Annotated in this window: 48 protein-coding genes, 1 rRNA gene and 2 riboswitches (1 of these 51 running past the window's edge); of the genes, 29 read left to right on the forward strand and 20 right to left on the reverse strand. The window is 73.1% G+C overall.

What is annotated here, in order from left to right; translation table 11 throughout:
• The 12 genes from rrf to ACIO9K_RS26645 all read left to right on the forward strand — a co-directional run.
• Positions 1 to 87: ribosomal RNA gene (gene rrf, locus ACIO9K_RS26590) — 5S ribosomal RNA — on the forward strand; the annotation flags it as partial.
• A gap of 98 nt (positions 88 to 185) precedes the next feature.
• Positions 186 to 806 (forward strand): CDP-diacylglycerol--glycerol-3-phosphate 3-phosphatidyltransferase, encoded by a 621-nt coding sequence (gene pgsA / locus ACIO9K_RS26595; RefSeq protein ID WP_400333652.1) that lies wholly within the window; start codon positions 186 to 188, stop codon positions 804 to 806.
• A gap of 126 nt (positions 807 to 932) precedes the next feature.
• Positions 933 to 3428, forward strand: coding sequence for a mannose-1-phosphate guanyltransferase (locus ACIO9K_RS26600; RefSeq protein WP_063350200.1), 2496 nt, complete (start codon positions 933 to 935; stop codon positions 3426 to 3428).
• 168 nt (positions 3429 to 3596) lie between these two features.
• Positions 3597 to 4688: a DUF881 domain-containing protein gene (locus tag ACIO9K_RS26605; RefSeq protein ID WP_400333656.1), complete on the forward strand. Its 1092-nt coding sequence runs from the start codon at positions 3597 to 3599 to the stop codon at positions 4686 to 4688.
• On the forward strand, positions 4685 to 5017 hold the full coding sequence (locus ACIO9K_RS26610; protein WP_030062488.1) for a small basic family protein: 333 nt from the start codon (positions 4685 to 4687) through the stop codon (positions 5015 to 5017). The genes ACIO9K_RS26605 and ACIO9K_RS26610 overlap by 4 nt, the downstream gene beginning before the upstream one ends.
• A complete protein-coding gene (locus tag ACIO9K_RS26615; protein ID WP_400333659.1) occupies positions 5001 to 6095 on the forward strand; it encodes a DUF881 domain-containing protein in 1095 nt (364 codons plus the stop codon). The genes ACIO9K_RS26610 and ACIO9K_RS26615 overlap by 17 nt, the downstream gene beginning before the upstream one ends.
• Before the next feature lie 226 nt (positions 6096 to 6321).
• Positions 6322 to 7203, forward strand: coding sequence for an FHA domain-containing protein (locus tag ACIO9K_RS26620; protein WP_400333662.1), 882 nt, complete (start codon positions 6322 to 6324; stop codon positions 7201 to 7203).
• A gap of 179 nt (positions 7204 to 7382) precedes the next feature.
• Entirely contained in the window at positions 7383 to 8075 is a 693-nt protein-coding gene (locus ACIO9K_RS26625) for a MerR family transcriptional regulator (protein ID WP_363621067.1), read from the forward strand.
• A gap of 133 nt (positions 8076 to 8208) precedes the next feature.
• Positions 8209 to 8685 carry a bifunctional nuclease family protein gene (locus ACIO9K_RS26630; RefSeq protein ID WP_063350203.1) on the forward strand — a complete coding sequence of 159 codons (477 nt, stop codon included), beginning with the start codon at positions 8209 to 8211 and terminating at the stop codon, positions 8683 to 8685.
• A gap of 237 nt (positions 8686 to 8922) precedes the next feature.
• A complete protein-coding gene (locus ACIO9K_RS26635; RefSeq protein ID WP_363585308.1) occupies positions 8923 to 9567 on the forward strand; it encodes a MerR family transcriptional regulator in 645 nt (214 codons plus the stop codon).
• A gap of 93 nt (positions 9568 to 9660) precedes the next feature.
• Entirely contained in the window at positions 9661 to 10383 is a 723-nt protein-coding gene (locus tag ACIO9K_RS26640; protein ID WP_400333673.1) for a vancomycin high temperature exclusion protein, read from the forward strand.
• Positions 10384 to 10434: 51 nt separating this feature from the next.
• Entirely contained in the window at positions 10435 to 11871 is a 1437-nt protein-coding gene (locus ACIO9K_RS26645; protein WP_400333676.1) for a DNA polymerase IV, read from the forward strand.
• A 146-nt stretch (positions 11872 to 12017) separates the two neighbouring features.
• Here the strand turns inward: ACIO9K_RS26645 and ACIO9K_RS26650 are convergent, their stop codons facing one another.
• On the reverse strand, positions 12018 to 13514 hold the full coding sequence (locus ACIO9K_RS26650; RefSeq protein WP_363585306.1) for an MFS transporter: 1497 nt from the start codon (positions 13512 to 13514) through the stop codon (positions 12018 to 12020).
• A 180-nt stretch (positions 13515 to 13694) separates the two neighbouring features.
• A complete protein-coding gene (locus ACIO9K_RS26655; protein ID WP_400333679.1) occupies positions 13695 to 14843 on the reverse strand; it encodes a PRC and DUF2382 domain-containing protein in 1149 nt (382 codons plus the stop codon).
• 223 nt (positions 14844 to 15066) lie between these two features.
• Positions 15067 to 15170, forward strand: a riboswitch (glycine riboswitch).
• 237 nt (positions 15171 to 15407) lie between these two features.
• Between ACIO9K_RS26655 and gcvP the strand changes: the two genes are divergently transcribed.
• Positions 15408 to 18308, forward strand: a complete 2901-nt coding sequence (gene gcvP, locus ACIO9K_RS26660; protein ID WP_363585305.1) for an aminomethyl-transferring glycine dehydrogenase — start codon at positions 15408 to 15410, stop codon at positions 18306 to 18308.
• Positions 18309 to 18399: 91 nt separating this feature from the next.
• Here the strand turns inward: gcvP and ACIO9K_RS26665 are convergent, their stop codons facing one another.
• Entirely contained in the window at positions 18400 to 18591 is a 192-nt protein-coding gene (locus ACIO9K_RS26665) for a DUF5999 family protein (RefSeq protein ID WP_363585304.1), read from the reverse strand.
• A 394-nt stretch (positions 18592 to 18985) separates the two neighbouring features.
• On the reverse strand, positions 18986 to 19558 hold the full coding sequence (locus tag ACIO9K_RS26670) for a hypothetical protein (RefSeq protein ID WP_363620837.1): 573 nt from the start codon (positions 19556 to 19558) through the stop codon (positions 18986 to 18988).
• Between the two features lie 367 nt (positions 19559 to 19925).
• Between ACIO9K_RS26670 and ACIO9K_RS26675 the strand changes: the two genes are divergently transcribed.
• The gene (locus ACIO9K_RS26675) at positions 19926 to 21431 is read left to right on the forward strand and encodes a glutamate--cysteine ligase (RefSeq protein ID WP_363585302.1); all 1506 of its coding nucleotides are present in this window, start codon (positions 19926 to 19928) and stop codon (positions 21429 to 21431) included.
• A gap of 77 nt (positions 21432 to 21508) precedes the next feature.
• Positions 21509 to 22297 carry a CPBP family intramembrane glutamic endopeptidase gene (locus ACIO9K_RS26680; RefSeq protein WP_363585301.1) on the forward strand — a complete coding sequence of 263 codons (789 nt, stop codon included), beginning with the start codon at positions 21509 to 21511 and terminating at the stop codon, positions 22295 to 22297.
• Here the strand turns inward: ACIO9K_RS26680 and ACIO9K_RS26685 are convergent.
• The 6 genes from ACIO9K_RS26685 to ACIO9K_RS26710 form a co-directional block, all read right to left on the reverse strand.
• On the reverse strand, positions 22275 to 22811 hold the full coding sequence (locus ACIO9K_RS26685; protein WP_400333893.1) for an HAD domain-containing protein: 537 nt from the start codon (positions 22809 to 22811) through the stop codon (positions 22275 to 22277). The genes ACIO9K_RS26680 and ACIO9K_RS26685 overlap by 23 nt on opposite strands.
• Positions 22812 to 22908: 97 nt before the next feature.
• The gene (locus tag ACIO9K_RS26690; RefSeq protein ID WP_363620840.1) at positions 22909 to 24177 is read right to left on the reverse strand and encodes an MFS transporter; all 1269 of its coding nucleotides are present in this window, start codon (positions 24175 to 24177) and stop codon (positions 22909 to 22911) included.
• Between the two features lie 60 nt (positions 24178 to 24237).
• Complete coding sequence (locus tag ACIO9K_RS26695) at positions 24238 to 24939, reverse strand: alpha/beta fold hydrolase (RefSeq protein ID WP_363620842.1); 702 nt, start codon at positions 24937 to 24939, stop codon at positions 24238 to 24240.
• 54 nt (positions 24940 to 24993) lie between these two features.
• Positions 24994 to 26403: a sugar porter family MFS transporter gene (locus ACIO9K_RS26700; RefSeq protein ID WP_400333686.1), complete on the reverse strand. Its 1410-nt coding sequence runs from the start codon at positions 26401 to 26403 to the stop codon at positions 24994 to 24996.
• A 242-nt stretch (positions 26404 to 26645) separates the two neighbouring features.
• Positions 26646 to 27299: an FMN-binding negative transcriptional regulator gene (locus ACIO9K_RS26705; RefSeq protein WP_400333689.1), complete on the reverse strand. Its 654-nt coding sequence runs from the start codon at positions 27297 to 27299 to the stop codon at positions 26646 to 26648.
• Between the two features lie 14 nt (positions 27300 to 27313).
• Positions 27314 to 27985, reverse strand: a complete 672-nt coding sequence (locus ACIO9K_RS26710) for a pyridoxamine 5'-phosphate oxidase family protein (RefSeq protein WP_363585296.1) — start codon at positions 27983 to 27985, stop codon at positions 27314 to 27316.
• A gap of 34 nt (positions 27986 to 28019) precedes the next feature.
• On the opposite strand from ACIO9K_RS26710, the gene ACIO9K_RS26715 reads away from it, so the two are divergent.
• A complete protein-coding gene (locus ACIO9K_RS26715) occupies positions 28020 to 29357 on the forward strand; it encodes an aminotransferase class I/II-fold pyridoxal phosphate-dependent enzyme (RefSeq protein WP_400333693.1) in 1338 nt (445 codons plus the stop codon).
• A 225-nt stretch (positions 29358 to 29582) separates the two neighbouring features.
• Positions 29583 to 30800, forward strand: a complete 1218-nt coding sequence (locus ACIO9K_RS26720; RefSeq protein WP_400333696.1) for a GDSL-type esterase/lipase family protein — start codon at positions 29583 to 29585, stop codon at positions 30798 to 30800.
• Positions 30801 to 30966: 166 nt separating this feature from the next.
• Here ACIO9K_RS26720 and ACIO9K_RS26725 read toward each other — a convergent pair whose 3' ends face one another.
• Positions 30967 to 32325, reverse strand: a complete 1359-nt coding sequence (locus ACIO9K_RS26725) for an NAD(P)/FAD-dependent oxidoreductase (RefSeq protein WP_363585293.1) — start codon at positions 32323 to 32325, stop codon at positions 30967 to 30969.
• A 169-nt stretch (positions 32326 to 32494) separates the two neighbouring features.
• Here ACIO9K_RS26725 and ACIO9K_RS26730 point away from each other — a divergent pair, with 169 nt between their 5' ends.
• The 4 genes from ACIO9K_RS26730 to purB all read left to right on the forward strand — a co-directional run bounded on the left by ACIO9K_RS26730 (position 32495) and on the right by purB (position 35786).
• Entirely contained in the window at positions 32495 to 33250 is a 756-nt protein-coding gene (locus ACIO9K_RS26730; RefSeq protein WP_079136059.1) for a HipA family kinase, read from the forward strand.
• Entirely contained in the window at positions 33247 to 33663 is a 417-nt protein-coding gene (locus ACIO9K_RS26735) for a DUF3037 domain-containing protein (protein ID WP_363631917.1), read from the forward strand. The genes ACIO9K_RS26730 and ACIO9K_RS26735 overlap by 4 nt, the downstream gene beginning before the upstream one ends.
• Before the next feature lie 99 nt (positions 33664 to 33762).
• Positions 33763 to 34218 (forward strand): MarR family transcriptional regulator, encoded by a 456-nt coding sequence (locus tag ACIO9K_RS26740; RefSeq protein ID WP_363585291.1) that lies wholly within the window; start codon positions 33763 to 33765, stop codon positions 34216 to 34218.
• A 137-nt stretch (positions 34219 to 34355) separates the two neighbouring features.
• Positions 34356 to 35786, forward strand: a complete 1431-nt coding sequence (gene purB / locus ACIO9K_RS26745; RefSeq protein WP_363585290.1) for an adenylosuccinate lyase — start codon at positions 34356 to 34358, stop codon at positions 35784 to 35786.
• 7 nt (positions 35787 to 35793) lie between these two features.
• On the opposite strand, the gene ACIO9K_RS26750 is transcribed toward purB, so the two are convergent.
• Positions 35794 to 37326, reverse strand: coding sequence for an MFS transporter (locus tag ACIO9K_RS26750; RefSeq protein ID WP_400333702.1), 1533 nt, complete (start codon positions 37324 to 37326; stop codon positions 35794 to 35796).
• Positions 37327 to 37638: 312 nt separating this feature from the next.
• Positions 37639 to 37821: riboswitch (cyclic di-AMP (ydaO/yuaA leader) on the forward strand.
• A 2-nt stretch (positions 37822 to 37823) separates the two neighbouring features.
• Between ACIO9K_RS26750 and ACIO9K_RS26755 the strand changes: the two genes are divergently transcribed.
• Positions 37824 to 38783: a LysM peptidoglycan-binding domain-containing M23 family metallopeptidase gene (locus tag ACIO9K_RS26755; RefSeq protein WP_363620856.1), complete on the forward strand. Its 960-nt coding sequence runs from the start codon at positions 37824 to 37826 to the stop codon at positions 38781 to 38783.
• Positions 38784 to 39053: 270 nt separating this feature from the next.
• Here the strand turns inward: ACIO9K_RS26755 and ACIO9K_RS26760 are convergent, their stop codons facing one another.
• Positions 39054 to 39773 (reverse strand): DUF2470 domain-containing protein, encoded by a 720-nt coding sequence (locus ACIO9K_RS26760; protein WP_363620858.1) that lies wholly within the window; start codon positions 39771 to 39773, stop codon positions 39054 to 39056.
• A 179-nt stretch (positions 39774 to 39952) separates the two neighbouring features.
• Here ACIO9K_RS26760 and ACIO9K_RS26765 point away from each other — a divergent pair, with 179 nt between their 5' ends.
• On the forward strand, positions 39953 to 41167 hold the full coding sequence (locus ACIO9K_RS26765) for an MFS transporter (protein WP_363620860.1): 1215 nt from the start codon (positions 39953 to 39955) through the stop codon (positions 41165 to 41167).
• 78 nt (positions 41168 to 41245) lie between these two features.
• Here ACIO9K_RS26765 and ACIO9K_RS26770 read toward each other — a convergent pair whose 3' ends face one another.
• Genes ACIO9K_RS26770 through ACIO9K_RS26780 form a run of 3 tightly spaced genes read right to left on the reverse strand, consistent with a single transcriptional unit; the run spans position 41246 to position 43588 of the window.
• The gene (locus tag ACIO9K_RS26770) at positions 41246 to 41671 is read right to left on the reverse strand and encodes a RidA family protein (protein WP_363585285.1); all 426 of its coding nucleotides are present in this window, start codon (positions 41669 to 41671) and stop codon (positions 41246 to 41248) included.
• Between the two features lie 26 nt (positions 41672 to 41697).
• Positions 41698 to 42447 (reverse strand): IclR family transcriptional regulator, encoded by a 750-nt coding sequence (locus tag ACIO9K_RS26775; protein WP_063350228.1) that lies wholly within the window; start codon positions 42445 to 42447, stop codon positions 41698 to 41700.
• Between the two features lie 37 nt (positions 42448 to 42484).
• Complete coding sequence (locus ACIO9K_RS26780; protein WP_363585284.1) at positions 42485 to 43588, reverse strand: sugar kinase; 1104 nt, start codon at positions 43586 to 43588, stop codon at positions 42485 to 42487.
• A 126-nt stretch (positions 43589 to 43714) separates the two neighbouring features.
• Here ACIO9K_RS26780 and ACIO9K_RS26785 point away from each other — a divergent pair, with 126 nt between their 5' ends.
• From ACIO9K_RS26785 to ACIO9K_RS26805, 5 genes are all read left to right on the forward strand, one after another.
• On the forward strand, positions 43715 to 45016 hold the full coding sequence (locus ACIO9K_RS26785) for an amino acid deaminase (RefSeq protein WP_400333709.1): 1302 nt from the start codon (positions 43715 to 43717) through the stop codon (positions 45014 to 45016).
• A complete protein-coding gene (locus ACIO9K_RS26790; protein WP_400333711.1) occupies positions 45016 to 46635 on the forward strand; it encodes an amidohydrolase family protein in 1620 nt (539 codons plus the stop codon). The genes ACIO9K_RS26785 and ACIO9K_RS26790 overlap by 1 nt, the downstream gene beginning before the upstream one ends.
• The gene (locus ACIO9K_RS26795) at positions 46632 to 47273 is read left to right on the forward strand and encodes a bifunctional 4-hydroxy-2-oxoglutarate aldolase/2-dehydro-3-deoxy-phosphogluconate aldolase (protein WP_400333713.1); all 642 of its coding nucleotides are present in this window, start codon (positions 46632 to 46634) and stop codon (positions 47271 to 47273) included. The genes ACIO9K_RS26790 and ACIO9K_RS26795 overlap by 4 nt, the downstream gene beginning before the upstream one ends.
• Before the next feature lie 161 nt (positions 47274 to 47434).
• Positions 47435 to 49015 (forward strand): alpha-amylase family glycosyl hydrolase, encoded by a 1581-nt coding sequence (locus tag ACIO9K_RS26800; protein WP_400333715.1) that lies wholly within the window; start codon positions 47435 to 47437, stop codon positions 49013 to 49015.
• Between the two features lie 173 nt (positions 49016 to 49188).
• Positions 49189 to 50241: a hypothetical protein gene (locus ACIO9K_RS26805; protein WP_400333718.1), complete on the forward strand. Its 1053-nt coding sequence runs from the start codon at positions 49189 to 49191 to the stop codon at positions 50239 to 50241.
• Between the two features lie 250 nt (positions 50242 to 50491).
• On the opposite strand, the gene ACIO9K_RS26810 is transcribed toward ACIO9K_RS26805, so the two are convergent.
• On the reverse strand, positions 50492 to 52024 hold the full coding sequence (locus tag ACIO9K_RS26810) for an amino acid permease (protein WP_363620870.1): 1533 nt from the start codon (positions 52022 to 52024) through the stop codon (positions 50492 to 50494).
• Positions 52025 to 52203: 179 nt separating this feature from the next.
• Between ACIO9K_RS26810 and ACIO9K_RS26815 the strand changes: the two genes are divergently transcribed.
• On the forward strand, positions 52204 to 52971 hold the full coding sequence (locus ACIO9K_RS26815; protein ID WP_363631901.1) for an FCD domain-containing protein: 768 nt from the start codon (positions 52204 to 52206) through the stop codon (positions 52969 to 52971).
• A 120-nt stretch (positions 52972 to 53091) separates the two neighbouring features.
• Here the strand turns inward: ACIO9K_RS26815 and ACIO9K_RS26820 are convergent, their stop codons facing one another.
• The 3 genes from ACIO9K_RS26820 to ACIO9K_RS26830 all read right to left on the reverse strand — a co-directional run.
• Positions 53092 to 53856, reverse strand: coding sequence for a (2Fe-2S)-binding protein (locus ACIO9K_RS26820; RefSeq protein ID WP_363620874.1), 765 nt, complete (start codon positions 53854 to 53856; stop codon positions 53092 to 53094).
• A 156-nt stretch (positions 53857 to 54012) separates the two neighbouring features.
• Positions 54013 to 55593 (reverse strand): metallophosphoesterase family protein, encoded by a 1581-nt coding sequence (locus tag ACIO9K_RS26825; protein WP_363620876.1) that lies wholly within the window; start codon positions 55591 to 55593, stop codon positions 54013 to 54015.
• Between the two features lie 492 nt (positions 55594 to 56085).
• Positions 56086 to 57671 carry the 3' portion of a peptide-N4-asparagine amidase gene (locus tag ACIO9K_RS26830; protein WP_363620878.1) on the reverse strand. It continues 79 nt past the right edge of the window, so 1586 of the gene's 1665 nt are visible here — the last part of the coding sequence; its start codon lies beyond the right edge, outside the window; the stop codon is at positions 56086 to 56088.

Genomic DNA, 57671 nt, shown 5'->3' on the forward strand with positions numbered 1-57671 from the left:
GGTTACATTCCGAACCCGGAAGCTAAGCCTTACAGCGCCGATGGTACTGCAGGGGGGACCCTGTGGGAGAGTAGGACGCCGCCGAACAATCATTCGAGAGAAGCCCCCGCCGGGTGAACCTGGCGGGGGCTTTTCTGTTGTAGGGTCAACGTGCATTGTCGTCACACGGGACAGGAGGCCCCCGGGTGGAGGTCCAGGAGACGCGGGTCCAGACCGATCGCGTCCTCACCATCCCCAACCTGCTCAGCATGGGCCGGCTGGTCGGTGTTCCGCTTTTTCTCTGGCTGATTCTCTGGCCGGTTTTCGACGGCCCCAACAACGATGGTTGGGCGCTGCTGATCCTGATGCTGAGCGGTGTCAGCGACTACCTCGACGGGAAACTCGCGCGGCGATGGGGGCAGGTCAGCCGGGTGGGGCAGCTGCTCGATCCGCTGGCCGACCGGCTCTACGTGCTGTCCACGTTGGTCGGTTTGACCTGGCGTGAGATTCTTCCGTGGTGGGTGACGGCGATTCTGCTGGCCCGGGAAGTGTTTATCGGCGCGCTGCTGCCCATTTTGAACCAGCACGGTTACGGGCCGCTTCAGGTGAGTTTTCTGGGGAAGGCCGCGACCTTCAATCTGATGTACGCGTTTCCGCTTCTCCTGCTCGGCAGCGTGGACAGCTGGATCGCGCGGCCGGCCGAGGTGGTGAGCTGGGCCTTCATCTGGTGGGGGACCACATTGTACTGGTGGGCCGGTATTCTTTACGCGGTTCAGGCCCGGCGGATCACCCGTGCGGGCTCGACGGGCTCCGCGTCCGCAGTCTGAGACGTGATCTGAGAGAAGTCCCACGCCGTATCGGTGCGTCGGACGATACCTTCCGGGTAGGGATCCCTCTGGAACGGTTTGATGGACCTCTGTAGGTCCACCACCGCAAAGGAGGACGCACCCGTAATGAAAGCCGTTGTCATGGCAGGGGGCGAAGGAACCCGACTCCGCCCGATGACCTCCAGCATGCCGAAGCCGCTGCTACCGGTCGCCAACAGGCCGATCATGGAGCACGTGCTTCGGCTGCTGAAGCGGCACGGCCTCTCCGACACCGTCGTCACCGTCCAGTTCCTGGCCTCACTGGTCAAGAACTACTTCGGTGACGGCGAGGACCTGGGCATGCATCTGACCTATGCCCACGAGGAGACGCCGCTAGGCACCGCGGGGAGTGTCAAGAACGCCGAGGACGCGTTGAAGGACGACTCCTTTCTGGTGATCTCCGGTGACGCACTGACCGACTTCGACCTCTCGGAATTGATCGACTTTCACCGCAGCAAGAACGCGCTGGTCACCGTCTGTCTCACCAGGGTGCCGAATCCCCTCGAGTTCGGTATCACGATCACGGACGACGACGGACGGGTCGAGCGCTTCCTGGAGAAGCCGACCTGGGGGCAGGTCTTCTCGGACACTGTGAACACCGGTATCTACGTGATGGAACCAGAGGTCTTCGACTACGTCGCGGCAGGTGAGTCCGTCGACTGGTCGAGTGACGTCTTCCCGCAATTGTTGAAGGAGGGCAAGCGGGTCTACGGCTACGTTGCCGAGGGCTACTGGGAGGACGTGGGCACCCACGAGAGCTACGGCAAGGCCCAGGCGGACGTCCTGGAGGGCAAGGTCGACGTCGAGCTCGACGGGTTCGAGATCTCGCCGGGCGTCTGGGTGGCCGAGGGCGCGGAGGTGGACCCGGAGGCTGTGCTGCGTGGGCCGCTGTACATCGGGGACTACGCCAAGGTCGAGGCCGGCGTCGAGATCCGCGAGCACACCGTGCTCGGCAGCAACGTGGTGGTCAAGCGCGGGGCCTTCCTCCACAAGGCGGTCGTGCACGACAACGTCTACATCGGGCCGCAGAGCAATCTGCGCGGCTGCGTGGTCGGAAAGAACACCGACGTGATGCGGGCCGCCCGGATCGAGGACGGCGCGGTGATCGGGGACGAGTGCCTGATCGGCGAGGAGTCGATCATCGGTGCGAACGTCCGGGTCTATCCGTTCAAGACCATCGAGGCCGGCGCCGTTGTCAACACGTCGGTGATCTGGGAGTCCCGCGGCCAGGAGCACCTGTTCGGCGTGCGGGGCGTGTCGGGGATCCTGAACGTCGAGATCACCCCGGAACTGGCCGTGCGGTTGGCCGGCGCGTACGCCACGACCCTGAAGAAGGGGGCGACCGTCACCATTGCGCGTGACCACTCGCGTGGTGCGCGTGCGCTCAAACGGGCGATGATTTCGGCGCTCCAGACGTCGGCCATAGACGTCCGCGACCTGGAGAACGTGCCGATGCCGGTGGCCCGGCAGCACACCGCGCGGGGGAGTGCGGGCGGGATCTTCCTGCGGACCACGCCGGGGGTGCCCGACTCTCTGGACATCCTCTTCTTCGACGAGCGTGGGGCCGATCTCTCGCAGGCCGGCCAGCGCAAGCTGGACCGCGTGTACGCGCGCCAGGAGTACCGGCGGGCCTTCCCCGGTGAGATCGGGGACCTGACCTTCCCGTCCAGCGTCTTCGACTCCTACGCGGGCAACCTGCTGCGGGCCGTCGACACCACCGGGGTCCGGGAGGCCGGACTGAAGGTGGTCGTGGACACCGCGCACGGCAGCGCCGGCCTGGTTCTGCCGAGCATCCTCGGACGGCTCGGAGTGGAGGCGCTCACCGTCTCCAGCGGGCTGGACGAGGCGCGGCCGACGGAGGACGCGGAGGAGCGGCGGGCCGGGCTGGCCAGGCTCGGTGAGCTGGTGGCCTCCTCCCGGGCGGCCTTCGGCGTCCGCTTCGACCCGGTCGGCGAGCGGGTCGCGTTCGTCGACGAACTGGGCCGGGTGATCGACGACGACCGGGCGTTGCTGGTGCTGCTGGACCTGGTCGCGGCAGAACGGCGCAGCGGGCAGGTGGCGCTGCCGGTGACCACGACCCGGATCGCCGAGCAGGTCGCCGCCTACCACGGCACCCAGGTCATCTGGACCACGACGACGCCGGACGACCTGGCGAAGGCGGCCGCCACCGAGGGCACGGTGTTCGGTGGGGACGGGCGCGGCGGTTTCGTGGTGCCGGAGTTCAGCGGAGTGCTGGACGGGGCCGCGGCCTTCGTGCGGTTGGTCGGCCTGGTGGCGCGGACCCAGCTCACGCTGAGCCAGATCGACGCGCGCATCCCGCAGGCGCACATCCGTCGCCGGGACCTGGCGACGCCGTGGGCGGCCAAGGGGATGGTGATGCGCTCGGTGGTCGAGGCGGCCGGCAGCCGGCGGCTGGACACCACCGACGGCGTCCGGGTCGTCGAGGCGGACGGGCGCTGGACGCTGGTGCTGCCGGACCCGGCCGAGGCGACCACCCACCTGTGGGCGGAGGGTCCGGACGACGAGGCCACGGAGGCGCTGCTGGACGAGTGGGCGGCGGTGGTCGACGGGGCCGGGAGGTGACGACACCGGCCTGATCGTCCGACGGTCCTGACGGTCGGGGCGCGCGGCATGGTCCGCGCGCCCCGCTGTCCGTTTTCACACTGTTCGCAATGATCCGTCACTTTGTGTCGTGTGTGCAGCTCAAGGGGTGTGCGCGGGCCCCTTCGCCGACGTGGGACGATGGTCCGCATGCCAGCGACGCCGACGCCGAGTGCCCCGAACGGACGGTACAACCGCCCGGACGCCTCGATGTCCCTGCTGACCAACGTCATGGACCACAGCCTCGACGAGGGCTACGCCGAGGCGGCCGCGGCGCGGGGCGGAGACCACGACAGCCGGATACCCAGGACGGCCCGAGGCCTGCTCACGCTGGCCGCCGGGCTGGCGTTGGTCGGGGTCGTGGTGACGGTCGGCGCGGTGAACGCGCACAAGGCGGAGCCGACGCTGGCCAAGGAACGGGACGCGCTGATCCACCGGATCAACGACACCAACGGCTCGGCCGACCACCTCCAGCAGCAGGTCCAGGACCTGCGGCGCAAGGTCGAGAGCACGCAGCAGCAGGCGCTCGCCACGGGCGACGGCGACCAGGGAGGTCTGACCGGCGCGGTGGGCCTGGGCGAGGTCGCGGGGCCGGGCGTCAAGCTGGTCCTGGAGGACGCGTCGGGGACCGGCGGCGGGGGAAACGTCGACCCGAGGGCCGGGCAGGGCTTCTCCAACAGCGGCCGGCTGCGGGACCGCGACCTCCAGCTGGTGGTGAACGGCCTGTGGGGATCCGGTGCGGAAGCCGTGGCGATCAACGGTCAGCGGCTCACCGCGCTCTCGGCGATCCGGGCCGCGGGAGAGGCGGTGCTGGTGGACAACCGACCGCTTGTCCCGCCGTACAACATCCAGGCGATCGGGGATGGGCCGAAGCTGCTGACCGCCTTCGAGAACGACATGGCCGGGCAGTACCTGCGGCTGCTCCAGGAGAAGTACGGCATCAAGTCGACCATGTCCGCGCAGAAGAGCCTGACGCTGCCGGCCGCGGTGGGCGTGACGCTGCGGACCGCCCAGCCGGTCACGCCCGAGCCCTCGCCCCCGGCGTCCCCGTCGGCGGCTTCGGTCACCCCGACGCCGTCACCCACCGCCGGAACCTCCGGGAGCCCGAGCGCGTCCGTTTCACCGTCTGCGGGCACCGGTCGGCGTACGCCGAGCGGGTCCGCGAAGACCACGACAGCCCACTCGTCCACGACGGCCCCGACCGGGTCGTCGTCCGCAGGGACAGGAGCAGCTAGACCGTGATTGCCGTACTGGGTCTCGTGATCGGGGTGGTCGTCGGACTCTTCGTCCAGCCCGAGGTGCCGGACGCCGTCGTGCCGTACCTGCCGATCGCGGTGGTGGCGGCGCTGGATGCCGTGTTCGGCGGCGTCCGGGCGATGCTGGACGGGATCTTCAACGACAAGGTGTTCATCGTCTCGTTCCTGTCGAACGTGGTGGTCGCGGCACTGATCGTCTTCCTCGGTGACCAGCTGGGCGTCGGCTCGCAGCTGTCCACGGGTGTGGTCGTCGTCCTCGGCATCCGCATCTTCTCCAACGCGGCCGCGATTCGGCGCCATGTCTTCCGCGCCTGAGCCGGGCCGCGGGGCGGCGGAGGAGCACGCGGACGGCGGCGGGAAGGCGTCGGAGCGGGCTGCCGAGGCGCCGGGGCCGGAGTCGGCGGCCGAGGCGGGCTCGGTCGAGCCGGTGGACGGGGCCGGGGAGGTCCAGCGCGCCGAACCGGCCGCGGAGCCGGGGAAGGCCGAGGGGCCCGTGGCGGCGGTGGGGGAGCCCGAGGAACAGGCTGCGGCGAAGTCTGACGCTAAGCCTGAGCTTGATGCGGAGGCGGCGCCCACGCCCGCGGTGCGGCTCGCGAAGGCCGCGGCGCCCGAGCCTGGGCCTGAGTCTGGGCCCGAGCCCGTGGTGGAGCCGGCCGCCCTGGACCGCGGTGCGGGACGGCGGCGCCTCAAGGCAGCCCTGTGGCCGCCGCGGATGTCGCGCGGGCAGCTGGTGGTGGCGCTGCTGCTGTTCTCGCTCGGCCTGGGGCTGGCGATCCAGGTGCGGTCGACCAACGACCACCACAGCCAGCTCCGCGGGGCCCGCCAGGAGGACCTGGTACGCATCCTCGACGAACTGGACAGCCGTCAGCAGCGTCTTCAGCAGGAGAAGGCGGAGTTGGAGCAGTCCCTGGCCAAGTTGGAGAACAGTTCCAACCAGGCCAAGGAGGCCCAGGAGCAGACCAGGAAGAAGGCGACGGAGCTCGGCGTGCTCGCCGGTACCGTCAAAGCCACTGGTCCGGGCATCGTACTCACGGTCGATGATCCCCAAGGGCAGGTGAAGGCAGATATGCTGCTGGACACCCTGCAAGAACTTCGAGCGGCAGGGGCGGAGGCGATTCAGATCAACGATGTGCGCGTGGTGGTCAACACCTACTTCACCGACGTGTCGGGCGGCGGGGTGCAGATCGACGGGAAGAAGGTCTCGCAGCCCTATCGGTTCACCGTCGTGGGGAACCCGCAGGATCTGACACCCGCGCTGAACATCCCGGGGGGTGTCGTCCGTACTCTGGAGAGTCACCAGGCGCGGGCGACGATCACCCAGCAGCAGAAGGTGGTCGTGGACGCCCTCGTGGATCTGAAGACGCCGCAGTACGCCAAGCCGGCTTCGAAGTGACGGGGCGCCCGACGAACGGCCCGTCACCTGCGGGCGGCACCCGGTGCGGGGCGCCGCCGTCGCGTGGGCGAGACTGGGTCGTACCAGCACGCACCGGAGCACCAACAGCAGTACCAACCGTCGGAGTACCACTCCAGCAGGCCCGATCCGCAACCGGGCCCGCAGTCTGTCCGAGGTTCTCACCCTGCCCCGCGGGCGGGTCTGTCACACGCAAGGGGATTCGCCCGTGAGTTTCTTCTCGAAGTTGTTCGGTCGTAACAAGGGCCGTGGCGCGGCCTCCGTCGAGGCGCCGACCGCGCGGCACCGCCGGCCCGAGGACGAGGCCGCCGTGCCGGGCATGCGCCCCGCTCCCGAGGGGGCGCCGTACGCCGAGCAGCGGCTGTTCCGGGACGGCGCCGCCGCCCAGTACGCAGGGAATCCGGTGGGCTACGGCGCGTCGGTTGACCCTTCCGGCGACCCGCGCATAGGTTTCCAGTCAGGACCCTCAACCTCTGGTGGAGGGTTTGCCCCCGATCCGTACGCCGGGCACAACCCGTCGGGTGTGCCGCGCCAGGAGGCTGTGAACATGGCTGGCCCCACTCCGTGCCCCAGGTGCGGCAACCAGAACCCGGCATCGGCCCGGTTCTGCTCCAACTGCGGTACGGCCCTGCGCGGTGGCCTGCTTCCGGAGGGGGCGGCGGAGACCACGTCGACCATCTCCATCTCCGGCCTGGAGTCGTACGACCCCAACACCACGACCGGCACCGGCGCGACGCCGGCCCTGTCGGCCGAGGTGCTGTCGGCGATCGACGCGCTGCCGCCGGGCTCGGCCCTGCTGATCGTCCAGCGCGGTCCGAACTCGGGCAGCCGCTTCCTGCTGGACTCGGACGTCACCACGGCCGGCCGTCACCCGCAGGGCGACATCTTCCTGGACGACGTCACGGTCTCGCGGCGTCACGTGGAGTTCCGTCGGACGCAGGCCGGGTTCAGCGTCGCGGACGTCGGCAGCCTCAACGGCACCTACGTCAACCGCGAGCGGATCGACGAGGTGTCGCTGAACAACGGTGACGAGGTGCAGATCGGGAAGTACCGGCTGGTGTTCTTCGCCGGCCACAACCGGGGGTACTGAACCCAACGTCGGTAGGAGCCCGAGTGAGTGCGAATACCCCTTCATCTTCTCTCGGGGCGGCCACCCCCGCGTCGTCCGGTCCGCACGCGGACCGCGGCGCGCGCGGGGTGGTCGCGGGCCCCAGGCAGCCGGTCCGCCCGGACCGGCCGGGTGGGCGGCGGCGCGGCGGTGACGAGCTGCTGAGCATCGGCGCGGTGTTGACCTTCCTGCGCGACGACTTCCCCGAGGTCACCATCTCCAAGATCAGGTTTCTGGAGGCGGAGGGGCTGGTCGAGCCGCAGCGTACGCCCTCGGGGTACCGCAAGTTCAGCCCGGCCGACGTCGAGCGGCTGGCCTACGTCCTGCGGATGCAGCGTGACCACTACCTGCCGCTGCGGGTGATCCGCGAGCACCTGGACGCCATCGAGCGAGGTGAGGCACCGCCCGCGCTGCCGCCCTCCGCCGACCGACCCGGGCCGGTGGAGGAGGCGGACCGGGAGCTGGGGGCCTCGGCCGACGTCCCGTCCGGAGTCCGGCTGGGGCGTGCCGAGCTCCTGGCGGCCGCCGAGTCCGGTGAGCGCGAGCTGTCCGAATGGGAGTCCTACGGTCTGGTCGCGCCCGGTCCGGACGGCGGGTACGACGGCGAGGCGCTGCAGGTGGCCCGGCTGGTCGCGGAACTCGGCCGGTACGGGCTGGAACCGCGGCACCTGCGGGCGATGAAGGCCGCGGCGGATCGGGAGATCGCGCTGGTGGAACAGGTGGTGGCGCCACTGCGCCGGCACCGGAACCCGCAGACCAGGGCCCATGCCGAGGCCACCGCGCGGGAGCTGGCGACACTGTCCGTGCGGCTGCACGCGGCGATGGTCCAGGCCGGTCTGCGCAGCCGCGGATAGTGTTTCCGTGGGATTCCCGCGGGGCTCCTGCGGGGTGGCCGTCCAGACCCCGGGCGGCCGGGGTGCACCGCGCTGACCAGCGGCGTCGGCCCTGCGCTTTCATATCCGGGGCCTGAGCCATAGGGTTGCCTGTGTGAATGAGCTCGACGTCGTGGGTGTCCGAGTGGAGATGCCTTCCAACCAGCCGATCGTGCTGCTGCGGGAGGTCGGGGGCGATCGGTACCTGCCGATCTGGATCGGTCCCGGCGAGGCGACCGCGATCGCCTTCGCCCAGCAGGGCATGACGCCGGTCCGCCCGCTGACGCACGACCTGTTCAAGGACGTCCTGGAGGCGCTCGGGCAGCAGCTCACCGAGGTCCGGATCACCGACCTGCGGGAGGGCGTCTTCTACGCCGAGCTGGTCTTCACCGGCGGGGTCGAGGTGAGCGCCCGGCCGTCCGACGCGATAGCGCTGGCCCTGCGCACCGGCACGCCGATCTACGGGAGCGAGGAGGTGCTCGCCGAGGCGGGCATCGCGATCCCGGACGAGCAGGAGGACGAGGTCGAGAAGTTCCGCGAGTTCCTCGACCAGGTGTCGCCCGAGGACTTCGGGGGCAGCGGTCCGCAGTAGCGCGGACCGGATTTCCCTACAGGTCAGGCCGTTGTTTGGCTTGCCGTTTTGCCAAAAACCGTCGACCTACCCACACTAGGGGCACGAAAAACCACTCTCCTGAGTGATGTGGTTTGGCTGGCCCGGCGTGGCGATCGTTGACGGGTCATAGGGGACTGCCTACCGTCAGGAGTGGCTGTCCGGGTGACCGATGCCCGCAGTTCGGGTTGCCCGCAGCACCAGTGGACGGAGGCAGGCATGAGCAGCACCGGCGATGACACGGCCGTGGGAGGCCTGTGTGCCGTGCACCTGCCGCGCACCGCTCGCACCGTGACGGACCTGCCCCGGGTGGGCAGGTTCCCGGCCGTGCAGCCCGGTCAGCCCGCCATCGAGCGGCTGGCCCCGACGTCCGAACTGATCGGCTACCGCGGTCCGACGGCCTGCGCGGCGGCCGGCATCACGTACCGCCAGCTGGACTACTGGGCCCGGACCGGACTGCTGGAGCCCAGCGTCCGTTCGGCGTACCCGGCCACCAGCCAGCGGCTCTACAGCTTCCGCGACATCCTGCTGCTGAAGATCGTGAAGCGGCTGCTCGACGCGGGCGTCTCGCTGCAGAACATCCGGGTGGCGGTCGCCCATCTGCAGGCGGCCGAGCAGGGCGACCTGGCCGGGATGACGCTGATGTGCGACGGCGCGACGGTGTACGAGTGCACCACGCCGCAGCAGGTGGTGGACCTGCTGAAGGGCGGTCAGGGGGTGTTCGGCATCGCGGTCGGAGCGGTCTGGCGGGAGCTGGAGCTGACGCTCGGGCGGCTGCACGCGGAGCGCACCGACACCGGCGAGACGCTGGTCGGCCACGATCCGTCCGACGAGCTGGCCCAGCGGCGCAACCGGGCGGTCTGAACGCAGAACTGACGAGGCCGCGGGCCCGGACGGGGAACCGTCCGGGCCCGCGGCCTCGTCGTTGCGCCTGGTGGGGCGATCGAGGGAGGACACGTGGGGTTCGGCACCGGGATAGCGGGTCTGCTGCGGCGTCGGGGCGGGCTGCTGAAGGTCCGGTTCCGGCGGCGGTCCGTGCAGCGCAGGGCCTTCCAGACGGCGACGGTGCTCTGCTCGCTGGCGCTGGCGCCGAGCGCGTGGCTGTGGTGCTCGGCCGGGGACCGGGTCGGCACGGTGGCCGGCGTGCCGTCCGCGCCGGTCGCGGTGGTCTTCGGCGCCGGGCTGGACCAGGGCAAGCCGTCGCCGTACCTGGAGCACCGGCTGAGCGCGGCGCTGGACCTGTACCGGGCGGGGAAGGTACAGGCGATCCTGGTGACCGGCGACAACGGCCGGGACAGCTACGACGAGCCGGACGCGATGCGGACGTACCTGATCGAGCACGGGGTGCCGGCGGTCCGGGTGGTGGGCGACTACGCGGGCTTCGACACCTGGAACTCCTGCACCCGGGCCCGGCGGGTCTTCGGGGTGGAGCGGGCGGTGCTGGTCAGCCAGGACTTCCACGTCCGCCGGGCGCTGGCCCTGTGCGAGGCGGCGGGCATCGACGCGCACGCGGTCGGGGTGCCGGAACCGCACGACGGCACCTGGCTGTACGGCGGGCTGCGGGAGATCCCCGGGGCGGGCAAGGCGGCGGTCAACGCCTGGCTGCGGCCGGACCCGCTGTTCCTCGGCCCCCGGGAGGACGGCATCCCGAAGGCTCTGGCGGACGCCGCGCAGCGCTAGGGCCTGCCCGGGTTCGTACGCATTGTCGGACCCCTGCGGGATGATCGGCGGGTGCGATCACTGCCGAGCATCATCCACCTCGACATGGACGCCTTCTTCGCGGCGGTGGAGCAGGCGGCCAAGCCGAGCCTGCGCGGCAAACCGGTGGTCGTCGGCGGGCTCGGCGGCCGCGGGGTGGTCTCCACCGCCTCGTACGAGGCGCGGAGGTTCGGGGTGCACTCGGCGATGCCGATGGCGCAGGCGCGCCGGCTCTGCCCCAACGCGGCCTTTCTGAGCGGCCGGTTCGAGGCCTACCGGCAGGTCAGCGAGCTCGTGATGGGTCTGCTGCGCGAGCTGTCGCCGCTGGTGCAGCCGCTCAGCCTGGACGAGGCCTTCGTCGACCTGGAGGCAGGCCCCTACGGTCCGGTGCTGGCGGAGTCCGACCACGAGACCGGGGAGCGGCTGGTGCTCGCCCTGGCGGAGGACCTGCGGGCGGACATCCAGCGGCGCACCGGGCTGACCGGGTCGGTCGGGGCGGCCGGATCCAAGTTGATGGCGAAGATCGCCTCCGAGCAGGCCAAACCGGACGGGCTGGTGCTGATCGAACCCGGGCAGGAGCGGGCCGTGCTCGGCCCGATGCCGGTCCGGGCACTGCCCGGGATCGGGCCGGCCACCGAACAGGTGCTGCGGCGGGCCGGACTGAACACCGTGGCGGACCTCGCCGAGGCGGGGGAGGGCGAACTGGTGCAGCTGCTCGGGCGGGCGCACGGCGCGGGTGTGCACCAGATGTCGATAGGGCTGGACGACCGGCCGGTGGTGGCCGACCAGGACGCCAAGTCGGTCTCGGTGGAGGACACCTTCGAGGTGGACCTCGCCGACCGGGAGCGGGTGCTGCGCGAGGTGGAGGTGCTGGCCGCCCGGTGCGTGCGGCGGCTGCGCGCGGCCGGGCGCTCGGGGCGGACGGTGGTGCTCAAGGTCCGGCGGTTCGACTTCTCGACGCTGACCCGTTCGGAGACGCTGCGCGGGCCCACCGACGACGAGGCGGTGGTCATCGAGACGGCGCGTCGGCTGGCCTCCCAGGTGGACATCACCGGCGGGGTGCGGCTGCTCGGGGTGGGGGTCGCCCAGCTGGCCGACTACACCCAGGAGGACTTGTTCGCGCAGGCCCTGCGGGAGGAGGCGGCCGAGCACGCGGAGTCGGAGGTCGAGACGGCGGAGGAGGAACCGGAGGCGGTCGCGCCGCGCCGCTGGATGCCCGGGCAGGACGTCCGCCATACCGAGCTGGGGCCCGGGTGGGTGCAGGGCAGCGGTGTCGGGCGGGTCACCGTGCGGTTCGAGACGCCGTGGAGCGGGCCGGGGCGCATCCGGACCTTCGCGGTGGACGATCCGGCGCTGGAACCGGCCCGTCCGCTGCCGCTGTGGGGGGCCGAGGAGCCGGAGGAGACGGGGGCGCCCGGGGAGAGGGAGACGCCGGGGGAGACGGGGGAGACGGGGGCGCCGGGGGTGTGAAACGCGAAGCGGCCCCGACCGGTGGGGGGGGAGTACCGGTCGGGGCCGCATACCGTGCCGGACTTCGTGCGGTCGTGATGCCCTCGCGACCGTCCGAAGGCCGGGCCGCCGCGCCCTGTCCCTGAGCGCGGCGGCCGGACGCCTGGTCAGGCGTCGGTCTTGGCCAGCTCGGGGCTGGAGTTCCGCTCGGCCGTGCCGCCCGAGGCGACGACGGTGGCGGCCGGCTTGACGCCGCGGATCAGGAACGGGACGACGCCGGCGACGGCGCAGACGACGGCCGCGGCCCAGAACGCGTGCTTGTAGGCGTCCAGCGTGGGCAGCAGCAGCGGGATCTGCGGCGGCAGCTTCATGGTGTCGCCGGTCAGGATGGCGGCCATCACGGCGGTGCCGATCGCGCCACCGACGGTGCGCAGCACGGCGTTCATGCCGTTGGCGATGCCGCTCTGCTCCACCGGGACGGCGCCGTTGATGTAGGCCGGCATCGCGGAGAACGCCAGGCCGATGCCCAGGCCGAAGATCGCCGAGGAGGTGTAGATGTCGCCCTCGTGGCTGTGCCGCACGGCCAGGTAGGCCATCGCGACGGCGCCCAGGACACCACCGAGGACCAGCGGCAGGCGCGGGCCGCGGCGGGCGATCAGCATCGCGCCGACCGGAGCCGCCACCATCGAGCCGATCGCGGACGGCAGCAGCAGCAGACCGGCGTGCAGGACGGTCGCGGTGAAGCCGTAGTGGGTGAGCTTCTCCGGGGTCTGGGCGAAGTTGCTGATCACCATGAACGAGCCGTACATGCCGAAGCCGATCAGCAGGCCGGCCAGGTTGGTGAAGGCGACGGCCGGACGGGACATCATCTTCATGTCCACCAGGGGGTGCGCGACCTTGGTCTCGATGACTCCCCAGATCAGGGCGACGACGGCGGCCACGGCGAACAGGCCGAGGGTCTTGGTCGAGGTCCAGCCCCAGTGGTTGCCCTGGCTGACCGCGACGAGCAGGGCGGAGAGCCAGCCGGCCAGGGTGAGGGCGCCGAGCGGGTCGGCGCCGCCCTCCTTGTCGGTGACCGGGTCGGACGGGACGCGGAACGCGACCAGGGCGACCGCGATCAGGCCGAAGACCAGGCCCATCCAGAAGATCGACTTGTAGCTCCAGTGCTCCAGCAGGAGACCGGTCGCGACCAGGCCGAGGCCGGAGCCGACACCCATCGAGGCGCTGATGGCGGCGACGCCGCCGGTCACCTTCTGCTTGGGCAGCTCGTCGCGGACGATGCTGATCGCCAGCGGGAGCACGCCACCGCCGGCGCCCTGAAGGACGCGGGCGACGACCAGCCAGGTGAAGGAGTGGGTGCTGACCGCCAGCGCCGAGCCGGCGACCAGACCGGCCAGCGAGATCAGCAGCATCGGCTTACGGCCCCGGAGGTCGCCGAAGCGGCCCAGCAGGGGAGTCAGCACGGCGGCGGAGAGCAGGTTGGCGGTCATGAGCCAGGTGACGCTGGACGCGGAGACGCTCAGTTCCTTGGCCAGCGAGGGCAGGATCGGGACGACCGCGGTCTGCACCACGCTGAACGACAGCATCGCCAGGATGAGGGCCGGCAGGACCCGGGCGCTGCTCTGCTTCTCGGCCGCGGTGGTGGGCTGTGGTGCCTCACTCACGGTTGCTTCCTCCCGTACATAGTGAATGAACTGAAGTAACCATGCCGGGAGATACTTCAGAGTGTCAAATATCCATTGGTGACGCTTTGGCAAAATCGAAGGATTCCGGCCGGGCGGCGACCGGGACGGGGGCATGCCGAGGGCCCCGGACCGACGGGTCCGGGGCCCTGGGGCGAGGGGTCAGGCGAACGGGCGCAGCACGGCCGGGCGGGGGGCCTCGGCCGCCGGCGTGGCCACCGGGGTCGCCGGGGCGGCGGCGGTGTTGTCGTGGATCTCGACGTGCTCGCGGCGCAGCTCGTCCCGGATCACCTCCTCGGCGGTGTAGCGCTCCACCACCAGGCGGACCCGCTCGATCGGGGTGAGGTACTTGCGGACCACCGGGCGCTCCTCGCGCAGGGTGACCTCCTCCACCGCCTCGGCGATCTCCTTCTCGGTGAGCGAGGCGCGCTCGGCCTCGCTCACCGGCATCCGCTCCACCCGGACGCGCTCGCGGACCACCGGGACGCGGCGCTCGACCTGCTCGCTGGTCACGTACTTGCGCAGCTTCGCGGTGCCCACGATGTGCCAGTCCGTGGTGATGTCCAGGCGCTCCTCGCGGCAGGTGATCTCCACCGGGCCGTTGGGGGACGACGGGGCCGGACCGGTCGAGCGCTCCGAGGCCGTCGGGGCCACGGCCGAGTTCGTGGTCGCGGTGGTCGTCACGATCGGGGCGGGCTGCGGCTTGGGCTCGGTCGTCGTGGGGGCGGCCGCGGGTGCGGGGGTGTTGAGGGTCCGCACGCTGACCTCCGTCGCGGTGCCGGTGGGGTCGGCAGGGGTGGTGGTCGGGGCGGGGTCGAGGGAGTGGAAGGCGATGGGCTTCACGGGCTCGGCCGCCGAGGTGGTGCCGAAGTCGAGGTCGGGGCGCGCGGGTCGGCCGCCGTCCCGACCCACCGGGCGGTCACTCTCGCGGCCGGCCGGCCGGTCACCCTCACGACTGACGGGCCGGTCACCGTCCCGGCCGACCGGGCGGCCGTTCGCCGGGGTGTCCAGGCCGTAGTAGCGGTAGAGCTGGAGCTCCTGGGCGGGCGACAGGTGCTGGCCGACGCCGAAGTCCGGCGACTCCTTCACCAGCGACTTGTCGTACGGCACCCGGAGCTCGTCGCCGGAGAACTCGCTGGTGGTGAGCGGGACGAAGGCGTCCCGGCCGAAGATGCCGGTCCGGACGGCTGCCCACTCCGGCTGGCCGGTGGCGTCGTCCAGGTAGACCTCGTCGACCGTGCCGATCTTGTCTCCGTTGCGGTCGACCGCCTTGTGGCCGATGAGGTCCCGGGGATCGATATCGGTTTGCACTCTTTCCTCCAGTGCGCTGCGCCTGCGGAACTCCCGCAGGACCGTGGCCGGAGCACCCGTTCCGCCTGCCACTTCACACCAAAGGCCATGAATCGGACGGGCGCGACCGGGGTGCGCCGGACGGGCTCCGGGCTGGACCGTCCGGGGGACGCGCGTAGACCCCGAGCGACCCGACGCGACCGTGATCAGGGGGCCTGCCGCTGGTACCCTGGGCGGCGACCGCCGAGCCCGCTCGGGAGAGTCCCCGGCCACGGAAAGCGCTGGTCGGGGCGCCGAAGGAGCAACTCCTCCCCGGAATCTCTCAGGCATCCGTACCGTGTGGGGTAGGTCACTCTGGAAAGCAGGGCAGGACCGTCGGCAGGGAGCCGACGGGCACCACCCTCACCGACGGTGCAAGCCGGCGGCGTGCCCACAGCGCGCCGTGCGGGTGAAGCTCTCAGGTCCCGATGACAGAGGGGGAGGCCTGTCGGGTTCGCCCGCCCGGGTCGAGCCGCTGTCCGCAGCGGCTCCGGCCGGTCGGCGTGCGCACCCCCGCCGGTCCGTGACCAGGAGGCCTCGACCACCATGAACGCCCAGCCGAACGCGGGACGCCCCACCGGCGCCTCGACCCTCACCGAGCTTGAGCTGGCCAGCCCCTTCGAGAACCGCCACATCGGCCCCGACGACGCCGCGCAGCAGAAGATGCTGGCGTCCATCGGCTACGGCTCGCTGGACGAACTCGCCGCCACCGCCGTTCCCGAGGCGATCCGCTCCATCACCGGCCTGGACCTGCCCGGCGGCCGCAGCGAGGCGCAGGTGCTCGCCGAACTGCGCGAGCTGGCGAGCCGCAACCAGGTGCTCCAGCCGATGATCGGCCTGGGCTACTACGGCACCTTCACCCCGCCGGTGATCCTGCGCAACGTCATGGAGAACCCGGCCTGGTACACCGCCTACACGCCGTACCAGCCGGAGATCTCCCAGGGCCGCCTGGAGGCGCTGCTCAACTTCCAGACCCTGGTCTCCGACCTGACCGGCCTGCCGACCTCCGGCTCCTCGCTGCTCGACGAGGGCACCGCGGCCGCCGAGGCGATGGCGCTCGCCCGCCGCGTCACCAAGGTCAAGGGCGGCGTGTTCCTGGTCGACGCCGAGACCCTGCCGCAGACCACCGCGGTGATCAACACCCGCGCGGTGCCGACCGGTGTCGAGGTCGTCGTCGCCGACCTGTCCGAGGGCATCCCGGCCGAGATCGCCGAGCGCGGCGTCTTCGGCGTGCTGCTCCAGTACCCGGGCGCCACCGGTGTGGTCCGCGACCTCACCCCGGTCATCGAGCAGGCGCACGGCCTCGGAGCGATCGTCGCGGTCGCCGCCGACCTGCTGGCGCTGACCCTGCTCGCCTCGCCGGGCTCGCTCGGCGCCGACATCGCCTGCGGCACCTCGCAGCGCTTCGGCGTGCCGATGGGCTTCGGCGGCCCGCACGCCGGCTACCTGTCGGTGCGCGCCGAGTACGCCCGCTCGCTGCCCGGCCGCCTGGTCGGCGTCTCGGTCGACGCCGACGGCAACCGCGCCTACCGCCTGGCGCTGCAGACCCGCGAGCAGCACATCCGCCGCGAGAAGGCCACCAGCAACATCTGCACCGCCCAGGTGCTGCTCGCCGTCATGGCCTCGATGTACGCCGTCTACCACGGTCCGGACGGCCTGGCCGACATCGCCCGCCGCACCCACCGCTACGCCGCCGCCCTCGCCGAGGGCCTGCGGGCCGGCGGCGTCGAGCTGCTGCACGGCGAGTTCTTCGACACCGTCACCGCCGTCGTCCCGGGCCGTGCCGCCGAGATCGCGGCCGCCGCCCGCGCCAACGGCGTCAACGTCCACCAGGACGGCGCGGACCGGATCTCGGTCTCCACCGACGAGACCACCACCCGCGAGCACCTCGCCGCCGTCTGGGCCGCGTTCGGCGTCCCCGCGGTCGAGGTCGCCGAGGGCGCCGACGCGCTGCCGGCCGCGCTGCTGCGCCAGGACGAGTACCTGACCCACCCGGTCTTCCACAGCCACCGCTCGGAGACCGCCATGCTGCGCTACCTGCGCCGCCTGTCGGACCGGGACTACGCACTGGACCGCGGCATGATCCCGCTGGGCTCCTGCACCATGAAGCTCAACGCGACCACCGAGATGGAGGCCGTCACCTGGCCGGAGTTCGGCCAGCTGCACCCCTTCGCGCCGATCGAGCAGGCGCAGGGCTACCTCAGCCTGATCCGCGAGCTGGAGCGCCAGCTGGTCGAGGTGACCGGCTACGACGCCGTCTCGATCCAGCCGAACGCGGGCTCGCAGGGCGAGCTGGCCGGCCTGCTGGCCGTCCGCGCCTACCACCACGCCAACGGTGACACCCAGCGCGACGTCTGCCTGATCCCGTCCTCCGCGCACGGCACCAACGCGGCCTCCGCGGTGATGGCCGGCATGCGCGTGGTCGTGGTGAAGACCCTGGTCGACGGTGACGTGGACGTCGAGGACCTGAAGGCCAAGATCGAGCAGCACCGGGACAGCCTCTCCGTGCTGATGGTCACCTACCCCTCCACCCACGGCGTGTACGAGACCCAGATCACCGACATCTGCGCCCTGGTGCACGAGGCCGGCGGCCAGGTGTACGTGGACGGCGCCAACCTGAACGCCCTGGTCGGCCTCGCCAAGCCGGGCAAGTTCGGCGCGGACGTCTCGCACCTGAACCTGCACAAGACCTTCTGCATCCCGCACGGCGGCGGCGGCCCGGGCGTCGGCCCGGTCGCGGTGCGCGCCCACCTGGCGCCGTACCTGCCGAACCACCCGCTGCAGCCGGAGGCCGGTCCGGCCACCGGGGTCGGCCCGATCTCGGCGGCGCCGTGGGGCTCGGCGGCCATCCTGCCGATCTCCTGGGCGTACGTCCGGCTGATGGGCGGCGAGGGCCTCAAGCGCGCGACCCAGGTCGCGGTGCTGAACGCCAACTACATCGCCAAGCGGCTGGCACCGCACTTCCCGGTGCTCTACACCGGCCCCGGCGGGCTGGTCGCGCACGAGTGCATCATCGACCTGCGCCCGCTGACCAAGGAGACGGGCGTGACGGTGGACGACATCGCCAAGCGCCTGATCGACTACGGCTTCCACGCGCCGACGATGTCCTTCCCGGTGGCCGGCACGCTGATGATCGAGCCGACCGAGTCCGAGGACCTGCACGAGATCGACCGGTTCTGCGACGCGATGATCGAGATCCGGGCCGAGATCGACAAGGTCGGCTCGGGCGAGTGGGCGGCCGCGGACAACCCGCTGCGCAACGCCCCGCACACCGCCGCCGAGCTGGCCGGCGACTGGGCGCACGGCTACTCGCGGCAGGAGGCGGTCTTCCCGGCGGGCGTGAACCCGGCGGACAAGTACTGGCCGCCGGTCAGCCGGATCGACGGCGCGTACGGCGACCGCAACCTGGTCTGCTCCTGCCCGCCGCTGGAGGAGTACGGCGTCTGATCCGGACCGGACGTACGGCAGGGCCCCGACGGCACGTACCGTCGGGGCCCTGCCCGTTGTCGTCGTTCGGCGGCTGCCCCCGCCGTTGCGGTCAGGCCGCGCGGGCGACGGGGCGGCGCGGCGCGATCACCCGGCCGTCGGGCAGCAGCTCTCCGGTGTCCTCGAACAGCACGACGCCGTTGCAGAGCAGGCTCCAGCCCTGCTCCGGGTGGCAGGCCACCGTGACGGCCGCCTCGCGGTCCTCGGACTCGGCCGACGGGCACTCAGGACGGTGCTGGCACATACGTACCCTCGCTTCGCTCTGCGATCCTCCCCCGTGGTGCGGCCGCCGGCGGAGCCGTCGGGAGCCGCCGCGGTAGCCGGATCCTGTCCGCGCGCCGACCAGGTGTGGACCGGCGCTCAAGTGGGTAGGACAGGTGGTCCTTCCACGCTGGTTCCCAGTGTCGGCATCTGTGGACGCGCGCGCAGGGATTTCGTGACATGCGCCACAACTCCCGGGTAGAGATCACCCGTTCAGGTGGGTCCGGCGGGAAACGGCGCACCGATGGGTCAGCTGTGGCATGGCCCGAGGAGGTCAGGGCGGATGGCCCGTCCGGGTGGTTCGGGCGGGCGAGGGCGACGCGCACGCCGCCGGGCCCCCGGGTGGTAGCCCGGCGGCCCGGCGGCGTGGGGTCGGCTCAGGAGGAGCCGAGCAGCAGTGGCTTGGCGAGCGGCGCCCGGGCGAGCAGCGGCAGCAGCTCGCCGGCCGGGTAGGCGCGGTGCGCGGTGACGCCGAGCGGGGCCGGGGCCAGTGGGATCAGCTGGTCGGCGGCCGGGTCGGCGTCGGGGCCGTGCAGCCACAGTGCCGTCGCGTACTGCCCGGGGAAGGTCAGCAGCCGGGGCTGCTGGCGGGACCGGGAGCCCTGGGCGAGCTGCCAGGCCTGGCGCAGCGCCCGGACCGTCGAGTCGAGGTAGGGGCCGGCGGTGAAGTGCGAGAAGGTGTGGCCCTCGACGGCCTGGACGACCTCCGCGGCGGCGGCGACCTCGGCGCCGTCCTTGATCAGGAAGCGCCAGCCCGTCCGGCGGGCGGCGCGCAGCTCCGGGCGCGGCCCGTCCAGGACGTGGACGGCGAGCGGGTGCGCGGGGAGCAGCGGGCCGATCGGATGGCGCAGTGCTGCGGCGGCGGGTTGGCGCAGCGCGGTCTCCGAGTCGAGTGCGGCCAGGACGGCGCGCAGGGCGCTCGGCGGGGGCTGGGGGGTCTGCAGAGTCATGGCGGGGTCCGCCTCTCCGTGCGAGATCGGCGTGCGAGTGCGGCATACCGGCGTGGCGCGGCGTGTCATCGGTGACGGGACCTGGCCGTGTCCGGTTGTGCATGATCGCGGTGCCGGCGCGGTCGCCGCCGTCGACGAGGGTTCCGAGGCGGAGCGGGCCGGCCGGAGCGCAGTGCGAATTCTATCGAACAGGTGCGCAGGGTGACCTGTTTATCACAGGCGGTGGCGCCGGGCAAGTCGGCAGATCTGCTGAATATCCGTCAGTTTCCTTGCATTGCAAGCCAGTACAAGCATTCGGGTATCGATCTTCGAGGTGGGCATGATGCTTGCACGGTCGGGTCGGCCGGTGTCTCAGGAGGAGGGGACCGTGGGCGAGAAGGTCGTGGCGACTCGTGCTGATCTGGCGGACCGGCAGCTGTACCGGCGCAAGCTCCAGGCCTGCCTCGACGCGCTGGGGCGGATGCTGCGCGAGGACCGGTTCGACCGGCCGCGGGCGGTCATGGGCCTGGAGATCGAGCTCAACCTGGCCGACGAGGACGGCCTGCCGGCACTGCGCAACGCGCAGGTGCTGAGCGCGATCGGCTCCAGCGACTTCCAGACCGAACTGGGCCAGTTCAACGTCGAGGTGAACATCGTGCCGCACCGGCTGTGCGGGCACGTCTTCGAGGACCTGCGCGAGGAGCTCGAAACCGGGCTGCGCTACGCCGACCGGCGGGCCGCCGAGGCCGGTGCCCGGATCGTCATGGTGGGGATCCTGCCGACCCTGGAGCACGGTCACACCGGCCTGGACGCGATCTCCCACAACCCGCGCTACAGCCTGCTCAGCGACCAGATCCTGGCCGCCCGCGGCGAGGACATCGCGCTGGACATCGAGGGCGTCGAACACCTCCAGCTGGAGACCATCACCATGGTGGCCGAGGCCGCCGCGACCTCCCTGCAACTGCACCTACAGGTGACCCCGGAACGCTTCTCCTCGGTGTGGAACGCGGCCCAGGCGATCTGCGGGGCGCAGCTCGCGCTCGGCGCCAACTCTCCGTTCCTGTTCGGGCGGGAGCTGTGGCGGGAGACCCGTCCGGTGCTGTTCCAGCAGGCCTGTGACACCCGTACGGCGGAGCTCAAGGCGCAGGGCGTCCGGCCGATCACCTGGTTCGGCGAGCGCTGGGTGGACTCGGCGTACGACCTGTTCGAGGAGAACCTGCGGTACTTCCCCGCCCTGCTGCCGATCTGCGACGACGAGGACCCGCTGAAGGTGCTCGCCTCCGGCGGTGCGCCCCGGCTCGCCGAGATGCGGCTCCACAACGGCACGATCTACCGCTGGAACCGGCCGGTGTACGACATCGCGGGCGGGACCGCGCACCTGCGGGTGGAGAACCGGGCGCTGCCGGCCGGGCCGACGGTGGCCGACACGCTCGCGAACGCCGCCTTCTACTACGGGCTGGTCCGGGTGCTCGCCGAGCAGCCCCGGCCGGTCTGGACCCGGCTGCCGTTCGAGCGTGCCGACGAGAACTTCCGGCAGGGCGCCCGCTACGGCATCGACGCGGTGTTCCAGTGGCCGCGGGCGGGCCGGGCGGGCCGCGGCGGCGGGCTGACCACGGTGTCCGCCGTCGACCTGGTGCTCAACGAACTGCTGCCGATGGCCCACCAGGGCCTGGACGAGTGGGGCGTGGAGCCCGCCGACCGGGACCGCTACCTGGGGATCATCGAGCAGCGCTGCCTGCGCCGCACCAACGGCGCGGCCTGGCAGAGCGCGACCTTCCACCGGCTGCGCGAGCAGTACGGGATGGACCGTCCGGCCGCGCTCGCCGCGATGACCAGGCGCTACATCGAGCACATGCGCACCGGCGAGCCGGTGCATACCTGGCCGGTCGGGTAGCCGGACCGCTGTGTCAGGATGATCGCTCCGGCGGTCGGCCGACGGCCGGAGCGACGCCCGCCCCGCTGGAGCCCCCCGTGACCACCCTCCCGACCGCACCGGAGACCGCGAAGCCCACGCGCCGGCTGCTCGGCGTGGAACTGCTGATCGTCCTCGGCCTCTCCCTCGGGGCCAGTGGCGTCAGCGCGCTGATCAGCTTCGCGGCCTCGCTCACCGAGCCGATCCAACTCGGCCAGCAGGTCGCCACGTTGAACGGCTCGCGGGCGCCCGGCCGGCCCTGGCTGGACCTGGTGTGGCAGCTGTACTACATCGGGCGCGGGCTGATGCCGGTGGTGCTGGTCGGGTACCTGCTGGTGCGCGAGGGCGCCGCGCTGCGGGTGCTCGGCTTCGACCTCGGGCAGAAGCTGCGCGACCTCGGCCGGGGCGCCGCCGTGGCGGCCGCGATCGGCGGCTCCGGGCTGGTGCTGTACCTGGCCTCGCAGGCGGCCGGTTACAACCTGACGGTGGCGCCGTCCGGGCTGCCGGACGTGTGGTGGCGGATCCCGGTGCTGGTGCTCTCCGCGTGGCAGAACGCCGCCCTGGAGGAGGTCGTCGTCCTCGGCTACCTGCTGCGCCGGCTCGGGCAGCTGGGCTGGTCGTGGCCGGCGGCGGTGGTGGCGAGTTCGGTGCTGCGCGGCTCGTACCACCTGTACCAGGGGGTCGGCGGGCTGGTCGGCAACATGGTGATGGGGGCGGTGTTCTGCCTGCTCTACCGGCGCTGGGGGAGGGTGATGCCGCTGGTCGCGGCGCACGCGTTGATCGACACGGTGGCCTTCGTCGGGTACGCGCTGCTCGCCGGGCACGTCAGCTGGCTGCCGACCCCCTGAGCGGGAGGCGGCCGGCCGGGGTGCGCGGCGGCCGGGCGAGCAGGCGGTCGACGTGCCGGCGCTCCAGGCCCGGGCCCGGGTCGATCGGCAGCAGCAGGCGGTCGCGGCGCCAGAGGGAGCTGCGGACCAGCCGCGGCGGGATGACGTCGTCCACCCAGGCGAACGGGCGGCCTGCGGCGTAGCGCAGCAGCGGGGCCCACTTGCGGGCCGAGAGCAGCTCCATCAGCGGGATGCGCGGGTCACCGGGCTGCGGGACGTCGCCGGTGAAGCGGACCAGCGGGAGGGCGGGCAGGCCGATCGCCGGGGCGATGTGCGCATTGGCGTGCTCCTCCCAGGTGGTGGCCCACACGAGTTCGTAGGTGCCGGCCAGCTCGCGCAGCCAGGCGCCGTGCCGGGCGGAGAGGAGCACCGAGTAGCCGAGCAGGGTGTGGGTGTCGAACCCGGCGTCCGGGTGCGGGCAGACCGGGTTGAGCACCCCGTCGACGTCCAGGAACAGCAGCGGCTTCGGCACCAGTGGCCCCCCAGAGACGGTGGTGTGACTTACCTGGTCGGACGAACCTGGCGTACCAGTGGTTGCGTACGGCCGGGCGCACGCGGGGCGCACGGGGCGCTCACGGCGCGGCCACCGGCTCGGCGGCGGCCACCGGTGCGTCGACGGTGCTCCTGCGGGCCAGCCGGCGGACCTGAGGCTCCAGCAGCACGACCGCGCTGAGCACCAGGCAGACGACGGCGCAGGCCCACAGCGCGCCCGAGAGGCCGAGCACCGTGGCCGCCGGGCCGGCCAGCGCGATGCCGACCGGGGACAGCGAGAAGGAGCCGAGCTCGTCGTACGCGGCGACCCGGGAGAACATCTCCTCGGGGATCTCCTGCTGGAGCGCGACCATCCAGTTGACGCCGAAGACGGTGACGCCGACCCCGGACAGGAACATCGCGAGGGCGAGCAGCGGCAGCGGCGCCTCCGCCGCCAGCGCCAGGGCGGGCACGCCGAACAGGAACACCCCCCAGTTGCCGACCAGCAGGATCCGGCGGGGCCGCCAGCGGGCCATCAGCACGCCGGTCACCACCAGCCCGACGCCGTAGGCGGCCATCGCCAGGCCCCAGTCGGACGCCCCGCCGAGGCGCTCCTTGGCGACCGTCGGCCCGTACACCGACTCGACCGCGCCGATGCAGGCAACCAGGACGGAGAACTGCGCCACGACCACCCAGAGCCAGCGACGGGAGGCGAACTCCCGCCAGCCCTCCCGCAGATCGCGCAGCATGCTGTGGCCCTGCGGGGCGGGCGCCTGCTCGGCCTCCAGGAAGAACCGGAGCGAGGCGGCGACCAGGAAGCAGGCGCCGTCCAGGGCGAGCACCCAGCCGGGGCCGACGGCGGCGGTGAGCGCGCCGCCGAGCGCGGCGCCGCCGATCTGGGAGGCGTTCTGGCCCATCCGGAACACCGAGAAGGCCCGGGCGGCGTGCTCCGGGGCGACGGCCTGCAGCATCATGCCGCCGGAGGCGGGGGAGTAGAGCGCGTACCCGGCGCCGCCGGCGGCGGAGAGCAGCATCAGCTGCCAGAGCCGGATGTCCCCGGCCAGCACCAGTGCCGCCAGGACGACCTGGGACAGGCCGCTGAACAGGTTGGCGGCGACCATGAGGTGGTGCCGGGGCATCCGGTCGGCGAGGGCACCGCCGACCACCAGGAGCAGGACGGTGGGCAGCAGCCGGGCGGCGGTGACGTAGCCGACCTCGGACGTGGTGCCGCCGTGGCCGAGCACGGCGAAGGCCGTGGCGATGGGGGCACCGGCGTTGCCGAGGCCGCTGACCACGGTGGCGGCGGTCTGGATGCGGAAGTTGCGGCTCGCCCAGGCGAGGCGGCGGGGGCGCGGAGGTCGGGTCGGCACCTGGAGACTATGGCCGCGGCTCGTACGGCTGTCCAACGGGTTTTCACGGCTGGGACGGGCTCAGCCCAGGTGGCCCCAGAGGAAGCTGAGGGTGCGGCGCCAGGCGGTCGTGGCCTGGAGCGGGTCGTAGGTGCCGAGCGGGTTCTCGTCGTTCATGAAGGCGTGGCCGGCCGGGTAGAAGTGGATCTCGGGGCGGACGTCGGTGGCCTCGCCGATCCGGATCGCGGCCTCGTCGACGGCGGCCATCGGGATCGAGCCGTCCAGTTCGCCGTAGTGCCCCAGGACGTGGGCGGTCAGGCCCCGGTAGTCGAAGTCCGGGTCGGGCGGGAGGCCGTAGAAGGGCACCACCGCGGCGACCCGGTCGCCCTCCCGGGCGGCCAGCAGCAGGGCGAAGCCGCCGCCCATGCAGAAGCCGACCACGCCGACCGCGTCGCCGACCACGCCCTCCAGGGCGAGCAGGTGGTCGACGGCCCCGGAGAGGTCCTCGACGGCCCGCTCGACCGGGAGTTCGCGGGTGAGCCGGGCCGCCTCGGTGCGGTCGTGGGTGGTGGCGCCGCCGAACAGGTCGGGGGCCAGCACGGTGAAGCCCTCGGCGGCGAACCGGTCGGCCATCGTCGCGACGTGCGTGGTGAGGCCCCACCACTCCTGCACCACCACCAGGCCCGGCCCGACGCCCTGGGGCGGGCGGGCCAGGTACCCGTGCGCGGTGCGGCCGTTGCTCGGGAAGGCGACGTTCTGCCGGGAGCCGCCCTGGTCAGGCATGGGTTCCTCGCGGTGGGTCGGGCCGGATGCGGCGGGGACTCGACGGGGGCGGGCTCAGCCCATCTCCTCCAGGGCGCGGCCCTTGGTCTCCTTGATGCAGAAGGCCACGAACGGGATGGAGAGCAGCGCGAAGGCCGCGTAGATGACGTACGTCGCCGACAGGTTCCAGTCGGCGAGGTCGGGGAAGCTGACGGTGATCGCCCAGTTGGCGATCCACTGGGCCGAGGCGGCGACGGACAGCGCGAGCGCGCGGATCCGGTTGGGGAACATCTCGCCGAGCAGGACCCAGACCACCACGCCCCAGGAGAAGGCGAAGCAGAGCACGAAGACGTGCGCCGCGACCAGGGCGACGGTGGCGTGGGTGTTGTCGAGGGTGGCGGTGTCACCCGTGCCGTGCCGGTACGAGAACGCCCAGGCGGCGGTGCCCAGCGCGAGCGCCATGCCGATCGAGCCGGCCAGGGCGAGCGGCTTGCGGCCGATCCGGTCCACCAGCGCCATCGCGATCACCGTGCCGATCACGTTGATGATCGAGGTGGAGAGGCTGATCAGCAGCGAGTTGGACTCGTTGATGCCGACCGACTGCCAGAGGAACGAGGAGTAGTAGAAGATCACGTTGATGCCGACGAACTGCTGGAACACCGAGGCCCCGATGCCGACCCAGACGATCGGCAGCAGGCCGAACCGCCCGCCGAGCAGGTCCTTGAGCCGGGGCTTGTGCGAGGACTCCAGCACCGCGCGGATCTCCGCGACCCGGGCGTCCAGGTCGACGTCCTCGCCCTCCACCTCGCGCAGCACCTTGCGGGCCTGATCCTCCCGGTGGTCGGCGATCAGGTAGCGCGGCGACTCCGGGATGGCGAGCGCCATCAGCCCGTACACCAGGGCCGGGATGGTCTCCACGCCGAGCATCCACTGCCAGGCCTGGATGCCGGCCAGGTGGCCGGTGGACTCGCCGCCGGCGGCCTGGTTGATCGCCCAGTTGGCGAGCTGGGAGACGGTGATGCCGAGCACGATCGCCATCTGCTGGAAGGAGGCGAGCCGGCCCCGGTAGGCGGTCGGCGCGACCTCGGCGATGTAGGTGGGCGCGATCACCGAGGCGATGCCGATCGCGATGCCGCCGACCACGCGCCAGGTGGCCAGCACCTGGATGCTCGGGGGGAACATCGAGCCGATGCCGCTGATCGCGAACAGGGTGGCGGCCAGCAGCATGGTGCGGACCCGGCCGAGGTGGTCGGCGAGCCGGCCGGCGGCCACCGCGCCGGCCGCCGAGCCGAGCAGCGCGATGGCCACCACGAAGGCCGTTTCGCCGTTGCCCACGGCGAAGTGCTTCTGGATGCCCGTCACCGCACCGTTGATCACCGCGCTGTCGTAGCCGAACAGGAACCCGCCCATCGCGGCGGCGGCGGAGATGAAGATGACGTGCCCGAGGTGGGCCTCGCCCGCCCGATGGCTGTTGAGTGTGGACAAGCGCGCTCCCCGAGGTGGACGGGCCCGCTCTGACGGCCGAGTGGGCAGGACTCGTCTCACATTCGAGCAGCGGCGGGGCCGCCCTGCTCGAATTGGAGGCCGATCGGGTGATCCGGGGTCAGTCACCCGCGGCGTGATGGGCCGTTCGCGCCGGGAGCGTGAACGGTCGGACGCGCCCCACGGTCAGCCGGTGCGCCTGCCGGGCCAGTTGACGCGCCCCCCGGTCACTCGGTGCGTCCCGGTCAGCTGACGCGCCGCTGGTGCCGGCGCAGCAGTTGGGTGCGGGCGGCGGCGTCCTGGTCGCGCCGGGGGTGCGGGGCGTTCGCGCGGTCGGCCTCGCGCTCGGCCAGCCGGTCGGCGATCGCGTGCTGGGCGTCGGCCGGCTTCTTGTCGTCGTACTTGAACTTGGCCCGCACCTCGCGGACCGTCAGGCGGAGCCCGCGCAGGCCGGGGAGCAGCCGGGAGAACTCGCCCTCACCGGGCACCACCCGGGTGTCCGGCGTCTCCGGCTGGAAGTGCGCCAGCTGGCGGTTGAGGATCTCCGCCTTGCCCGCCGCGGACTCGACGAGCTCGGCGGTGCAGTGGAAGTGGACGGAGGCGTAGTAGCTGGTGGGCGTGCCCGGCTCGCCGCGCCAGTGGCCGGGCGCGAAGGCGTAGCCGTCGGTGACCGCGAGGGTGACCTGCGGGTCGGCCCGGACGGCGGCCAGCAGCGGGTTGGGCGCGGCGAGGTGGAGCAGGATCTCGCCGCGCCCGGCGTCCAGCAGGAAGTGCGTCGGGACGAGCACCGGGCCCTCGCCCGGTCCGCCGTTGGCGGCGAGCAGGCCGAAGTCGCGGCCCTCGGCCAGCCAGGCGCGCCACTCCTGTTCGTCGCCGCGGTCCCAGGATCTGATCAGCATCGGCGGGCCCTCCGTCAGCGGGGGTAGCCGCGCAGGTGCGCGGGCAGCGGGACGGTGGTGGAGGCGGCCGGCTCGGGGGTGCCGTGCACGGTGGTGACCGGGATCAGGCCGGACCAGTGGGGCAGGTCGAGGTCCTCCGGGTCGTCGTCGGCGCCGTCCGCGCGGGTCTTGGCCGAGACCTCGTCCAGGTCGAGCCGGAGGACGGCGGTGGCGGCGAGTTCCTTGGCGTTGGCCGGGCGGACGTCGGCGGAGCGGCCGGGGATCGCGTGGTCGACCAGCGCGGCCAGCGCGACGTCCAGCTCCTCGGGGTCGGTGACCTGGTGTGCGGTGCCGTGCGCGATGACCGAGCGGAAGTTGACCGAGTGGTTGAACGCGGACTTGGTCAGCACCAGCGCGTCGACCAGGGTGACGGTGAGGCAGACCGGCAGGCCCTGGTCGGCGGAGGCGTTGCGCAGCGGACGGCTGCCGGTCGAGCCGTGGACGTACAGCCGGCCGCCGACGCGGGCGTAGATGGTCGGCAGGACGACGGGGGCGCCGTCGGCGACGAAGCCGAGGTGGCAGATGTACGCGTGGTCGAGGATGTCGTGGATCGCCTCCTGCTCCCAGGTGGCGCGGTCCTTGTAGCGGGTGGGGGTGGTGCGGGGGGTGCGGGAATAGCTGGCGGAGCCTTCGGAAGGGGCCGACATGACAACCTCTATGTACTAGTGCATAATTTACTTTGTGCTAGGAGACTATCCGCTGAAAGGGCGACGCGCCAGCGAAATCGCGTCCCACATCGAACAGGGCGTGAGCACCGGGCGCCTCGCCCCCGGAACCGCGCTGCCCCCGCTGCGCGACCTCGCCGCCGAACTCGGCGTCAACCCCAACACCGTCGCCGCCGCCTACCGGCTGCTCCGCGACCGCGGGGTGATCGAGACCGCCGGCCGCAAGGGCAGCCGGATCCTCCCCAGGCCCGCGCTCACCCCGCGCGACCAGATCCGCGTCCCCGTCCCCCCGCACGCCCGCGACCTGTCCGGCGGCAACCCCGACCCGGCGCTGCTGCCCGACCTCGCCCCGGTCCTCGCGGCCGCCGCCGGGGCCGCCCACGCCGAGCCCGTCCTGTACGGGCACCCGGCCATCGACCCCGGGCTGCTCGCGCTCGCCCGCGCCTCCTTCGAGGCCGACGGCCTGCCCGGCGGCCCGATCGCCGTCGCCTCCGGCTCGCTCGACACCATCGAGCGGATCCTCGCCATCCGGCTGCGCCCCGGCGACGCCGTCGCCGTCGAGGACCCGGGCTGGGGCAGCCTGCTCGACCTGCTGCCCGCGCTCGGCCTGCGGCCCGCGCCCGTCCGGCTGGACGACGAGGGCCCGCTGCCCGACTCGCTCGCCGCCGCGCTGGCCGAGGGCGCCCGCGCGGTGGTGGTCACCAGCCGGGCGCAGAACCCGACCGGCGCCGCGCTCACCGCCCGCCGGGCCGAGGAGCTGCGGGCCGTCCTGGCCGAGCACCCCGGCGTGCTGCTGATCGAGGACGACCACGGGCACGGCATGGTCGACCAGCCGTACCACTCGTTGGTGGGCGCCGGCGCGCGGCACTGGGCCGTGGTGCGCTCGGCGGCCAAGGCGTACGGCCCGGACCTGCGGCTCTCGGTGGCCGTCGGCGATCAGGACACCATCGGGCGGGTCACCGGGCGGCTGCGCCTGGGCGCCGGCTGGGTCAGCCACCTGCTCCAGCGGGCCGTCGCCGAACTGTGGCGCACCGACGCGGTGCCGGTCGCCCGGGTGGCCGGCGTCTACCGGGCCCGCCGGGACGCGCTGCTCGGCGAGCTCGCCGCGCGCGGCATCGAGGCGCACGGCGAGAGCGGGCTGAACGTCTGGGTGCCGGTGCCGGACGAGACCTCCGCGCTGGTGGCGCTGGTGCAGCGCGGCTGGGTCGCGGCGCCCGGCGCGCGCTACCGCGTCCAGTCCCCGCCCGGGCTGCGGCTCACCGTGGCCCAGTTGGAACCGGCGGACGCGCAGCGGCTGGCCGAGGACCTGGCGGCCGTGCTGGGGGCGGGCGGGGCCGGTTCGCGGCTGGTGTGAACCGGGCCGCGCCGGTCCGGTTCGACCCGTGCGCTCCGCCGGTCTGAACCCGGTGCTCCGCTGGTCTGAACCCGGCGGTAACAAAGCGGGAAACCTGGTGCAGATACCTAGCGGTAACCAGTGCGGGCATGTCATGTTCATCGCGCCACCGGCCGGCGGCCCACCCTCACCTAGGCGTCTCCCCGTCCCCACCGCACGGGGAGACCGAGCCGCAGGAGTTCCGCCGTGCCCGAAAACAGTTCGAGCATCACCCGCAGCGCCCCTCGACTCCGCCGACGGCTGCTCACCGCGGCCCTCGCCCTCCCGCTGGCCGCCGGCGGTCTGATGGCCGGCGGCCTCGCCACCGCCGCGCCGGCCGCCGCGGCCCCCTCCGTACCCCTCGCCGCACCGGGCGGCCCCACCGCCAGCGTCACGCTCGGCGACAGCTACATCTCCGGCGAGGCCGGCCGCTGGATGGGCAACGCCGCCGGCACCAGCGGCAGCCGGGCCGGTACCGACCGCGCCTGGAACGGCAGTTCCGCCGACGCCTCCCGGATCTACGGCCCCACGGCCGCGAGCGGCTGCGACCGCTCCGACGTCGCCGAGGTGCTCAGCGCCTCCACCGGAGCGCAGAACGAGATCAACCTGGCCTGCTCCGGCGCCGTCACCGCGAACATCTTCCGCGCCGCCAACGGCGGCCAGACGCTCAAGGGCGAGGCCCCGCAGGCCGACCAACTCGCCACCGTGGCACGGCAGAACAACGTCAAGCTGATCACGCTGTCGATCGGCGGCAACGACCTCGGCTTCAGCGGCATCATCTCCAACTGCGTCCAGGACTACCTCATCTGGTACTCCTACTGCCACGACTCCGCGCAGTCCTCGATCGACTCGAAGATGCCCACGGCGATGGCCGGCGTCGGCAAGGCGATCGACGAGATCCGCGCGGTGATGGCCGGGGCCGGCTACGCGCAGGGGGACTACCGCCTCGTCCTGCAGTCCTACCCCTCGCCGATCCCGCGCAGCGCCGAGATGCGCTACCCGGAGAGCGGCTGGACCCGCTCGAACACCGGCGGCTGCCCGTTCTGGGACGGTGACGCCGACTGGGCGCGCGACTCGATGGTGCCGCAGATCTCCAAGTCGCTGGCCGGGGTCGCGGCGTCCAAGGGCGCCCAGTTCCTCGACCTCTCCGACATGCTGCAGGGCCGCGAGGTCTGCTCGACGGCCACCCGGCAGCCGACCGCCACCGCCGGACCGTCCGCGACCACCAGCGAATGGGCGCGCTTCCTGGACGGCGGCCTCAACTCCACGCAGGGCGTGCTGCAGGAGTCGATGCACCCCAACTACTACGGGCAGCAGGCGCTCGGGCGCTGCCTGACCCTGCTGTGGGGGCAGAGCAGCGGCGACTACGCGTGCCGCAACACGGCGGGGCAGGACGCGGGTGGGATGTACCTGGCGGCGCGGTGACGTCGTGACACCGGGACGTCGTGACACCGGGACGTTGTGACGCCGGGCTGTTCCGGCGCTCGGCTGTCGTGACGCCGTGATGTCGTGACGCCGTGACGCTGGGCTGTCGTGACGCGATGCCCGGTGCCCGTTTCCGGATCGGTTCCGGAGGCGGGCGCCGGGCGGCTCAGCCCTTGGCGAGCAGCGCCTGGGCGTGCGCCCGGACCTGATCCTTCGTCAAGTAGGAGTCGGTGTACTCGAAATCGCGCATCCGGGCGGGCTGGCGGGCGAGGAAGCCGGTCCGGACGAAGTCGTCCCCGGCGGTCGCGTTGAGCAGCCAGTTGGCGCCCACCCGGAACTTGGCCGCGTTGGTGCGCATCGCCATCAGGTGGTAGCCGCGGGCCACCAGCTGGGCCGGCACCCCGTGCAGCTCCACGCCGAGCGGCTTGGACACCGCGTCCTTGCCGCCCAGGTCGACCACCAGGCCCAAGTCCTTGTGGTAGTAGGGCTCCAGAGGCTGGTTGCGGAGCGCGGCGATCACGTTGCCGGCCACCACGCGGCCCTGCCGGGCGGAGTGCTGGGCGGTCGGCGGGCAGACCGCGCCGTCGCCCTTGGCGAGGTCCGGCACGGCGGCCGCGTCGCCCAGCGCGAACACGCTCTCGAACTGCGGCACCCGCATCTCCGCCGTCACCGCGAGCCGGCCGCGGACCGTCTCCGCGTCCAGCGTGCCGATCAGCGGGCTCGCGGCCACCCCGGCGGTCCAGATCAGCGTGCGACAGGGCAGTACTCGGCCGTCGGTGAACTTGACCGACTCGGCGCCGACTTCGGCCACCGAGACGCCCAGCGACACCTCGATCCCGCGGCCGCGGAGCACCTCCAGAGCGGCCAGGCCCAGCGCGTCGCCCAGCTCCGGCATCAGCTTCGGGGCGATGTCGATCAGGTGCCACTTGATCTGCCGGGCGTCCAGGCGCGGGTAGCGGTGGGACGCGGCGGTGGTCAGGCGTTGCAGGCAGGCGGCCGTCTCGGTGCCCGCGTAGCCGCCGCCGACGACCACGAACTGGAGCCGGGACTCGCGCTCCCGCTGGTCCAGGGTGGCCGAGGCGAGGTCGAGTTGGGCGATCACGTGGTCGCGGACGTAGGCCGCCTCGGCGAGCGTCTTCATCCCGCGGGCGTAGTCGGTCAGGCCGGGGATGTCGAAGGTGCGGGTGACGCTGCCGGGGGCGAGGACCAGGTAGTCGTACTTCTGCGCCACCACCTCGTCGGTGATCTTGCGGACCACGCACACCTTGGAGGCCGGGTCCACGCCGATCGCGCCGCCCGGAACGATGTGGGTGCGGCGCAGCGTGCGGCGCAGGGAGACCGCGACCGACTGCGGGGTCAGCACGCCGGCCGCGACGTGCGGCAGCAGGGGCAGGTAGAGCTGGTAGCTGAACGGTGTGACCAGCGAGATCTCGGCCTCCGACGGCGCGAGCTTGCGTTCGAGTCGGCGGGCGCACTCCAGGCCGGCGAAGCCGCCGCCCACGATCAGGATCCGAGGTCGTTCCATCGCTCATCCCTTTGCCGTGCAGGTCGTAACCGCGAAGGTCCCCATTGCTGTCCGCCACACTCGCACGGAGCAGCGGGGGCTGCCACCGGGGTGGGGCGGATGGTGGAGGGGTGGGACGGGGCGTACGGAGGGGAGGAGGTGACGGGTCGGCACCGATAGGCTGTCGGGCGTGCTCCCCGAGGTGACGGCGGTCCGTTATGTGACGCCACTGCGAGAAGGCGGCTCGATGCCGGGCCTGGTCGAGGCCGACGACCGGCGGCTGTACGCGCTGAAATGGGTCGGCGCGGCGCAGGGCCGGAAGGCGTTGGTGGCGGAGGTGCTGGCCGGGGAGTTGGGCCGGCGGCTCGGGCTGCCGGTGCCGGAGCTGGTGACGGTCGACCTGGATCCGGTGCTGGCCCGCAGCGAGCCGGACCAGCAGGTCCAGGACCAGATGCGGGCCAGTGGCGGGACCAACCTCGGGATGGCCTTCGTCAGCGGCGCGCTCAACTTCGACCCGCTCTGCTTCGAGGTGGATCCGGAGCTGGCCGGCCAGGTGCTCTGGTTCGACGCGCTGATCGGCAACGTCGACCGCTCCTGGCGCAACCCCAACCTGCTGGTGGCGACCGGCGGGCTGCGGCTGATCGACCACGGCGCGAGCCTGATCTTCCACCACCACTGGGCGGGCGCCGCCGCCTGGGTGCGCCGCCCGTACGACGCCTCCGACCACGCGCTGCTGCGGGCCCGGCCGGACCTGACGGCCGCCGACAAGGCGCTCGCACCGCTCGCGGAGGCCGCGATCGAGGGCGCGGTGGCGAGGATCCCGGAGGTCTGGCTGCTGGACGAGCCCGGCTTCGACTCGCCCGAGGCGGTGCGCGCCGCGTACCGCGCCCAGCTGACCGGTCGACTGGCCGGTCCGCGCGACTGGCTGCCGGAGGTGCCCGCATGACCGAGCCGAGGACGCCCGCGCTGCCGGCCGCCGTCGAGCTGCACGACTACGAGTACGCCGTGATCCGCGCGGTGCCGCGGGTGGAACGCGGCGAGTGCGTCAACGTCGGGGTGCTGCTGTACTGCCGCCAGAACGGGTACCTGGCCGCGCGCACGCACCTGGACCAGGCCCGGCTGCTGGCGCTCGACCCGGTGGCGGACGTGAACGGGGTGCGGCGGGCGCTGCACGGGATCGAGGCGGTGTGCGCCGGGGGCCCGCAGGCCGGCCCGGCGGCGGGGGACAGCCCGGGGCAGCGGTTCCGCTGGCTGACCGCTCCGCGCAGCGCGATCGTCCAGCCGGGGCCGGTGCACACCGGGCTGACCGCGGACCCGGATCCGGAGCTGCGGCACCTGTTCGATCAGCTGGTGCTCTAGGCTCTGTCGACCGGCCGGTGCCGCAGTTCCGGTCAAGCCGTCGACGGTTGCCGTGGTCAAAGCTTGAGTTGCTGAAGCACTTGGCCGTACGCTGACCCCATGGGTTCGACAGCGACGACGACCGTACCGACCAACGCCGAGTTGATGGAAGCGTTGGCCGCCGTCGGCGCCGCGTATTTCCAGGACTTCGCGGCGGCCGCGGCCCGGCACGGGCTCTCCTCCTCGCAGGCCAAGGCGCTCGGCGCGGTGCAGGAGCCGGTGCCGATGCGGGCGCTGGCCGGACGGCTGGGCTGCGACGCGTCCAACGTCACCGGGATCGTGGACCGGCTGGAGTCGCTGCGCCTGGCCCACCGGGAGGCCGCCGCCGGCGACCGCCGGGTGAAGATCGTCGTGATCACGGACGAGGGCCGGGAGATCCTGAACCGCATCCGTGGCGAGATGGCCCGCACCCACCAGGCGTTCGAGGCGATGACCGACGAGCAGCGGATCGCGCTGCACTCGATCTGCGCGCAGGTCCTGCCGGTGCTGGCCGGCCGGTCCGGCGCCGCCCAGTAGGCCGCCCGGCAGCGGGCCGCCCCGCGCCCGGCGGGAACCGTCGGGCGGGCCCGGTCGGAGCCGTCCGCTCCGGCCCGGGCCGGAGCCGCCCGATGCGCCGACGTTCCGGCTGACCTCGGCTGTTAGGCTTGCGAAGCGTGAGCGCGAAGCCCCAGATCCCCAATGTCCTGGCCTCCCGGTACGCCTCGGCGACCCTGGCCCAGCTGTGGTCCCCCGAGCACAAGGTGGTCCTTGAGCGCCACCTGTGGCTCGCCGTCCTGAAGGCCCAGCAGGACCTCGGTGTCGAGGTACCGGCGAACGCCGTCGCCGACTACGAGCGGGTGATCGACCAGGTCGACCTCGGCTCGATCGCCGCCCGTGAGCGGGTCACCCGCCACGACGTGAAGGCCCGGATCGAGGAGTTCAGCGAACTCGCCGGCCACGAGCAGATCCACAAGGGCATGACCTCCCGGGATCTGACCGAGAACGTCGAGCAGCTGCAGATCCGCCAGTCGCTGGAGCACGTGCGCGACCGCACGGTGGCCGTGCTGGTCCGGCTGGCCCGCCTGGCCGCCCAGCACTCCGAGCTGGTCATGGCCGGCCGCTCGCACAACGTGGCCGCGCAGGCCACCACCCTGGGCAAGCGCTTCGCGTCGATCACCGACGAGCTGCTGGTCGCCTTCCGTCGCCTGGAGGAGCTGATCGCCCGCTACCCGCTGCGCGGGATCAAGGGCCCGGTCGGCACCGCCCAGGACATGCTGGACCTGCTCGGTGGCGACACCGACAAGCTCGCCGAGCTGGAGCGCCGGGTCGCCGGGCACCTCGGCTTCGAGAACGTGCTGATCAGCGTCGGCCAGGTCTACCCGCGCTCGCTGGACTTCGAGGTGCTCACCGCCCTCGTCCAGCTGGCCGCCGCGCCGTCCAGCCTGGCCAAGACCATCCGTCTGATGGCCGGCCACGAGCTGGTCACGGAGGGCTTCAAGGAGGGCCAGGTCGGCTCCTCGGCGATGCCGCACAAGATGAACACCCGCTCCTGCGAGCGCGTCAACGGCCTGGCCGTCATCCTGCGCGGCTACGCCTCGATGACCGGCGAGCTGGCCGGCGACCAGTGGAACGAGGGTGACGTCTCCTGCTCGGTGGTGCGCCGGGTCGCGCTGCCGGACGCCTTCTTCGCCTTCGACGGCCTGCTGGAGACCTTCCTGACCGTCCTCGACGAGTTCGGCGCCTTCCCCGCCGTGATCGAGGCCGAGCTGGACCGCTACCTGCCGTTCCTCGCCACCACCAAGGTGCTGATGGGCGCGGTGCGCGCGGGCGTCGGCCGGGAGACCGGGCACGAGGTCATCAAGGAGCACGCCGTCGCCTCCGCGCTGGCGATGCGTGCGGGCGCCCGCGAGAACGAGCTGCTGGACCGGCTGGCCGCCGACGAGCGGATCCCGCTGGACCGGGCCGGGCTGGACGCGCTGCTGGCCGACCGGCTCTCCTTCACCGGTGCGGCCGGTGCTCAGGTCGCCGAGGTGGTCCGCCAGGTGGAGGCCGTCGCCGCCGCCTACCCGGAGGCCGCCAAGTACGCGCCCGGTGACATCCTCTGACGATTCGTCAGCCAGCTGAGGGCCCTGCCGCCGATCCGGTGGCGGGGCCCTCGTCCGTGTGGACGTGGCCCGGGTCGAGCGGCGGGGTGGTGCCGCAGGCCCACTCGCAGTCCGGCTCGGCCACCGGGCGGTCCACCGGCGCGAGCACGTTGCCGCGGACGGTGGCGAAGGCCGTCAGCCCGCCGGTGACCAGCAGCCCGGCGCAGATCAGCATCGCGGTGCGGAAGGCGGAGTCCACCGCGGACGGCACCCGGTAGGCGTCGCCGCTCAGCCCGGCGAGCGAGGGCAGCGCGGCGACCGCGAGCAGCCCGGCCGCGCGGGCGGCGGCGTTGTTGACGCCGCTGGCGATGCCCGCGTGCCGGACCTCGACGGCGGCCAGCACCGTCGCCGTCAGCGGCGCGACCAGCAGGGTCATCCCGCAGCCCAGCACCGTGACGGCGGGCAGCACGTCCGCCCAGTAGGAGGAGCCGGGGCCGGTGCGCAGCATCAGCAGCACCCCGGCGGCGCACAGCAGCGGACCGACGGTGAGCGGGATCCGGGGGCCGATCCGCTTGCCCAGCCGCCCGGCGCGCGCCGACAGGGTCAGCATCAGCACGGTGATCGGGACCAGGGCGAGGCCGGAGACCAGCGGGGAGAAGCCGGAGACGATCTGCAACTGCACCACCAGCAGGAAGAACACCCCGCTGAACGCCGCGTAGACGCAGAGGGTGACCAGGTTGACGGCGGTGAACAGCCGGGAGGAGAAGAGGCCGAGCGGCAGCATCGGCTCGGCGGCGCGGCGCTCGACCGCGATGAAGGCCGCGCCGAGCAGCAGGCCGATCGCGCCGGTGAGCCAGACCGCGGGGGACAGGCCCTCCCCGGCGGCGGTCAGCGCGTAGGTGATCGCGCCGAGGGCGAGCGCGGCGAGCAGCGCGCCGGGGACGTCGAAGCGGACGACGGCGCTCTCGTTCCGGCTCTCGGGGACGAACCGGGAGGTGACCGCGACCACGGCGGCCGCGAGCGGAAGGTTCAGCAGGAAGATCCACCGCCAGCCGGGGCCGTCCACCAGCCAGCCGCCGAGGAAGGGGCCGACCGCGGCCGACACCCCGCCGAGGCCCGACCACAGGCCGACCGCCGCCGAGCGGTCGTCCGGGTGGAAGACGGCTTGCAGCATGGCGAGCGAACCGGGGGTGAGCAGCGCCCCGCCGATGCCCTGGACGGCGCGGGCGGCGATCAGCACGTGGATGGTGGGGGCGGCGGCGCAGGCCGCGGAGGCGGCGGCGAACCAGAGCACGCCGATCAGGAAGACCCGGCGCCGGCCGTACCGGTCGCCGAGCGCGCCGCCGAGCAGGATCAGTCCGGCCAGGGTGAGCAGGTAGGCGTTGAGCGTCCACTGCAGGGACGCGAGGGAGGCGCCGAGATCGGTGCCGATGCGGGGCAGCGCGACGTTCACCACGGTGCCGTCGAGCATCGCCATGCTGGAGCCGAGCACCGTCGCGAGGAGGACCCAGCGTCCCCGCGAGGTGCCCAGGCGCAGTGTTCCTGCTTCGGAGGTGGCCACGGGCCGATCCTGCGCCCGTGGGGCGTACGTGACAAGGGTCACCGGGTGGCGTGTCGGTGGGTGCGCGGTGCGTGAGCGGGCGGGTGCGCAGCGGTGGCGGAATCGGCGCAGCGTCGTGGATCAGTGGCGCCGGGTGAATGGATTGTGCACGTACGGTGCGGCCGATCATTCGGAGGGTCACCGCAGCTCGGGGGGTTGTCGGCGGTTCAAGTGATCGACATTGCTTCACCCGAACGGATGGGTTTTAGTTCAGCGACCGCCCGGCCAGTCCGGACGGATCCACCGGGTGGAACGCCGAATCCTGCCGCTGCCCGGTGGCTCGCACCGAACTCTGTACGGCAGGAGCGGGGGACCCACAGGTAAGTCGCCGGACCGGAAACGGCACGCTTTCGCGTACCCGGATCCAGGGCCGGCTAGGGGTGAAGCCGCATGTGCGGCCGGGCAACTCCAGCCCGAACCCGACAGCTCACCTCGCAGGCGTCGGAGAGGAAAATTCCATGCCTGCACAGGCTCGTCGTATCGCCCTGCCCCGCGCCGCCCGCATCGGGATCGCCACCGCCGTCACCGGTGTCTCCTTCGCCCTGCCGCTCGTCACCGCGATGAGCGCCCAGGCCCACCCCGCGCCGGCCGCCGCGGTCACCGCAGCCCCGGCCGCCGCTCCCGCCGACCAGGCCCAGGCCTCGTCGCAGGAGAGCTACCGCGTCGTCAGCGGTGACACCCTGTCCCGGATCGCCGACGCCCAGCACGTCGACGGCGGCTGGCAGGCGCTGTACGACCACAACCGCGAGGTCGTCGGCGGCAACCCGGACCTGATCTTCCCCGGTCAGCGGCTCGTGATCGCCGGCCAGGCCGCCCCGGCCAAGCCCGCTGCCCCGGCGAAGCCCGCCCAGCCGTCCGCCCAGGACGCCGCGCCGGCCACCACCGCCGCCAAGCCGCAGGCCCAGCTGGAGGTCCGGACCGAGGCGGCCAAGCCGTCCGCCCAGCTCCAGACCCAGCTGCAGACCGCCGCGCCGTCCGCCACGGTCAGCACCGTCCCGGTCGCCGCCGCTTCCGCCTTCGTCGCCCCGCTGGCCAGCCCGAAGCTGGGCACGGCCTACGGCGTGGCCGGCTCGATGTGGGCCTCCGGCCACCACACCGGCCAGGACTTCGTCGCCTCCACCGGCACCCCGCTGCGCGCCGTCGGCAACGGCGTCGTGGTGAAGGCCGGCAACGGCGGCGCCTACGGCAACGAGGTCGAGATCAAGCTCGCCGACGGCCACTACGCCGAGTACGCGCACCTCTCCTCGATCGGTGTGAAGATCGGTCAGGCCGTCAAGGCCGGACAGCAGATCGGCCTCTCCGGCGCGACCGGCAACGTGACCGGCCCGCACCTGCACTTCGAGATCCGCAACGGCTCGGAGTACGGCTCGGACATCAACCCGGTCGCCTACCTGCGGGCCCACGGCGTCGCGCTCTGACCCGTACCGGATGTACCGGATGTACCGGATGTGCCGGATGAGGAACCACCGCTGCTACGGGGCGAATCGACCGCCCGGGATGGTCATGTCGGGTGACCGCTCGACCGGGTGATCGCCGCAGCAGTGGACATGGGCGCGGGACACGCCCAGGCCGGCCCGGCTCGCGAGACTTCTCTCGCGAGCCGGGCCGGCCGCTGTCGTTTCCGGGCCTTGGTGGGTGCCCCCAAGGCGAATTGACGATGCGTCAGGCCGACGCTCTGGTGGGCCGGTTCAGAGCCGGTGGGCGGGCAGCCCGTGCTGGGCGGCGGTCAGCAGCTCGTGCATCCGCTGCCCGAAGTCCTCGGTGTCGGCGGCCGGTTCGGGGAAGACCAGGCGGACGTCGCGGTGGCCGTGCGGGTGGTCCAGGCGCAGGACCAGGCCGTGGCGGTCCAGGGCGAGCGGGCGGACCTCCGGGTGCTGGGCGAGCAGGTCCGGGTCGAGCAGCCGGGTGAGGACGGCGAGGGCGTCGGCGTGGTCGTCGGCGAGGTGGGTGAGCATGGCGGCCTCGTAGCGGGCCAGCGGGTCGGGCGCGGCGAGGGCGAGGTCGCCGGCGGTGAGCGCGCCGGTGCCGTACGGGGTGGCGAGGACGGCGTGGGCGACGTCCACGCGCAGGTGGACGCTGAGGCCGTCGTCGGCGAGGTGGGCCAGGTGCAGTCGGCCGGCCAGGGTGAGGCGGGCGCGGATCCGGTCGCGGACGGCGACGGGGGAGATGTCGGTGACGTCCAGGACGACGGCGAGTCCGTCGGTGGCGCGGGCGGCGGCGGTGGCGAGCGGGTCGCCCAGCGGGGCGCGCAGGCGCAGCCGGGAGCCGTGGACGGAGACCGGGGTGTCGAGGTCGTGGTGTTCGCCGCAGGCGCGGACGGTGAGCGAGGAGGTCGCGCTGAGCAGGCTCTGGACGCGCTCGGCGGTGGTGGGTTCGGGCACCTCGGCGTCGCCGGCGGGCAGGCTCATGACGGACCTCCAGTTAGTTAGGTGAGCCTAACCTAATCTCCGCTCGGGGGTGTGGCAAGTGGCGTGGCCGGGATCGCTGTCATCAGGGATAGATGGCGCTTGCAAGTACCTGCGGGTGTCTCGTATTGTCGACGCTGGTAGTTGCATGCGCAACGGTTCTCTCTGGAAAGCGGTCCCTCATGCCCCTCGCGCTCCTGGCGCTGGCGATCAGCGCCTTCGGTATCGGCACCACCGAGTTCGTGATCATGGGCCTGCTGCCCGAGGTCGCCGGCGACTTCTCGGTCTCCATCCCCACCGCCGGTCTGCTGATCTCCGGCTACGCGCTCGGCGTCGTGGTCGGCGGCCCGCTGCTCACCATCCTCGGCACCCGGGCCCCCCGCAAGGGCATGCTGCTGACGCTGATGGGCCTGTTCGTGGTGGGCAACCTGATCGCGGCCGTCGCCCCCGCCTTCGGGCTGCTGATGATCGGCCGGATCGTCAGCGCCTTCGCGCACGGCGCGTTCTTCGGCATCGGCTCGGTCGTCGCCGCCGACCTGGTCGCCCCGCACAAGCGGGCCGGCGCCATCGCCCTGATGTTCACCGGTCTCACCGCCGCCAACGTGCTGGGCGTCCCGATGGGCACCCTGCTCGGCCAGCACTTCGGCTGGCGCTCCACGTTCTACGTCGTCGCCGGGCTCGGCCTGCTCGGCCTCGCCGGGATCGCGGCGCTGGTGCCCGTCCAGCCGAGGGCGGGCGCCGCCCGGCTCGGCCCCGAACTGGCCGCCTTCCGGACCCTGCGGCTCTGGCTCGCGCTCGCCATGACCGTGCTCGGCTGGGGCGGCATCTTCGCGATGTTCACCTACATCACGCCGATGATGACCGAACTGGCCGGCTTCGCCCCGAGCAGCGTCACCTGGCTGCTCTTCCTGTTCGGCGTCGGCCTGTTCGTCGGCAACCTGCTGGGCGGCTGGTTCGCCGACCGCGCGCTGATGCGCAGCCTCACCGTGATCCTCGCGGTGCTCGCGGTGCTGCTGTTCGCCTTCACCTTCGCCGCGCACAGCAAGCCGGCCGCGATCGTTCTCATCCCGCTGATCGGGCTGTTCGGCTTCGCGACCGTCGCGCCGCTGCAGAAGCGGGTCATGGACCAGGCGGCGGGCGCGCCGACGCTGGCCTCGGCCGCCAACATCGCCGCGTTCAACCTGGGCAACGCGCTGGCCGCCTGGCTCGGCGGGCTGGTCATCTCCGGCGGCCTCGGCTACGACGCGCCGAACTGGGTGGGTGGGCTGCTCACCGCGGTCGCCCTCGGTGTGACGGTGTTCGCGGCGGCGCTGGACCGGCGCGGCGCGGCGGGCGAGGGGAGGGTCGTGGCGCGCTCGGGCGCCCCGGCCGAGCAGGGCGTGCCCGCGGGGCGGTGAGCGAGGGGGGGCGGCGGAGGGCCCGGACGCCTGGTGCGCGTCCGGGCCCTTGCGGTGGTCAGGCCGCTCGACGGTGTCTCAGGCGACGACGGCCTGGGCGTCGATCTCGACCAGCATCGGCTCCTGCGGCAGCTCGACGAAGATCGTGGTGCGGCAGGGCTTCACGCCGCCGGGCTTGATGTTCTCGTCGATGAACTCGGCGTACACCTCGTTCATCAGCGGGAAGTCCGCCCGCTTGGTGAGGTAGACCCGGAACATCACCACGTCCTCGATGGTGGCCCCGCCGGCCTCGACGATCGCCTTGACGTTCTCCAGCGTGCGCCGGGTCTGCGCCTTCACGTCGCCGTGGTACAGGTACTCGCCGGTCGCCGGGTCCTGCGGGCCCTGGCCGGAGACCTGGAGGATCGGGCCCTTGCGGACGCCCTGGGAGAACATCCAGGCGGGGGCGGGGGCGCCGTCGGTGCGGACCTCGGTCTTGCCGCTGGTCGGGTGCTGCTCGTTCATGGGGTTCCTTACGGTCTGACGGTCGATCAGTTGTGGTCCGGGCGGCCGCAGTCGGCCGAGATGGCGCGGGTGGTGGCGAGCAGCTGCGGGAGGAGGTCCAGCACCTGCTCGTAGGGCAGGACGACGTCCGGCACCGAGATGGACGCGGCAGCGACGACCCGGCCGCTGGCGTCCCGGATCGGTGCGGCCACGCAGTTGATGAACGCCTCGTGCTCGGCGTGGTCCTGCGCCCAGCCCTGGACGGCGACCTTCTCCAGCTCGGCGAGCAGCGCCTCGGGCGTGCTGAGGGTGCGGGGGGTGTGCGGGGTGAAGTCGATCCCGGCGGCCACCCGGCGGCGTTCGGGCAGCGGTAGGTCGGCCAGCAGCACCTTGGAGACGGCGGCGCTGTGCAGGGCGGCGCGCAGGCCGATCCGGGAGTACATCCTGACCGGGTGCCGGGAGTCGAACTTGTCGATGTAGACGACCTCGCCGCCCTCGTACGCGGCCAGATGCACGGTCTGGCCGGTGGTGGCGTTGAGCTCGGCCAGGTGCGGGGCGGCGATCCGGCGGACGCCGCGCTGTTCCAGGGCGAGGCCGGAGAGGGCGAACAGGCCGGCGCCCAGGTGGTAGCGGTAGGCGGCGTCACGGTAGACGAACCGTTCCTCCTCCAGGCTCTGGAGCAGTCGGAGCACGGTCGTCTTGTGGACGCCGAGCACCTCGGCCAGCTGGTCGAGGGAGCGCTCGCCCTCGCCGAGTTCGGCGAGCAGGCGCAGGGCGCGGGTGACGGTCTGGCTCATCGTGCTCCGCCGGGGTCGTTCGGGCTCGGGTTCGTGCTCATTGTGCCCGGGCCCGCCGGGTGTCGCGGGACCGGTCCGCGGGGACGGCCGGGCCGGTGATGCCCTCCACCGAGACCCGGGTGGCGGCCCAGTCGGCGGGCGAGGCGTCGAGCAGCGCGGCCACCACGGCGGCGGGCGGCAGTTCGGCCTGGTCGCCGTGGGCGGTCAGCGCGCAGGCGGCGCTCAGGTGGCCGAGTCGCAGCCGGCGGCGCTGGTCCAGGCCGCGGACGGTGCCGGCCAGGTAGCCGGCGGCGAAGGCGTCGCCCGCGCCGGTGGCCTCGACCACCTCGACGGCCAGGGCCGGTTCGCTCACCGCCGTGCCGTCCCGCTCCAGGGCGGTGACCAGCCGGGCGGCGTCCTTGACCACCACGGTGGCGGGGGAGGCGAAGCGGCGGCGCAGCGCGGCCGGTTCCCCGGTGCCGAACGCGGCCTCGGCCTCGTCGGCGCCGATCAGCAGCAGGTCGGCGGCGTCCAGCAGCGGCGGCAGGACGGCCGGGTCGCGGTCGTGCCAGAGCGCGGGGCGCCAGTTGAGGTCGAAGCTGACGGTCCGCTCCGGGCGGCGGTCGGCGAGCAGGGCGCGCAGCAGCGCCAGGCAGTCGTCGGAGAGCGCGGCGGTGATGCCGGACAGGTGCAGCAGGCGGGCGCCGGACAGCAGCCGGACGGCCGCCGGGTCGGCCAGCAGGGCGGGGGAGAGCGCGGCGGCCGCGGAGCCGCGCCGGTGGTAGTGCAGCCGGCTGCGGCCGGGGCCGAGGTCGTGGTGGTGGCCGGTGGCGCCGCCGACCTCCTTGAGGTACAGGCCGGTGGGGCGGTGCGGGTCGACGGCGACCGCCGAGACGTCCACGCCGCGGGCGGCGACCTCGGCGAGCAGCCGGCGGCCGAAGCCGTCGTCGCCGACCCGGCTGATCCAGGCGGTCGGGACGCCGAGCGCGGCCAGCGCGCCGGCCACGTTGGACTCCGCGCCGCCGACCGACAACCGGAAGTTCTCCACCGCCTCCAGCGGGCCCGGCCGGTCCGGCAGCAGCACCGCCATGGACTCGCCCACGCACACGGCCGTCGGGGAAGGACCGGGGCGGGCCGGGCCCGGGGTGTCCTGTCGCGGCATCTGCTGGGCTCCTCCGTCTGCGGCGGCCGTTCCGTTGACCGTGATCCGGCGCCGATGCTAGAACCGTCATGCCAACATGTGCAACCCTCATTGCACATGTTGCAACACGGCAGATGGAGGAAGACGGTGGAGCAGACCTTCGCAAGCATCGGCACCGGGCCGGGCATCGGCGACGGCGCGGTGGCGGCCCTCGCCGACGAGACGCTCGACTGGCGGTTCAAGGCCGCCCCGCCGGAGGCTTGGGGGCACTCCGTCCGCGACTGGCTGGCCACCGGACCCACCCTCACCGGGCTCGGCACCCCGCTGCTCACCCTGGACGGTGCCGCGCTCGACCACAACCTCCGCACCATGGCCGACTGGTGCGCCAAGGCCGGGGTCGTGCTCGTGCCGCACGGCAAGACCACCATGGCGCCCGCCCTGTGGCAGGCGCAGCTCGCCACCGGCAGCCACGGCATCACCCTCGCCAACCTGCCGCAGGTGCGCGTCGCCCGGGCCTTCGGAGTCGAGCGGATCCTGCTCGCCAACACCCTGCTCGACCCGGCCGGACTGGCCTGGCTCGCCGACGAACTGGCCGCCGACCCGGCGTTCGCCTTCGTCTCCTGGGTGGACTCCACCGAGAGCGTCCGGCTGATGGACGAGGCGCTGCGCGCCGCCGGGGCCCAGCGGCCCGTCGAGGTCCTGGTCGAACTCGGCGGCCCCGGCGGGCGCACCGGCGCCCGCGGCGTGGACGCGGCCGTCGAGATCGCCGCCGCCGTGCTGCGCGCCCCCACCCTGCGCCTCGCGGGCGTCGGCGGCTACGAGGGCGCGCTCGCCCACGACGCCACCGCCGACGGGCTGGCCACCGTCCGCGACTACCTCAAGGCGCTCGCCGACCTGCACGGCCGGCTCGCCCGCGCCTACCCGGACGACGCCCGGCCGATCGTGACGGCCGGCGGCAGCGCCTACTTCGACCTGGTCGTCGAGGAACTGGCAGGCCTGCCGGACGCCCTCGTGGTCCTGCGCTCGGGCGCGTACATCGCCCACGACGACGGCTTCTACCGGGGCATCTCGCCACTGGTCCGGGGCGCCGGCGACACGCCGTTCCGCAGCGCGCTGCACGGCTGGGCCCGGGTGGTGTCCCGGCCCGAGCCGCAACTGGCCCTGCTGGACGCCGGCAAGCGCGACCTGCCCTTCGACGAGGGCCTGCCCGAGCCGCAACGCGTGCGCGGCGGCGCAGAGTTGACCGGCACCGCAGCCCGGATCACCGCACTCAACGACCAGCACGCCTTCCTGCGCGACGCGGGCGACCTCGCCCCGATCGGCGCGGTGCTGCGGCTCGGCGTCTCCCACCCGTGCACGGCCTTCGACAAGTGGACCGCGATCCCGGTGCTGGACTCCGCCGACGCGGCCGAGCCGAAGGTCACCGGGCTGGTCAGGACGTTCTTCTGATGGCGGGCGGCAGAGCGCCCGACACCGTCTTCCGGGGCGCCACCGTCGTCGACGGCACCGGCGCGGACCGCTACCGGGCGGACGTGCGGATCGCCGACGGGCTGATCACCGAGATCGGCCACGGCCTCGACGCGCCGACGGTGGTGGACGCCGACGGGCTGGTCCTCGCCCCCGGCTTCATCGACATGCACGCCCACTCCGACCTCGCCCTGCTGCTCGAACCCGAGCACCCGGCCAAGATCACCCAGGGCGTCACCTGCGAGGTCCTCGGCCAGGACGGCCTGTCCTACGCCCCGGTGGACGACACCACCCTGCCCGCGCTGCGTCGCCAACTGGCCGGCTGGAACGGCGATCCGGAGGGCTTCGACTGGGACTGGCGCGGCGTCGCGGGCTACCTGGACCGGATCGACCGCACCGGCGTCGCCGTCAACGCCTGCTACCTCGTCCCGCACGGCTCGCTGCGGATGCTCGCCATGGGCTGGGCCAACCGGCCGCCCACCCCGGCCGAACTCGACCGGATGCGCCAGGAGTTGGCGCAGGGCCTGCTGGACGGCGCGGTCGGCATGTCCAGCGGCCTCAGCTACACCCCCGGGATGTACGCGGACACCTCCGAGCTGGTCGAGCTGTGCACCGTGGTAGCGGCCTACGGCGGCTTCCACGCCCCGCACCAACGCTCTTATGGTGAGGGTGCGTTGGAGGGCTACGCGGAAATGGTGGAGATCGCCCGGCGGACCGGCTGCGCGCTGCACCTGACCCACGCCACGATGAACTTCGGCGTCAACCGGGGCCGGGCCGGCGAACTGCTGGAACTGGTCGACCAGGCGCTCGCCGACGGCGTCGACCTCACCCTGGACAGCTACCCCTACCTGCCGGGATCCACCACCCTGGCCGCCCTGTTGCCCAGTTGGGCCACCGAGGGCGGTCCGGCGGCGACACTCACCCGGCTCGCCGACCCGGCCGCCCGCGAGCGGATCCGGTACGAGGTGGAGGAGAAGGGCAGCGACGGCTGCCATGGCGTCGTCACCGACTGGGCGACGATCCAGATCTCCGGCGTCCGGACGGCCGAGCTGGCGCGGGCGGTCGGCCGGACCGTCGCCGAACTCGCCGCCGAGCGGGGCCGCAGCGGCACGGAGGTCTTCCTCGACCTGCTGCGCCGCGACGAACTGGCCACCACGATCCTCCAGCACGTCGGGCACGAGGAGAACGTCCGGGCGATCATGCGCCACCCGGCGCACACCGTCGGCAGCGACGGACTGCTGGTCGGCGCCCGGCCGCACCCGCGTGCCTGGGGCACCTTCCCCCGCTACCTCGCCCACTACAGCCGGGAGTTGGGCGTGCTGACACTGGAGGAGGCGATCGCCCGGATGACCGGTCGGCCCGCCGCCCGGCTCGGGCTGCACCGGCGCGGCCTGATCGCCCCCGGCCACCACGCCGACCTGGTGCTCCTCGACCCCGAGAAGGTCCGGGACGCCGCCACCTTCGAGGACCCCCGGCTGCCCGCCGAGGGCGTCCAGCACGTGTACGTCAACGGCACCGCCGTCGTCCGGCAGGGCCGCACCACGGGCGCCCGGCCCGGGCGCGCCCTGCGCCGCACCGACCGAGGAACCAGATCCCTGTGAATCCCCCCTCCGTGAACCCCCTCGCCGACCTGTGGGACGACCCGGTGATCGCCGTGGTCCGCGCGCCCCGCATCCCGGACGCGGCCGCGCTATGCGCCGCGCTCGCCGACGGCGGCATCAACTGGACCGAATTCACCTACACCACACCGGAGGTGACGACGCACCTGCGGCGTGCCGCGGACGCGGGCTGGCGGGTCGGCGTGGGCACCGTGCTGACCGCCGAGCAGGCCGAGCGCGGGGTCGCGAGCGGGGCGTCCTTCCTGGTCACCCCCGGCTGCCGGCCCGAGGTCGCGCAGGCCGCCCGGGCCGCCGGGGTGCCGGTGGTGCTCGGGGCGCTCACCCCGACCGAGGTGGCCCGGGCGGTGGACCTCGGGGCCGCCGCCGTGAAGATCTTCCCGGCCCGGGCGTTCGGCCCCGGCTACTTCAAGGACCTGCGCGGCCCGTACCCGGACGTCCCGCTGGTGGCCTCCGGCGGGGTGAACGCGGGCAACGCCGCCGACTTCCTGGCGCACGGCGCGCTCGCGGTCTGCGCGGGCACGGACGTGGTGCCGCCGGACGCGGTCGCGGCGGGGGACTGGGCGGAGATCACCCGGCGGGCCCGGGCGTTCACCGCGGCGTGCGCGGTGGCGCGGGCCTGAGGGGCCGGCGGGCGGCGGGGTGCCGGGGCGGTCGGCCGGCGAGTTGTCGGGACGGCCGTCGGCGGGCTGTCGGCACGGCCGGGGATGGGCGAGAATCGTGCTCCCCAGCCCCGGCCCCAGCCCTGGCCCCGGCCCCCGGATCCGGCAGGAGGACCCACCCCATGACCCCGCCCAGCCCCGGCCCCGACTGGCTGGCCGACGCCGTCCTGTACCAGATCTACCCGCAGAGCTTCGCGGACTCCGACGGCGACGGCATCGGCGACTTCGCCGGCATCGCCGCGCACCTCGACCACCTCGCCTGGCTCGGCGTCGACACCGTCTGGCTCAACCCCTGCTTCGCCTCCCCGTTCCGCGACGCCGGTTACGACGTCGCCGACTACCTCGCCCCGGCCCCGCGCTACGGCGCCACCGAGGACCTGGTCACGCTGGTCGAGGCCGCCCGCCGCAAGGGCATCCGGATCCTGCTCGACCTGGTCTCCGACCACACCTCCGACCGCCACCCCTGGTTCCTGGCCGCCGCCGAGGACCCGTCCGACCACCGGTACATCTGGTCCGACCAGCGGGTGGACGGCTTCGTCGCCTCGCCCGGTAGCCGACCCGGCTGGTACCGGCCGAACTTCTTCGACTGCCAGCCCGCGCTCAACTTCGGCTACGCGCGCCCGAGTTCCGAGGAGCCCTGGCGCCAGCCGGTGGACGCCGAGGGCCCGCGCGCCAACCGGGCGGCCCTGCGCGACATCATGGCGCACTGGCTCGGCCTCGGCCTGGCCGGCTTCCGGGTCGACATGGCCTCCTCGCTGGTCAAGGACGACCCGGGCCTGGTGGAGACCGCCAAGCTGTGGACCGGGTTGCGGGACTGGCTGGACCGCGCCCACCCGCGGGCCGCGCTGTTCGCCGAGTGGGGCGATCCGGCGGCCGCCGTCGCGGCGGGCTTCCACGCGGACTTCTTCCTGCAGTTCGGCGGTGCCGACCACGGCCTGGCGTTGCGATCGCTGTGGAACAACGGCGCCGGCACGGTCGAGGAGTTCTGGCAGCAGGGCCCGTGCTACTTCGAGGCCGAGGGGCGCGGCACCCCGCAGGTGTTCCTGGACGCCTGGCGCGCCGCCGCCGAATCGACCGGGGGCGTCGGCCACATCGCCCTGCCCACCGCCAACCACGACTTCTCCCGGCTGGCCACCGGCCCGCGCACCGACGGGCAACTGGCCGCCGCCTTCGCGTTCCTGCTCACCTGGCCCACCCTGCCGGCCGTCTACTACGGCGACGAGATCGGCATGCGCTACCTGCCCGGACTGCCCGACGTCGAGGGCAGCGTGCTCGGCCCGCGGTACAACCGGGCCGGCTCGCGGACCCCGATGCAGTGGGAGCCCGGGCCGACGGCGGGTTTCTCCAGCGCGCCGCCCGAGCGCCTCTACCTGCCCGTCGACCCGGACCCGCGGCGCCCGGACGTGCTCTCCCAGCGGGCCGACCCGACCTCGCTGCTGCACACCGTCCGGCGGCTGATCGCGCTGCGCCGGGCGCATCCGGGGCTGGGCGCCTCGGGCGGGGTGGAGGTCCGGCACGCCGGGTACCCGCTGGTGTACACCCGGGCCGGACGGTACCTGGTGGCGGTGAACCCGCGCCGGGAGCCGGGGACGGTGCGGCTGGAGCACGACGGGGTGCGCCCGCTGGAGGTGCGGGGCGTGCGGGTGGCGGACGGGGAACTGCGGGCGGACGGCTTCTCGTACGGCGTGTTCGAGCTGTCCTGAGCGCTCGGCCGTGTCCCCTGCTGGGGCGGCCGGCTTTCGATCGGCGTCAGATAGTTGTAAGCTACATCCAAGATAGTTGCATTTACCACCTGATGTGGGTGCATTCAGCACCTCTCATGGTTGCATTTGCCACCTATCTTGACTGGATGCCACCGGAGGACGGTACGAACGCCATGAGCACACCCCAGACCCCTGCCGCAGCGCCCGCCCTGGGGCACTCGCTCAAGCACCTCGCCCTCCACCTGATCACCCCGCTGCTGATGTGCCTCGGCATGGCGCTCGCCTACCAGGGCGCCTTCCACCAGCCCGAGCCGCACCACCTGAAGGTCGCCGTGGTCGGCACCACCCCGCAGGCGCAGGGCCTGGCGCAGGCGATCCAGGCCAAGGCCGGGGCGGCGGTCGACGTCCGCACCCTGCCCGACCGGGCGATCGCCGAGCAGCAGCTGCGCGACCGCGACCTGGTGGGGGCCTTCCTCCCGGATGCCAGGAGCCCCGAACTGCTCGTCGCCAAGGGGAACTCGGACACCTCGGCGGTGGCCGCCACGGCGGTGTTCACCAACGTCACCGACCGGCAGGGCGTGCCGTTGCACGTCACCGACCTCACCACCCCGGCCGAGGGCGACCCGACCGGCCAGGGCCTGTTCTTCCTGCTGGTCGCGCTGAGCATCGGCTCCTACGCCAGCGTCGCCGTGATCGGCGCGGCCGGCGCCGGGCTGAGCATGCGGATCCGGGCGCTGGTCGGCGTGGCGGTGTCGCTGGTGGTGAGCGTGATCGGGATCGTCACCGCCGGACCGGTCTTCCACGTGGTCGACCACGACCTGGCCGCGGTGTGGGCGCTCGGGTGGCTCTACTCGGCGGGCGTCGTCCTGATCGGCATCGGCCTGCACAGCTTCCTGAAGAGGTGGACCACCCTGGCCCTGATGGTGCTGTTCGTGATGCTGAACTTCACCAGCTCCGGCGGCGTCTTCCGGCCCGAGCTGCAGAACGGCTTCTTCGGCGCGCTGCACGGCTTCTGGACCGGCGCCGGCTTCCTGGAGGGCGCGCGCAGCATCCTGTACTTCGACGGCGGCGCGGGCCTCGGCGGGCACGTCGTGACCCTGGTGGTCTGGCTGCTGCTGGGCGGGGCCGCGCTGGTGGCCGCCGCGCTCTACGAGGGGCGCGGGCGCCGGGCGGTGGAGAGCCCGGTGGAGGCCGAGGGGGAGATGGCGGAGGCGGTCGCGGTCTGACCGCACCGCACGCGAGTGCTTCACCCGCCGCTGAGGGCATCGGCACCGGGTGGGGACCGGCGGCCCGCGCCCGGCTCTGGACAAGCCGGACGCGGGCCGGTTTCGCGGCTCCGGTTCCGTGACTCAAGCTCTGTGACTCCGGGTTCCGTGACTCCGGGCTCATGGCTCCGGGCTCATGACGCGCCTTCGGGGTGCCCGTCGTCCGGGACGCGGTCGAGGGCGGCGACGGGGATTCCTCCAGGGGTGAGGGTCATCGGGCGTCCCCGGCGGGGGCCGTCGCGTCGCCGGACGGGGCGTCGCCGCGCAGGTGCGGGCGGGCCAGCAGCAGGTAGAGCCCGCCGGCCGCGAGCACCGCCACGGCCGAGAGCAGCACGAGGTAGTCGTCGTACCAGGCGGCGTCCGGGGTGCGGCCCCAGCAGATGTTGACGATCGCGGCGAGCCCGTACACCAGCGCGCCGATGTTCACCGCCAGGCCCCAGCGGCCGAGCCGGAAGTCCCCGCTCGGGCGCCAGCCGCGCAGCCGGGCGCGCAGGGCGGCCAGCACCACCATCTGGAAGGCCAGGTAGATGCCGATGCTGGAGAAGGAGATGATCTTCGTCAGGGCGCCCTCGGAGAGCGCCGAGGCGCCGACGATGATCACGCCCGGCACTGCCGCAGCGAGCAGCAGCGCGTACGGCGGTACCCGCAGGCGGTCCGAGACGGTGGCGAGCAGCCGGCTGCCCGCGATCATCCGGTCCCGGGCGAAGGAGTACGCCAGCCGGCTCGCCGCCGCCTGGAGGCTCAGCACGCAGGACAGGAAGGAGATCAGCACCACGCCGATCACCACCCGGGCGCCGGTGGCGCCGAACGCGTCGTGCAGCACCGAGGCCACCGGGTCCTTGTCGTCGCCGGAGACCACCGCGCCGATGTCCTGGATCGACATCACCAGCGCCAGGCTGACGCCGATCGCCGCCGCGCCGCCGACGTAGAGGGTGCGCCGCATCGACTTGGGGATCTGTCGACCGGGGTTCGGCACCTCCTCGGCGACGTCGCCGCACGCCTCGAAGCCGAAGAAGAGGAAGACCGCGATCAGCCCGGCGGCCAGGAAGGCGTCGGTGTACGAGCCGCCGCCGCCCGCGCCGAAGCGGTCGAAGACCACACCGAGCCCGTGGTAGCGGTGGGTCAGCAGCAGCCAGGCGCCGACCGCCAGGGCGCCCAGCAGCTCGGCGGCGAAGCCGAACACGGCCGCCGCCGACAGCACCTTGGTGCCGCCCAGGTTGATCACGGTGGCGAGCAGCAGCAGGCCGAGCGCGCACCAGACGGTCGTCGCGGTGCTCGGTTCGACGCCCAGCAGCGCGGCCACGTACGGGCCGGCGCCGTAGGAGACCGCCGCGATGGTGGACATCAGCGCCAGCAGGTACACCCAGCCGGTCAGCCAGCCCCAGGTGCGGCCCCAGAGCCGGCGCGACCACGGGTACACCCCGCCCGCCACCGGGAACTGGGCGACCACCTCGCTGAACACCAGTGCCACCAGCAACTGGCCGACCCCGGCGATCAGGAAGCTCCACACCATCGGCGGGCCGGCGGTCGCGAGGGAGGAGGCGAAGAGTGTGTACACGCCGACGACCGGGGAGAGGTAGGTGAAGCCGAGGGAGAAGTTCGCCCAGAGGCTCATGTCGCGTTTGAACTCGGAGGCGTAGCCGAGGGCGGCCAGCCGTGCGGCGTCGGCATCGGCGCCGAGGTCGGGGCCCTGAGGGGGGAGGGGGCCGGTCGGGGAGGTGGCACGTGCGCTGGCATCGGTCATGACCTGCTCCTGCTCCTGGGAACGTGGCGTGACGCGTGAGGGCTTACCGGGGGTGGTGCTCGGACCGGGATCGCGGGAAAACATACGAGATCGGGTTTCTAGCGGCAAGGGTGCGTGCCCGACCGGGAGGTACCCTGCCGGAAGCACCCAGTCCGACGGTGATCGAGGAGAGGGTCGGCGTGGCGACGATCGGGAGCGCGACCCCGCTGCTCAGCGCCGTCCTCGCGCCGCTGACCGACCTCGGCCGCGCCGATGCCGTGGCCCGCCGGATCACCGAGGCGATCGCCCTCGGCCTGGTCGCCGACGGGGATCAGCTGCCCAGCGAGAACGACCTCGCCGACCAGCTCGGCGTCGCCAACGGCACCGTCCGCGAGGCGCTCGCCCTGCTCCGCGAGGCCGACCTGATCGAGACCCGGCGCGGCCGCAACGGCGGCAGCTTCGTCCGCACGCCCGGCGAGGGCCCCGAACGCCTCCAACTCGCCCGGCTGCGCGACCTCGCCACCGTCGACCTGCGTGACCTCGGCGACGAGGAACTGGCCGTCTCCGGCACCGCCGCCCGGCTCGCCGCCGAACGCGCCCCCGTCGACCTCGCACCCCGGCTCACCCGGCTGGTGCACGACCTGCGCGACGCCGCCGGGCCCGCCGAACAGCGCCGCGCCGACGCCCGCTTCCACATCGAACTCGCCGTCGCCGCCCAGTCCGTGCGCCTCACCCGGCTCGCCGTCCGGCTCCAGGCCGAACTCGGGCCGCTGCTCTGGCTGCCCGCACCGCACGGCCCCGACCAGGAACGGTTCGCCGAGCAGCACCGGGAGATCCTGGTCGCCGTCCTGGCCGGTGACGCGGCCGGGGCCCGGGCCGCCGCCGAGGTGCACACCGTCGCCTGCGTGCACCACCTGGTCCGGGGGCACCTCCAGCTGGCGGACGAACGGGTGACGGGGGACGGGTGACGGGTGACCGGAGGCCTGGAGGCCTGGAGGCCCGGAGGCCCGGTGGTGGGGCGGGCGGCGGTGCCGTCGGCGGCGGCGAGCCGGGAGGTGGTCCGGACATGACCTCCACTCCTGGATGTATCAGCCCCGTCTTGGCGCGGGCGGCCGGGTGAAGCAGCAGTCGCCGCAGACCCCGGCGCCCGGCCCCACCCGGTAGTACAGGCAGCAGCTGGTCCGCCGGAAGGCGGCGCCGCGCGGGCCGGTCCGCAGCGTCCCGGTACCGGCCAGCGGCGGGCGCGCGAGCAGCTCCGCCACCAACGCCCTTGCGGGGACCGGTGCGTGGGCGTCCAGGACCCGCAGCGTACCGGCCAGGGCGGAGGCGGCGTTGCCCGACAGCAGCCGGGCGGAGAGCGGGACGGCGGACCGCACCGCCGCCGCCAGCGGCTCCAACTGGCCCACCAGGACGGCCTCGTACAGCTGGTCGGCGAGCGGGAGCGAAGTGGGGAACGGAGCGGGGAGCGGGGGCTCCGGCGGTGCCCAGAGGTCGAGCGGCCCCTGATCCGGGATCCGTACCCAGGCGTGCTCCAGTGTCGGGACCGTACCCAGCAGGACGGCCGCCCCGAGGCCCACCGACCAGAAACGGGCGGCCAGTCCGAGATGCAGGATCGACGCGGCGACCCGGGGCTCGGCGGTGCCGAGCCGCTGCGCCACCACCCGGATCCGCCGGGCCAGCGGCGCGTCCGGCCCGGCGCCGTACAGCTCGGGCAGCGGCCGGAAGCCCGGGGGCGGCCCCGCGCCGGGCGTGGCGGGGGTGTCGAGCGCGAAGTACGGGCCGACGGCGGCGAGTCGGCCGTAGTCGGGGCGGTCGGCGTTCCCGGTGCCGTCGGCGGGGCGGTCGACGGGCATCGGGCGGGCCTCCAGGGCGTTCGGGGGTTCAGGCGTTCGGTGCGCTCGGTGCGTTCGGGCGCGCGGAGGAACGGTACCGCGCCTGTCGGGGGGTGAGCGCGCTGCCGGGGCGGTGGCGCCGGTCCGGGCCGGCGCCACCGCCCCGGGCGCCCGGGGTCAGCGTCCCCGGCCGCCGCCGCGGGCGCCGCGCGGGCGGGTGAGGGTGAAGCGGTCGACGGGGACGAGGTCTCCGTACGGGCCGCTGACGGAGTAGTACGTGACGTCGATGGTGGTCCGGCCGCCGCGCTCGCCCGGGTCGACCTCGAAGGCGGCGAAGCCGTACGGGTTTTCGGCGTCCCGGAAGGCGGACCAGGGGGCGTCCTCGATCACGTACTGCGGGGGCCGCTTGCCGGTGGCCGGGTCGACGGCTCCGACGCCGGTGATGACGCGGGCCTTGGCGGGCTCGAAGAAGAGGTGGTTGGAGGGGGCGGAGGTGCCGCCGCCGCCGATCACCAGGTGGACGGTGCCCCGGGTGGTGTCGATGGTGGCGGTGTCGGTGGCGACCGGGATGGGGGTGCGGGTGTCGGTCTGCTGCTGGCCGCGGATCGGGTGCGAGCGCTCGTAGTGGTGCTCGTGGCCGCAGACCACCAGGTCGACGCCGTACTTGTCGAACAGCGGCACCCAGGTCTCGCGGATGCCGAGGTCGGCGCCGTTGAACTTGTCGGCGGTGGAGATGACGACCTGGTGCATGCAGACCACGATCCAGTCGATCTCGGGGTTCGCGTTGGCGGCGGCCAACTCCCGCTCCAGCCAGCGCTGCTGGGCGCCTCCGGAGTAGCCGTGGACGTAGGAGTCGCCGGCGTCCTGGTAGGCGACGTCGTCGTTGTTGAGGCTGATGACGCGGACCGCGCCGGCGGTGAACGCGTACCAGAGGCCGTGCAGTTCGTCGTCGGAGCCGGACGGGGGGAGGTCGAAGTAGGCCTGGTAGGCGCCGTAGCCGGTCGGGCCGTTGCCGCGCTCGTTCTCGTGGTTGCCGGCGGCGGGCATCCAGGGGCGGTGGCGGGCCGAGCGGGTGTTGTTCTCGAACCAGTCGGACCAGGTGCGGACCCGGTCGGTGGCGAGGTTGGCGTAGCAGAGGTCCCCGTTGACGAGGTGGAACAGCGGGGCGATCCGCTCGACTCCGGCGGTGGTGTCGCCGGCGGCGGGGCTGCCCAGGTTGTCGTTGGCGTAGCCGTTCGCGGTCTTCTTGCCGAGGGTGGGGGTGCCCTGGTCGCCGAAGCTGGTGAAGGTGAAGGCGGCCCGGCCGCGCGGGGCGGTGCGGACGGTGCCGAGCTCCGGGGTGGCACCGTCGTGGACGGCGGCGTACACGTAGTCCGTGTCGGGGTGCAGGCCGCTCAGCCGGGCGTGGTGGATCTGGACTTCGGTGCCGGACTTGGCGTCCCGGTAGGTGCTGGTGTCGGCCTGCACGCTGCGGCCCAAGCCGCCGTGCGAAGTGCCGTACCGGACACGGGGGTTGCCGACCGAGGCGGTGGTGTGCCAGGAGACCACGACCTCGCGCGAGGCGTCCGAGCCGAACTGGAGGTGCAGCCCGGCGACGCGCGGGGCGCCGGAGCGGTCCGGCCGCTCCAGCAGCAGCGGAGAGGCGGCGGCGGGCGTGGCCGCGATGCCGGAGAGGGAGACGGCGCCGAGACCGAGACCGGTGGCACCGGCCAGGATCCCGCGCCGGCTGACGGGGAGATGTCCACTGGAAGCGTTCATGGCCGCCAGCCTCACCGCGCGTCGGTGAACCGCGCCGGGGCCGTGACGTGAACTTCCCGCCGGGCCGCCTCGGCGGCGGACGGGGAGAGCCGGGTCGGCATCGCCGTTCACGCCTGGGAGGCGGGCTACCCGGTGCCGCAGTGACGGGTGCCGCGGCGATGGGCCCCGCGGTCACGGGCGCCGCAGTGACGGGCCCTGCCGCGACGGACGCGTCCACGGAGCCGAGGGGGCGCTCCGTGGACGCGGGGAACCTACGAGGCGGGGGTGGCCTCCGGACATCGTGTCCTCCGGCCGGCAGTTCGATCGTCGACCGAGGTAGTGCCAGTGGCAGACCCTGATCCGTCTCGATCTGTCACCACTGCCTCCTGCGGTCGAACTCCTTCAGCTGCCTCGCAGGTCCACCTCCCATCATGCGCTTCCCACGCCGTGTGCACCAGGGGTCAACCGCCCGAAATCGGATGGATTTCGCAAGTCGGGAGATTCGGGGCGGTGTTACGGCTTCGGCCAGCCGTCGACGAAGGAGAGCGTGCGGTGGTACGGCCCGTCGGGCCCGGTGCTGCGGTAGTCCTCGGTGCTGGTGCCGGTGCGGACGGTGGAGTCGCCGTCGTGGCGGCGGGCGGTGGGGCGCAGGGTGTGGTCGACGGTCGAACGCTCGGTGACGTGGCCGCCGGTGGCCGTGGTGGCCTCGCGGTGGTAGCCGAGGTCCATGGCGGTCCGCTGGTCGGTGTTGCCGGCGGCGTCGTGGGTGACGCGGTAGGTGACGTCCAGCGGTTCGCCCTCGCGCACGGTGGTGGTGCGGTGCGGGCCGCCGCCCCAGGTGGCGGTGGTGCGGGTGAGGTCGGTGCGGTTGTGCAGGGTCACGTCGTTGCCGCTGTCGCGCAGCTGCTGGGTGGAGCGGAAGGCGAGGTCGTCGCGGACCTCGGTGGTGATCCGGCCGTGCGAGGTCTGGACCCAGCCGCGGGCGAGGTCGTGCCGGCCTGCGGTGACGGTCCAGTCGCCGCTGCCGCCGCCGTGGTCGGTGAGCCGGGTGTCGACGGCGGCCTCGGGGGCGACCCGGTGGTCGGTGAGCTGCCCGGTGGTGCGGGCGGTGCCGTGGTCGACGTCGGCGAAGAGGTTGACCTGGCCGGTCCAGGTGTCGTTGTTCTGCGCCTCGGTGGCGTTCACCGCGATGCCGACGGTGTGCGGGCGGCCGTCGAGCAGCAGTCCGACGTAGGGGGTGAGGTCGAGCCGGTAGGCGGGCAGGTCGAAGGCGAAGACGCCGGGGACGGGCCGCCAGAGCAGCGGATCCCACCCGCCGGTGTAGATGACGGGGTAGGGCCAGACCGCGCCGGCCGTCCGCCCGTCGACGGTGAGCCGCAGTTCGCGGAACGGGCCCTTGCCGCAGGAGCCGAGGCCGGGGTTGGCGCTGACGAAGGCGTCGGGCGCGGAGGCGTAGGCGAACTCCTCGCAGGCGCCGCCGCCCCGGGTGTAGACCTCGGCGGTGAGGCGTTCGAGGTTCTGCGGGAAGGTGAGCTCGCGGGTGGCGGCGGGGGCGGCCTGGGTGAGCGCGAACGGCCCGGTGGTGAGCAGGCGGTCGGCGGCGCGGGCGGCGGGCCAGTGGTCGTTCGCGGTGTAGAAGGTGACACTGGCGCTGATGGTGAAGACGCCGGTGTAGGTGGCGTCGGTGACGTTGGCGAGGTCGAGGGAGAACGGCTGCGGGCCGGCGGCGAACAGCGGGGCGTAGCGGGTGAGATCGCGTTCGAGCTTCCATTCGATGCCGTCCTTGGACGGCTCGGGGGTGGAGGAGAGCAGCACCTGGACGCCGCCGACGCGGGCGCTGAAGATGCGGTCGAACTGCCGCCCGGCGACCTGCCCGTGGAGGTCCAGGACCACCGCCGACCAGGGCCCGGCGCAGTCGGCGGGCGGGGTGAGGGTGGTGGTGTACGGGGTGTCGGGCGGGTTGCCGTACCCGTTGCGGAACTGCTGGTCGTGCATCACCTCGACGGTGCAGGAGCGGGTGTCGGGGCGGGTGAGCGGCCGGGTGGCGGTGACCGGGTCGTGGTAGTCGGTGCCGAAGTCGGCGTGGGCGGGGGCGGCGG

This window comes from Kitasatospora sp. NPDC087271, from assembly GCF_044744605.1.
Taxonomy (GTDB): Bacteria; Actinomycetota; Actinomycetes; order Streptomycetales; family Streptomycetaceae; genus Kitasatospora.

Coding starts and splice junctions, on each gene's coding strand:
- ACIO9K_RS26600 (WP_063350200.1), top strand. CDS start 933: ATGAAAGCCGTTGTCATGGCAGGGGGCGAAGGAACCCGACTCCGCCCG.
- ACIO9K_RS26605 (WP_400333656.1), top strand. CDS start 3,597: ATGCCAGCGACGCCGACGCCGAGTGCCCCGAACGGACGGTACAACCGC.
- ACIO9K_RS26615 (WP_400333659.1), top strand. CDS start 5,001: ATGTCTTCCGCGCCTGAGCCGGGCCGCGGGGCGGCGGAGGAGCACGCG.
- ACIO9K_RS26635 (WP_363585308.1), top strand. CDS start 8,923: ATGAGCAGCACCGGCGATGACACGGCCGTGGGAGGCCTGTGTGCCGTG.
- gcvP (WP_363585305.1), top strand. CDS start 15,408: ATGAACGCCCAGCCGAACGCGGGACGCCCCACCGGCGCCTCGACCCTC.
- ACIO9K_RS26665 (WP_363585304.1), bottom strand. CDS start 18,591: ATGTGCCAGCACCGTCCTGAGTGCCCGTCGGCCGAGTCCGAGGACCGC.
- ACIO9K_RS26670 (WP_363620837.1), bottom strand. CDS start 19,558: ATGACTCTGCAGACCCCCCAGCCCCCGCCGAGCGCCCTGCGCGCCGTC.
- ACIO9K_RS26695 (WP_363620842.1), bottom strand. CDS start 24,939: ATGCCTGACCAGGGCGGCTCCCGGCAGAACGTCGCCTTCCCGAGCAAC.
- ACIO9K_RS26705 (WP_400333689.1), bottom strand. CDS start 27,299: ATGCTGATCAGATCCTGGGACCGCGGCGACGAACAGGAGTGGCGCGCC.
- ACIO9K_RS26710 (WP_363585296.1), bottom strand. CDS start 27,985: ATGTCGGCCCCTTCCGAAGGCTCCGCCAGCTATTCCCGCACCCCCCGC.
- ACIO9K_RS26725 (WP_363585293.1), bottom strand. CDS start 32,325: ATGGAACGACCTCGGATCCTGATCGTGGGCGGCGGCTTCGCCGGCCTG.
- ACIO9K_RS26735 (WP_363631917.1), top strand. CDS start 33,247: ATGACCGAGCCGAGGACGCCCGCGCTGCCGGCCGCCGTCGAGCTGCAC.
- ACIO9K_RS26740 (WP_363585291.1), top strand. CDS start 33,763: ATGGGTTCGACAGCGACGACGACCGTACCGACCAACGCCGAGTTGATG.
- ACIO9K_RS26755 (WP_363620856.1), top strand. CDS start 37,824: ATGCCTGCACAGGCTCGTCGTATCGCCCTGCCCCGCGCCGCCCGCATC.
- ACIO9K_RS26760 (WP_363620858.1), bottom strand. CDS start 39,773: ATGAGCCTGCCCGCCGGCGACGCCGAGGTGCCCGAACCCACCACCGCC.
- ACIO9K_RS26765 (WP_363620860.1), top strand. CDS start 39,953: ATGCCCCTCGCGCTCCTGGCGCTGGCGATCAGCGCCTTCGGTATCGGC.
- ACIO9K_RS26770 (WP_363585285.1), bottom strand. CDS start 41,671: ATGAACGAGCAGCACCCGACCAGCGGCAAGACCGAGGTCCGCACCGAC.
- ACIO9K_RS26775 (WP_063350228.1), bottom strand. CDS start 42,447: ATGAGCCAGACCGTCACCCGCGCCCTGCGCCTGCTCGCCGAACTCGGC.
- ACIO9K_RS26780 (WP_363585284.1), bottom strand. CDS start 43,588: ATGCCGCGACAGGACACCCCGGGCCCGGCCCGCCCCGGTCCTTCCCCG.
- ACIO9K_RS26790 (WP_400333711.1), top strand. CDS start 45,016: ATGGCGGGCGGCAGAGCGCCCGACACCGTCTTCCGGGGCGCCACCGTC.
- ACIO9K_RS26800 (WP_400333715.1), top strand. CDS start 47,435: ATGACCCCGCCCAGCCCCGGCCCCGACTGGCTGGCCGACGCCGTCCTG.
- ACIO9K_RS26805 (WP_400333718.1), top strand. CDS start 49,189: ATGAGCACACCCCAGACCCCTGCCGCAGCGCCCGCCCTGGGGCACTCG.
- ACIO9K_RS26810 (WP_363620870.1), bottom strand. CDS start 52,024: ATGACCGATGCCAGCGCACGTGCCACCTCCCCGACCGGCCCCCTCCCC.
- ACIO9K_RS26820 (WP_363620874.1), bottom strand. CDS start 53,856: ATGCCCGTCGACCGCCCCGCCGACGGCACCGGGAACGCCGACCGCCCC.
- ACIO9K_RS26825 (WP_363620876.1), bottom strand. CDS start 55,593: ATGAACGCTTCCAGTGGACATCTCCCCGTCAGCCGGCGCGGGATCCTG.